The organism is Subsaximicrobium wynnwilliamsii, assembly GCF_007997225.1.
Lineage (GTDB): Bacteria > Bacteroidota > Bacteroidia > Flavobacteriales > Flavobacteriaceae > Psychroserpens > Psychroserpens wynnwilliamsii.
Map to the genome: position 1 here is coordinate 115,343 of NZ_VORM01000006.1, position 57,671 is coordinate 173,013.

The following is a 57,671-nucleotide window of genomic DNA, read 5'->3' on the forward strand; positions in this document are numbered from 1 at the left end:
TTGCCGATCCCATGACCGGCTCTCGCAACTGGACCGATGTGAAACAATTTAACCTCATGTTTGGCACTAAATTGGGAGCTTCCGCAGAACATGCGATGGATCTTTATTTGAGACCGGAAACTGCGCAGGGTATTTTCGTCAATTTTTCCAACGTTCAAAAATCAGGACGTATGAAAATTCCTTTTGGGATTGCCCAAACCGGAAAAGCCTTTAGAAACGAGATTGTCGCAAGACAATTCATTTTTAGAATGCGTGAGTTTGAACAAATGGAAATGCAGTTTTTCATCAAACCAGGCACTCAAATGGAGTGGTTTGAGTATTGGAAGGAACACCGCATGAAGTGGCATTTGTCACTTGGTCTGGGCAAAGAGAATTACCGTTTTCACGCTCACGAAAAATTGGCACATTATGCAGATGCGGCCACCGATATCGAATTCAAATTTCCGTTTGGCTTTAAGGAATTGGAAGGCATTCACTCCCGTACCGATTTCGATTTGAAACAGCATGAAAAACACTCTGGCAAAAAACTACAGTATTTTGACCATGAGGAAAATGCAAGCTACACGCCTTATGTATTGGAAACCTCGATTGGGTTGGATCGTATGTTCTTAGCAATTTTTTCAAACGCTTTGGAAGACGAAACTTTGGAAGATGGCAGCACAAGAACTGTATTGAAATTACCTGCCGTGTTAGCGCCTGTGAAAGCAGCTATTTTACCACTGGTTAAAAAAGATGGTTTGCCAGAAATTGCCAAACAAATCTTTGAAGATCTCAAATGGGATTTCAATGTGGATTATGACGAAAAAGATGCTGTGGGCAGACGCTACCGACGCCAAGACGCCAACGGAACGCCATTTTGCATTACGGTTGACCACGATACTTTAGAAGACAATACAGTGACCATTCGTCATCGGGATTCGATGGAGCAACAACGCGTCAAGATCGAAGATTTGACTGGCATCATTAAAAAAGAAGTGGATGTGAAGCATTGGTTAAAAAAGATGGCATAATCAATTTTTACTGCCGCAGGCATTTTATACAAAAATTAGGAATCCCAAACTAAATTGTTTGGGATTCTTTATTTGTTAGGTTCTAGCACCTATGTCTTGGGGATAACCGCTTCAATATATTCAATAAAAAATAACTATTGATTTAAGCTAAATGTTATCTCGGTAAAATTTAAACATCAGATAAGTAAATCAATTTTCAGGTCACAATATTCATTAATCTTATGTCCTTCCGGCGGCATCTGTTTCAGATTGCCTCCAAAAACGAATAGCAACAGCCTGTACATTACACTTAATCTTAAAAGCGGTAGCCACAATTAAACCCCAACTTTCCGACTAGTTGGTTAACATCCGAATCACTATTATTGATTAAATTTCTACCCAAACCTGCATTAAGTTCAAAGACAAATCCATCTTTTGTAACCCATTTTCCACCAAGACCAAAGCCAAGCGCCACGTTGGTGATATTTTTCTCCTCTATTACAAGCCTTGGGTCAAATTCGCTACCTGTAAAGTAGCGCTGTCTCTCATCATAAGATATTACCATCCCGAAGCCTTCGAGGAAAAAACCTGCAGCGTGCTTTTTTCCGAAGAACATACGGTAATAAGGCGACAAGTAGTAATTTAGGTCTGAATCGAAATTTTCTTGGTCATAGGTAATAAGCATTGAAATCCCAACCGATGAGCTTTCGCTTAAATTTCTTTCATAACTTGGCTCTATAGCCCCAAGTAAAAGAAAAAGCGCATTGATTTTGATTTCATTGTCCTTTTTATAAGGGTCTTGTAAGGAGTCATTTTGAGCGAATGCTAAAGTCACGAGCGCTAAGCTGAGCATGACAGACAAACAGATTTTTTTCATGAATAGGTTAATTGAGTTTGAGTTTTTTTTGGGACAATGACTTTGTCATCATTATAATTGATAAGTACAAAAAGACCAAAAACCAGAGATTAAAAATATCAAAGTGAAGAGAAAAACACTTAGTTATTCTAAAATCTTGGTTCTTGATTGTACAATATTGATGCTCTAAACTAAAATCCTTAAAATCTATAGCCCAAAATCACTCCAAAACGCGCTTCTAAATTATCGATGTATTCGTCATTCACATTGCCAAGATTCCTGGCAATCTCTCCGTTGAGGGTCAAGGTGAATTTATTGTTGAACATCCATTTGTGCCCAAGCCCAAAACCTGCTGAAACACCACTCACATCGTACGTATAGTCTTGTTCATTAAAAGAATCCGTATTATAGTCAAAATAACCATAATCGTCAACAGTTACCTCACCTGTTCTCAATCGCACTTGTGGGTAAAAGAAAAAGCCCGCGTGTTGTTTTTCTTTTGAAAAATAGATGAGATAGGCAGCTTTTAGACTTACCGCTGTGGTTTTTTCTAAATAACCTGCATCGTAATAACCAAAGGTATCAAAGAAGGTAACGCCAACAAAAAGGGATTGGTTTTTTTCGAACAAGCGTTCGTAATTCACATTTAGCGATCCTGCGATTACCAAATCCAAAAGATTGGTTGAGATCTCGCTTTTTTTAATCAATTCGGTGTCGGTTTCCTGAGAGAACGAAACCATTGACGCACAGAGTAACAGCGTTAAACAGAGGTTTTTCATAATATAGCTTAGTTAAGGTTATGTTTAATTTTGGTAAGTCTTTACCTACCTTTTTGAAGATGCAATAATAGCGAAAAGGTTGCTTCAAAAAAATTTTATTTTGAAAATTAGAAATAAGCCTTCAGCTGCACGGTTCCTGTATGGATGGTTTTTGAGGTTTCTGTTTTTCTTCCGAAGTAATTGAGATTCAAATCGAGAAACTGGGTCAGTTTTTTCTGTGCCAACAAGCTCCAAGTAAAATTATTTCCCGGTTGCAAACCCTCAAGAATTTGATAGGATACTGGTGTGTTGGCATTGCCCGTGAATTCGTTTTTAAAGAAATTCACTTCGCCCGTTAGCGCCACTTGGTTGGTGCTGTTGTAGGTAAAAGACATGCCGTAGTTATTTTGCAACAATTGCTCCATCTCGCCAATGCCATTGTCTTTTGAAGTGTATTGGTAAAATATATCAAAGCGCGCATTTTCATTGAAAATATAGGATAATTTGGGCTGTAATCGCAGCTCTTCCAACTCGTAATTTCGGCTGGAGAAATTTTCACTTTCTGAAGTGTTCTTTTCAACGCTCGATTTTAGATTCATCAACCAACTCGTCGCAAACTTATGGTTGAACTGCAATTGGTGGCTTCGCAAATTGTTCTGCTGAAAACCTATAGACAGCACGTTTCTGGTTTTATTGTTCAAAAAGGTATAGGACGTGGTGTAACGTTGCTTCCCACGGTTGTAAAAGAGCACATTACGAATGCTCTTGTTGAGTGCCAATTGGTTGTCATCATTTGAGGAAAAGGGATTCAAATCAAAAGTATTGCCATCGCGCTTATTCTTGCGATCCACCAAAAATGAGGTTTGGTTATAAAAATGGGATAGGGATTTTCGCCATGCATTTTCAGATTCGCTCCATTGCTGTGGATTGAGGGTCAAGGTTTGGCTAAATCTATTTTGGTGAGTTTTCACAAATACCTGATTGGGCAACAAGACCCTTATAAAACTGCCTTGGTCTGCAAATTGGGCGAGTTCAAACTCATTGAGCTCCTGGATGCCATTGTCATTGTAATCAATCCAAGTGTAAGCGCCTTGCCCTGGCTCAACCTCAACATAAGTAAAATCCTGCTGTGCCAAACTTCCAGAATTAGTCTCAAAAATGCTGTTGAAGCTAATGCCATTATTGAAGAGTTGCTGGTTGTAATTAAGCCTGGAGTTGAGGGACCGCTCATCTTCAAAGGCAGGGTCATCACTTTTTAAAGTCCGGTAATTCACGTAAATGCCCAGATTGGTATTTTGATTCTGAATCAATTTGGAGTCCAGATAATAGGTATTTGATTTGTTGACACGCTCCACACGATTTGCCCGCAAACTATCGTTGACACGGTATTTATAGCCCACTTCCACAAAAACGCCAGTGCTATCACCATAACCTGTGAAAGCTTCGTAAGAGTGGAACCGCTGGCTCAAATTGGTCAATAAATCGGTTTCCTTTTCTCGTTGCTCATTGTCCTCCAAAGCGATTTTTGTGCCTACCCATTGTTTGTTGAAGCTATAAGTTACCCGATTGTAGGATCTTAGAAACCTAGTGTTTGAAAGGCTGGTACTGTTGTTCAAAATACTGGAATGGGTATAGATGCTCCAGCGTTTCAAGAACAAATTCGCCAAGAGGTTGTGGCGATTCCCGTTGAAATTTTCAGAATAATTGAGATGTTCAAATTTATAATTCGCGATGCCTTTTTGAGGATGAACCAGTTCCGCTCCAGAGGTAAGCAGCATTTGGTTACCCAAGGGATCCTCAAGGCTCCAATCCCGATCGAATTCTGCGCGATACAAACGCTGGACGGTCTTGAAATTCTCATGGATCACATCTGCATCGGCATAGACGTTGAGATTCCATAAGCTATCGGTTTGAATGATGTTCTGCTTGACGCCAATTTTCCCGGCAAAACCATCGTTATCGGCATCGTCTAGGCTTGAAAACAGATTGATGTCGTTCTTGCTACCCACCAGTTCAAAATAGAGTTCGGTTTTTTCTGAAGGCGCATAGCGTCCGTTCACAACAGCGACCTGTAATTTTTCAGGCGCAATCAATTTAACGATAGGCGCGTAATTTCCCTGCGGAATGCCATCAATTGCTGCCACATACTCATAAATATTTTCCACCGCATTATTGCTTATCAAGATATAATCGCCTTGATTGTCACCCACCAAACTGAATTTCACGCTGAACAATTGGTCTTCCGGATTATTTGAGAACACCAAAGCTTCCGCGCCATTGATGAGTTCCTTTGTATAGAGAATGCGGTTTTCACTAAAAGCCTGTTCCACTGCGGAAGGTGCGACCATCAAAGCTTGGTCATCACCGGCCTCGCTCAAAAGGCCCACTTGTTCCGAAGACAGGTTTTGCTGTAGCGGTTGATTTTTGGCATCGGTTTCCGAATAGACTGAAACACCCAATTTAAATTTTTCAGTCGTATGGCTTCCTCCACCAAAAACAATAAATCGGCTGTAATTGCGCTCACTGTATTGGTAATCTACGGTGATGCGCATTTCTGAAGTGATGGGATACGTGGCGTTGAAAATAATCTCACCCGCATTATAATCAATGATGTAGTCATCATTCTCGCCACGTTCTAAGGCAATGCCATTCACATACACGGTCTCACTACCTGAAACGATGAGCACAAACAATTCGTTATTGGGACCGCGCAATTTGTAAGGCCCTTGGTTGCCTTCCTGAGCAATAAATTGACTGGTGGTAAATTGACCCCGCACCAAGGCACCCGAAGCGAAGATGTTGGTCTTGGCATCTTCGTCGCCCAAGTTCACATTGACCAGCAAACCCTGTACCCGCTTGGTAAAACTGGCGAAATAACTGTCGTTATTTACCAAATCGATATCTCCGGCCCTAATGTTCCAACGGTCGCTGAACAGCTCAATAAAGACTTGATCAAACTCATCCAAACGCTGGGAATAGCCGCTTTCCTGCAAGGGGATGTTGGCATCTTGTATGGAAGCCCGCAAGGACACCTTATCGCTTAGTTTTCCTGAGATCTGTAAATCCAATTCACTGTTGAGTACCGAGTTTTGATTGTTGCCAATGGTCACGCCACGAGAGATGCTTCCGGAGGTACTCAAGCCATCAAAGGGTGTAAAGGCATTTTCAAGATTGGATTGGTTGAGCTTGTACAAACGTTGGAGATCGTTGGTATTATTAACGATGATCTTATCGTCTAGCAAAAAATACTTCCGTGTTAGAAAATCGGGGTAGCGCAGATAAGCGATTTCAACGGAATCGGTTGCCACCGGTTTTTTAAAGGTCAACAGGGCTTTTGAAAAATCAATTTTGTAAAAAGCAGTGTCTATTGAAGAACCATCCTTGCGCTTCAACAAAAACCAGGACGGATTTATACTTACCGAATCCACCCGAATGGAATCACGAGCCGCCATTTTTTGGGTTCTATAATTACTGCTTGGCTCTTGCGCAAATGCAGAGCTAGCCACTATAAAACTCATGAAAAACAACACTAATCTCATTCAATATATAAACTTGTAAAAGCAAGAATTATTTTATCGTTAAAACTGCTTTAAAAATCACGTGTAAAAGTACAGTATTATTTATTTTTGGCTGGGAAAGTTCGAGGTTCAGGCTTATTGCTTAAATCCATAAAGCGGCCTTTTGCTTACGCACTATTTGTGTTGTCAATACCTTTTTCAGAACTAGAGACAATCTTAATACTTTGTCCTATAATACTTAATACCAATTCACATGAAAATCATCTCTTACAATGTCAACGGAATTCGAGCAGCCATGCGCAAAGGCTTGGTTGATTGGTTACAATCTGTCAATGCCGATGTAGTTTGTCTCCAAGAAATCAAGGCCAACGAAGATCAAGTAGAGATCGACGCGATTGAAGCAGCGGGTTACAAATACAATTATTGGTTTAGCGCCCAAAAGAAAGGTTATAGTGGCGTGGCGATTTTGAGTAAAATCAAACCGAATCATGTTGCATATGGCACGGGCATCGCGTCCATGGATTTTGAGGGTCGAAACATTAGAGCAGATTTTGACGGTGTGTCTGTGATGAGTTTGTATTTGCCTTCTGGCACCAATGATGCCCGCTTGGACCATAAATTGGACTATATGGCCTTATTTCAAGACTATATTGATGAGTTGAAAATCGAATTACCCAATTTGCTCATCTGTGGCGATTATAACATTTGCCACGAGGCGATTGACATCCACAACCCTGTGGGACTCAAAAACACCTCTGGATTTCTACCGGTGGAGCGTGAATGGATTGGCAGCTTTTTAGAGAATGGGTTTATAGATTCCTTTAGGCAATTCAACCAAGAACCACATAATTATACTTGGTGGAGCTATAGGGCGAATGCTAGAGCAAATAATAAAGGCTGGCGTTTGGATTATGGATTAGTTACAGAGCCTTTACAAGAAAAACTAAAACGTAGCGTTATCCTATCGGATGCGGTGCATAGTGACCACTGTCCGATTTTGGTGGAACTGGAGATGTAAGAAGGCTTCAGCAATCAGTCGCAGTCGCAGTCACATAATTTTTGAAATAAAAACAAAATTAGCTCTAAATCCTAAACCAGTGAAAATCCGTTTAGATACGTTTAAATACGTTTTGTACAGTCCACTTTGTGGACTTAGAAGCGCGATTTAATGGCTCTATACACAAATCTTAATAACAAACATTACAACATCCAATTATGATAAAAAAACTTTCATTCATCGCACTCACATTACTCTTGACCACATCATGTGTCTCCAAAAAAGTTTATACTGATTTGGAAGATAAATACGCCAATCTCAAAAAGGAAAACAGAGCTTTAGCCGATAAAAACACAAATCTATCGAAGTCCAAAACCACTTTGGAAACCGATTTGACCAAACTCCAAAAAGAGTACGACGAAACCTTAGCTAAGCGCAATCAACTGCAAAGTGATTACGACGCTGCAAAATCCAATCTCGAAAATCTAAAAGCGTCTTATGATGCTTTAGAAGCAAATAGCTCTGCTGCCATTACCAAAAATGCAGACCAAAACCGTGAATTGCTAGCAAAACTGGAAGCTAAGGAACAAGCCTTAGCGGCTGAGGGCAATCGTTTGGAGACCTTAAAGAGAGAACTTGAGGCGCGTTCCCAGCGTGTTGCCGAGTTGGAAAGTGTGATTTCCTCCAAAGATGCCCAAATGACCAAGTTGAAAAATGCACTCTCCAAAGCGCTTACCAATTTTGAGGGAAAAGGCTTGACCGTAGAGCAGCGCAACGGAAAAGTCTATGTCTCCATGGAAAACAAACTGCTTTTTGAATCGGGCAGTTGGGCCGTGGGGAATAAAGGCAAACAAGCGGTCAAGCAATTGGGGGAAGTCTTGGCCGACAATCCAGAAATTGCGATTTTAATTGAGGGCCATACCGATAATGTGCCTTACAACGGCAACACCCAATTGAGTGGAAACTGGGATTTATCTACCAAACGTGCCACAGCCATCGTCACTATATTAAGGGAAAATGGTGGGATTCGTCCAGAAAACCTTACCGCAGCAGGACGCGGGGAATATGCTCCCATTTCAACCAATGACTCTGCGGAAGGCAAAGCAAAAAACAGACGTATTGAAGTGATTTTAACACCAAAATTAGACGAAATTTCTAAGTTATTGAATGAACTCTAAAATTCAAGGTTCAGTGTTTAAAGTTCAATTTTTGAATTAGTTTACCTAACATAAGATGCCCATTTGCAGGGAAATGAAGATGATATATACCAATTTACCAAACACCAATATTAAAGTGAGTAAGCTCTGTTTAGGCACCATGACTTGGGGCAATCAAAACACCCAAGACGATGGTTTTGCCCAAATGGACTTAGCGCTGGATAGAGGTGTTAACTTTTTTGACACTGCGGAATTGTATCCGGTGCCTGCAGGAGCGCGTACTTATGCAGACACTGAGCGGATTATTGGCAATTGGTTTCAAAAAACAGGACAGCGAGACAAAGTGGTATTAGCCAGTAAAATCGCTGGCACAGGCGATTATACTGCGCACATAAGGACTAAGGGGTTTTGCAAGGAAACGCTTGAGGATGCAGTAAACCAGAGCCTGAAACGTCTTAAGACCGATTATATTGACCTCTTTCAATTGCATTGGCCAGAGCGCAATGCCAATTATTTCGGGGTTCGGGATTATAAGATTGATGCGGAAGAGCGCTGGCAAGATAATTTCAACGAGATTTTACAAGTTTTTGATGGCATCATTAAATCTGGGAAAATACGTGAGATAGGAATTTCAAACGAAAAAGCTTGGGGTACGATGCGCTATTTGGAAGAAGCGAAAACACATGGGCTGCCCAAAATGATCACGATTCAAAATCCGTATTCGCTGTTGAACCGCACTTTTGAAGGCGATTTAGCCGAAATTTCCTATCGTGAAAATATAGGGTTGCTGGCTTACTCGCCATTGGCCTGTGGCGTACTTACCGGAAAATACATTCAAGGAAAAGACACGAAAGATTCGCGTCTCAATTTATTTGAACGATTTTCAAGATACAGCAGCCAAAACTGTACGGAAGCGACGAAATGTTATCTCAAAATTGCTGAAGACCACAACCTAAGCATGACGCAAATGGCCTTGGCTTTTGTGAATCAACAAGCCTTTTTGACCAGCAACATTATTGGAGCCACCTCTGCAGCACAATTATCGGAAAACATTGATAGTATCGACATCCATTTGAATGAAGAAATCCTTGGAGCCATCAACGAAGTCCATGAGGCGCAACCCAATCCTGCGACTTAGAGAATCTCAGTTCTTTTTTCAATTCTTCGATTTTCAAAATACCCACAAAAGGCAAACACAGCTTAATGGGATTATTTGCGGAAAACACATCAATACTTGCCAAATACTTCAGGATGAAAAATCAATTTCAAGATGCAACAGCTTCGTTCTGCCATTCTAAATTAGAGTTGTAACACATAGACACATAAATCCTTTCCGCAGCAATAAAGCATATAGTTGTGCGATTTTTGAGGAAATTAAAGGCTGTGCAATTCGCATTCCGAAAATATATTGCAAACTAAAATTCGTGAAACGTTTTGAATTACCAAGCAAAAACCCTTTTTACTTTATAAAACAAAATTTTACGCTTAAAAAAAAGAAAACGTCCAACCCACATAAAGTGAGCTGGACGTTTTTAGAAACTAAATAACCAACCAAAATTTAGTTTCTTGTGCTATGTCTTGGATTTGCTTTTTTAGGCGTTTTTTGTTTGCGTTTTTTCAGAAACACTTCTGTATTTTTATTAGTGGCATCTCCTTTTTCAGCGGTCTCTGCAGCCCTTAGGTATTGGATATAACCTCGACCAGAGAACTCATAAATGGTGCCAGATGTTTGATGAAACAATTCTATGCGCTGATCATTGATAACGCTTAGTTCAAAATATTCATTGTTGAAGTAATCATAATCTAATGTTAATGTTTTTAGAGCGCTGTTGTTGCTAAGATTCCCAACACCGTAAACGCCCATATAATCCCAAAAAATGCTATTTGGATTATTCAAATTGACATCTCGAGAGCTACGGAATTCTGAATCATTCCCACCAGACAAAAACTGCAAATAGGTTTCGTTGTCAAAATCGTTCAATGCTCCAAATTGACTGGTATAAGTTTTTTCCCAAGCTTCATATTCTTGAAGAAAATAATGGATGTTGTCATAAAACACAAAGTCATAGTCAAAGGTATTGCGTTGGTATCCGTTTAGAAAATACGAGGTATCGTTAAACGGGTTGTAAAGTTCAATGGTATTATAATCAATTTGAAAGATGTCAAAGGTTTGATAGCCATCCACATCGTGATTCACATCCAAAATCCCATCAAAGGCATCGTAAGTGCCCACATCAATACCAAATCCGTTGCCCTGGCTACCAAAGCCCACGAGGTTATTATTGGCATAAAGCACCCCATTTCTAAAGGATAAGGTAAAGGCAATCTGCAAAAAGGGTGTTTCTCCAGCACCAAGCGTTTGATTGACATCTACATACCAAAGCTCGTAAGTATTGAGCATTTGATTGACCGAAGTTGGTGGCGTTTCCCCCAAATCATCAACAATAATCTCCTCTTTATAACACGAGGTAAGAAAGACAGCCAGTAGTGCGAAGCCTAAAAGTAGTTTAGTGGTTTTCATGCGTTTCGTTTTAAGAGATTACAAAGTGCTGTTTTTCAAAACCTGTGCCAAAAATGGAACTGAATATCTTTCAGCCTTTATAAACATTATATTTTATGTATTTTTGGAGTAGAAACATCTAGTGAATCATTATGAGTAAACCTTTAAAGTACGCCGTTTTTGGTGCAGGAAGTTGGGCCACCGCGATTGTGAAAATGCTATGTGAGAACTTGGATACTGTGGGCTGGTACATGCGCAGTGTTTATACAAAGGAACACTTATTGAAAGAGCAGCACAATCCCAGCTATTTAAGTTCGGTAGAATTTAAACCCTCCCAACTCAAATTAAGCAACGACATCAACGAAATGGCCAAATGGGCCGATGTATTGGTTTTTGTGATCCCTTCGGCATTCATCCATTCTGAACTGGAGAAACTCACGGTGGATATTTCGAAAAAAACCATAGTTTCAGCAGTCAAGGGTATCATGCCCGAAACCGGTAAATTGGTGGGCGAGCATTTTAATGATGATTATAAGATTCCGTTAGAGCACATCGCAGTGATCGCTGGCCCATGCCATGCCGAGGAGGTGGCTTTAGAGCGTCTTTCCTATCTCACGATTGCCTGCACAGATCAAGAATTGGGTCAAACCATAGCCAACGCGCTATCCAGTGATTACATCAATACTAGGGTTAGCGATGATGTGATTGGGATTGAATATGCCGTCATGCTCAAAAACATTTATGCCATTGCAGCCGGCATCGCACATGGTTTAGGCTATGGCGATAATTTTCAAAGTGTGCTTATGAGTAATGCCATACGCGAGATGAAACGTTTTATCAATAAAATGCACAAAATGAAACGTAATATCAACGATTCGGCTTATTTGGGAGATTTATTGGTAACAGGTTATTCTGCATTTTCACGAAACCGCATGTTTGGCAACATGGTTGGGAAAGGCTACACCGTAAAATCGGCACAAATGGAGATGAATATGGTCGCAGAGGGGTATTACGCGACTAAAAGTGCCAAGCAACTCAACATTAAGAACACAAAAAAAACCAAGTTGCCCATCATAGATGCAGTCTATGCAATTTTATATGAAAACAAGAACCCTAAAAAGGTATTTCAAAAATTGACTGAAAAATTGAATTGATTTTTAGAAGTCCCATTAGCTGTTAGCAGAAAAAATGATAACATTAATCATATCGAAGCTTCAGTGACGAAACATCGAAATCCAAATCATTCCAGCTCTTGAACTCAGGATCTAACCGAAAAATCTTATTTGATTTTAGCACCTGGCCCATCAATAACCCATGGCTCAACCTAATAAGCCAAGGCTATTTCATCAAAACCCCTTTCAATTGCATAAGCGGGATCTTTTGTAAGGCGTTTTCATTGATTGTGTTTTTTTTGAAGGTATAGGTTTTATCAAAAAGTTGATTGCCCTCAAAAAACGAAACCTTAAATTCATTGTTCAAGGCCAATAACCGTTCTTGCATAAATTCAATCTTGGCGTAGCTCCTTGCTGGCAACAGTTTTAGACTGTGCCGCATCACTGGTGTGATCTTGTCTTTAGAAAACCCTTTGGACGCAATTAAGACAGTATCCAAATCAACGTCCTTATTATTGATGATGTAGGCGTTCCAATCCATCGTTTTGTATTCGTGATGCTCTTCTTGCACTATAGCAACGAAGACGTTATCTACTTTTGGGATTATAATATCTTTTTTCATAAATGAATTTTGATGCATTCAAGGCTATTATGAATTGTTGAAAAATCAATTCCGAAGCAAAATACGTTAATTATCATCTTTTACCTCCTTTATAAGATACACATATACTGGAAAGTGATCACTAAACCCATCTGTAAAACCACCATCTGAGAAGCTACGCAATGGATATCCTTTGTAGCGACCACGTTTATTGGTTAAGTATAACTTATTATAAATACCGGCTTTATATAATCTGAAGGATTCGTAATCCTCAGTATCAGTAAGCGGTTTGGTCATTACAATTTGGTCAAACAAACTCCAGGCATCTCTATAAGCTGTGGTGCCAAAGCCATCCTTTACAAACATATCTTCATAAGGGTTGTACAACCCTTTCAAGTCCAAATCTTCCTTATCGCTCTTTGTTTTAAGAACTTCCTTGAGACTGGCATTGGTTGGATCATCATTTAAATCACCCATCATAAAAACTTTAGCGTAGGGGTCTTTAGCTTGCAGCGAATCAATAAGCCTTTTACTTACTTTTGCAGCTGCGACTCGGTTAGGTCTACTTTTAGCCTCACCTCCACTTCTTGAGGGCCAGTGATTGACAATAAGGTGGATGAGTTCTCCATCCAGCATACCGCTTACCAATAATTGGTCTCTAGTATATTTACGTTCTCTAGAATTGCCGTCTTTAAATAGATCAACCTGGTGGCTACTGTGATTACTCGGTTTGAACAGTTTCTTTTGGTATAAAAGAGCCACATCGATTCCCCTAGCGTCTGGAGATTCATAGTGAATGATGCCATAATCCTTACCAAGCAATAAAGGGTCATTGACCAAATCTACTAATACGCTGCGATTTTCCACTTCGCAGACGCCAATTACCGCGGGACTGTTCCCTGAGACTTCTGCGCCAATATCTGCGACAACCCTTGCCATATTATGCACTTTCTTGGCGTAAACCTCTGCTCTATTGGTCTTCATTTCCATTATGGGACTGGCCTCGTCAAATTTTATAGGATCATTGATCGTATCAAACAAGTTTTCGAGATTATAAAAAGCCACGGTGTGGATTTTAAAGCGTCTCTCCTTATTAAGGTCTTGAGCGAGGCCATTAAAGCTTATCAAAAGACAGAGCAAGGCTATAGAAAAATGTATGGATTTCAAGTTCATTAATATGAATTTTTCATAAGCATGCAAATGTCACTTCAAAAGTATGTAATTATTAGAAATAATCTTAATTTGCTGACTTTAAATAACTTAATATTCAATAAAAGGAGGTTATTAATCTGAAAGTTTAGGCATGAGGAAAAAATTGTTGATTTTTCTATTCGGAATGCTCTCCATATTTATATCTTTTGCCCAAGACACTGTTGTTAAAGGCAGTGTGTTAGATGGCACGTCTGGTGATCCCATTCCTGATGTAACCATAACCATTGAAGAGACTACACAAAGTACCACCACCGACGCTAAAGGAGAGTTTCAATTTAAGACCATTATTCCCCTTGGCGAACAGATCTTAAAAGTGGAAAAAATAGGTTACAAAACAAAGCGCTACCCCATTGTCGTGAATAAAGGCAAAACCGTGGATATTAGTGGCATTACCTTGGATTACGACCAAAGTGACAAAAAAGACCTGTTTATCATCTCCATATCAGACGATAACCTCAACAGTGAGGATGATGGCTTAACAGATAATGTTTCTGGTTTGCTACAAGCCTCTAGAGATGTTTATCTCAATGCTGCAGCCTTTGATTTTAGCGCGACCTTTTTTAGGCCAAGAGGTCTGGATAATGCAAATGGCAAGGTCTTGATCAACGGCATTGAAATGAACAAACAATTCAATGGCAGACCACAATGGGGCAATTGGGGCGGCCTAAACGATGTGCAGCGCAACCAAGAGTTTACCATGGGAAGTACTGCCAACGATTATACGTTTGGAGATCTAGCTGGCACCAATAATATTGTAATGCGCGCCTCAAAATATAGTGAAGGCGGTCGCTTTTCATACGCTAGCTCTAACAGAAGCTACACAGATCGCGTTATGGCGAGTTACAGTTCTGGTTTGTTAAAAGGAGGCTGGGCCTACACTATATTAGCCTCTCGACGCTCTGGTGAGGAAGGATTTGTAGATGGAAGCTTATATGATTCAAATTCATTTTTTGCAGCTGTCGAAAAACAAATTAACGACAAACACAGCCTTAACTTTACTGCTATTTATGCCCAAAATAGACGGGGCAGATCCACAGCGATCACTCAAGAAGTGTTTGATATTAAAGGCAACACCTACAACCCGTTTTGGGGTGCTCAAGCTGGCGAGATTAGAAATTCCAGAACCAGAGACATCCTAGAGCCAATTTTAATGTTGAACCACTACTGGGATATCAGTTCAAAAACGCAATTAAACACCAACCTTGCCTACCAATTTGGCAAAATTGGAAACACCAGGATTGACAATGGTGGTACACGCTTGAGTAATTTCAATGGCCAACCCTCTTATATAGGAGGTGCAAGAAATCCTGATCCTGCTTATTACCAAAACCTGCCAAGTTATCAATTGCGATTTGACAATTTAACGTCTTACAACTACCAACAAGCTTATTTGGCAGAGCAGAGCTTTAGAAATGATGGACAGTTGGATTGGACTGCGCTATACGGCGCCAATACAAGACTGAGATCTAATGGTACCAGATTGGGTAATTCCACGTACGCCATTCAAGAAGATAGAAATGATGATAAGCAAATAAGCATCAACACTATTTTTGATACCGATTTGACCGATCGCATTCGATTGAACGCCTCATTACGCTTTAGAAAACTCAAATCTGAGAATTTTGCCATGCTAAAAGATTTGCTGGGAGGAACAGGGTTCTTGGATGTTGATTTTTTTGCTGAAGAACTCGGCCCAAACTCCACTTTAGGATTGGAAGACATTGCTCAAAGTGACCGTAACAATCCCAATAGAATCGTACAGGAAGGTGATCGCTACAAATACAATTATGATATCAATGCGAACGTTTTCACTGGTTTTGCACAGCTACAATTTAAATACAATAAGATTGATTTTTATGTAGGAGCCCATATTTCGCAAACCAATTACCAAAGAAATGGTTTATATGAAAATGGCAACTTCATAGGCTCTGGCCCCGAAGGTTCTTTTGGAAAAAGTGATAAACTCAATTTTACAAACTATGGCGTAAAAGCAGGTGGTACTTACAAAATTACAGGTCGTCACTTAATAGATCTCAATGCAAGCTATTTCACCAAGGCACCAACCATTAGAAATTCGTTTAGTAACGCGAGACAGAATAACAAGATTGTAAGTGGGTTGGATAGTGAGCAAATTCAAGCTATTGACTTGAGCTATATTTTTAGATCTCCAATTGTGAAGGCACGTTTGACCGGCTTTTATTCTGGATTTGAAAACGGTACTGATATTGGTTTCTATTATACTGAAGATCTTGCAGGTTTGGGATTGGATACTGGCGATGCCTTTGTTCAAGAAGTGATGACCAATATTGAAATTCGAAATCTTGGTGCAGAGTTAGGTATAGAGGCGCAAGTAACCCCAACTATAAAATTAAAAGCAGCAGCCTCTGCAGGGCAATACATTTACAACAACAATCCCAATCTTTATCTTAGCAGTGACGATTTTCAAGCTGAACTGCGCTTTGGGGATGGCAGCACAAAAATCAAGAACCTTCACGTTGCTGGTGGCCCAGAGATCGCGTATCAACTAGGTTTTGAATATCGAGACCCAGATTATTGGTGGATAGGTGCTACCTCAAACTTTTTCTCAAATGCCTATCTTGACGTCAGTAATTTGTCGAGATCGGCTAATTTTAGTACCGATTATGATGGGCAGCCTATTGCTGATTACGATCCCGAAATCGCTAAAACGCTTCTAAAGCAAGAACAGTTTGACAACTACATGCTTGTTAATATTGTGGGAGGCAAATCATGGAAGATTGATGATTACTTTGTAGGTTTCTTTGCTACGATCAACAATGTTTTTGATAAAACCTATAAAACCGGTGGGTTTGAGCAATCCCGTTTGGCAACTTATGATCGCGTTTTGGAAGACGAGACAAGAGATACCGGCGAAGTATTTGGCTCCCGCTACTTTTTTGGTTTCGGTACCACCTATTATCTTAACTTTTACGTAAGATTCTGAACAAATTACAGCACAAGAAACCGTCCAAACAAATACCCTATCACTAGGAAAAAAAAAAAGGAATACCATGAAAACAATTAATTTAACCCAAGTACTGCTACTGTTTTTAGGGATGGCAGTATTTAATAGCTGCGTGCAGGATGATGATTTTGATACGCCAGATACAAGCATTACGGAGCCTCAATTAGATGGAAACATTGTTTCTATTGCTTCAGTTAAAGGAAATGTAGCGCAATCTGGTGGACTTCATCTCTTTGAATTTGAAAATGGCCCAAGCGATTATATGGAAGGCTACGTGATTTCTTCAGATGAAGGCAGTAACTTTTTTGAAGAACTTGTGCTTCAGGATAAATTGGAAAATCCTACCGTAGGCATCAAAATAATGATCGATAACAGCCCGCTGTTCACAAGGTATGAAGTGGGTCGAAAAGTCTATGTGAAACTTAAGGATTTGAGTGCAGTTGACGATGATGGCGTGCTTACATTAGGCATTATCCCCAATGCCAATAATATTCAAAAAATCCCTGCTTTCTCAGAGACCGAAACACTAAGAAGATCTTCGGAAACTGGCATCTTGGTGCCTATGCCTTTGAGTATTTCTGAATTCTCTGATGACAAAACCAACCTATGGATACGATTGGATAACGTGCAGTTTAATAGAAATCTAGTGATTAATGGAAATCAAACCACTTTTGCGGCAGAAATAGACGATAGCTTTGATGCAGAGCGTAGATTGGAAAGCTGCAATAGCAATGCTTCAACCATTTTCACGACCAGCACTTTTGCAGATTATAAGTCGTTGCACTTACCATCAAACAGTGGGTCAATGAATGCCATCTTAACCAAGAACTTCTTTGGCGATGCTTTCAACGTTACGGTAAACGCGCCTGAAGATATTTTTTTTGATAATGACCAACGCTGCGATCCAAATGTTTTAGATTGCAATGGTGCTTCTGGAGGAGGACAGGATCTCTATTTTGAAAACTTTGAAGGCTTTGGATCCTATACAATCGAAGGCTGGACCAATGTAAACATAAGCGGCACCAATACCAATTGGTTAATCAACGGGTTTGGTGGCAATAATTATTCCCGCATCTCCGCCGCTTTCTCAGGCAATCAGGAAGCCGATGTTTGGTTGGTAACGCCAGTTATTGACCTAAATGTTACCACTGGCGAGCAGTTATCTTTTGATATTCAAGCAAGTTATGATACAGGTACTAACTTAACGGTACTTGTTACTACCAACTATACCGGCGATCCAACAACCACAGAGTGGCAACCTTTGGATGCTATTATCCCAGTTGGCCCAAGTGCTGCTTTTGGTGATTTCGAAACCATTGGTCCAATAAATATTTCTTGTTTAGACGGCAACATCAATGTTGGGTTCTTCTATGAAGGTTCAGATCCTACTGCGACAACAAGATACCATCTTGACAATATCAAAGTGACCGGTAATTAATCTCTAATAAAAATGATAGACATAGAGAAATAAACCAAGGATTATGGTTTCTTTGTCAAATTATAAAACCATCCCACAATGACCTTTTTTGATCAACTTTTTTTTAGTTGCTTTAAGCACTATAAACCAAAATACAAGCAAAAGGCCAATACCATTGCTCTCTTTTACATTTCCAGTTTGCAATGTGCATTATTATTGCTCACAGGTTTGCTGTTGGCTTTTTTCTTAAAACAGATGCACACTACAAGCATGTCTTCAGATAATGCCTGGTTGCTCTTTGTATTGGGTTGTTTCATCATCATTTTTAAAAATTGGATACAATACAGCGGGAAGAAACGAAAAATCATGAATGCCAAAAACCTCAACAATAAAGAGCAGCTCTATAGTGTTTGGATCCTTTGGATTTTGTTGGTAGGTACCATCCTTTTTTCCGCAATCTTGTTACAAGGGCTTTGAGTGACATCTGCTATTTCTGAAAGGATTCTAAACTGATTGATTGATTATAGCTGTTATTGATTAGCAAGTATTAGCGTTCAAAACGCATAGATCTTCGTTTTAGAATTGCCTGCTGAACAGATAGGCACGTTCGAGATTTTTAAGACTTTTCAAAAATTTTACTCCTCTACTTCATTTGAATCTCAATGCAGCGCTTCAAAATGCCTAAGCATCTTTTTATCTTCCCATTATTGCGTATCACAATTTTTCCGAAGTAAAAAAAGGAGTGTTCTAGCAAGGTCACATGGTGCCTAGATGTATCATTTAGGTGAGCTTTAAACGGTGACCCTGTCTTCTGCAAAATAAAATAGCCATTCCAATCTATCCATTGGCCTCTTGCAACCTCATCCTTCCGCAGAACCTCATTTAAACAAAAAGCCTCAATTGACAATGCAATTGAGGCTTTTCTAAAACATTTGGTTGATTATGTCTTTTTAATTTTCACGTTGTATATAAACCCATCCTGTGACGCGCTCGCCATCTTCAAATTGTATGGAATAGAAATACGTGCCAACTGGCAATTCATCTCCATTTTCGGCCTGACCGAACCATTCATCAACGTAGGAACCGGTTTTTTCGTAGACTGAAGACCCATAGCGATTAAAGATCTCCAGGCTAGTGACCCTAAAATTACTTAGGTCAAACCTGTCGTTCTTACCATCATTATTTGGAGAGATGCCTTGTGGAATCACACAACTCTCTAAGGTAATCACTTCGATATCCTGTGAAGCACTACAACCTGTATCATTAAAAGTTACCACAATGGTGTAGATATCTCCTTCTAAAACTGGTAAGGTAAGTCCGCTCTGTCCTGCAATAGGCTCTGGTTGCCCATCTCTGTACCATTGTATGTTTACGTTTGATAATTCATAATTTACAGCAGTCGCAGTAATTATAATTGGGTTAACTGCATCTGGGCAAACTTCATAATCAAAATCTTCTGTGAAGGTTGTTTCGGGTTCAATACCCAAAATCAAATCAAAACTCGTTGTTTCCTCACAGCCAGTAGTGTTGTTGGTCACTAAAGCATAAACCGTTTGTGGGTTTGAAACACTCGTATAAGGGCTTTGCAAGGCATTGTCACCATTTGTAGCCGCTTCTTCACTTAAATGATAAGATATGGTATAATTGGAATTATCATCAACTCCAGCTAAAATTTCCGTATTATTATCTTCCAACGTAAATACTGCAGTACCCGCACCAATGGAACAACCCACTAAACTAGGCGGTGTTTCTGCAATTTGTGGAAGCGGTAGATATTCTATAACAATTTCATCAGACACATTACACTGTGCAGAAAATATAATCTGTACGGTGTAAGTTCCTTCTTCTGTAACAGTCAATACATTAGAGGTCTCTCCAACGATTTCAAAGCCATCCTTATACCAAACGTGATTTACATTGACCGCTGTAGTTTGTATGGTCACGGGTGCCCCATTGCAAGTAGCAGTACCTGCTTCAACAGTGATGTCTGCTCCAAGATCTATTTCACCAATATCAAAACTACCTGCCTTCAAGAATACTCCTGAATCAAAGGCGGTATCACGCGCATCGGCAATTACCAACTTGATATGATAGGTCTCTCCCAAATTCACTTCAGAAAATGCGGTAAATACTGCGGTACGACCATCAAAACTGATTGGTGGCAAGCCGGTCGGGATGTATTCGCCAAAGTACTCTTCGTTCACTGCTGGACAGGATCCATTGTCTGGATGAATATTAGTAACCAAAATTGGAGTGTTAGTACCAGGCAATACCGCAAGGTTGGTGGTATTTCCATCTTCATCTGTTAAAAAGAATGCAAAAGCATCAGAATATTCACACTCAAAAAAACCTTGATCATATTCTTCAGAGGCCATTATGAAATCAAAACTTATCTCGTTGGATAGCGGAACAAAGTCAAATTCCACGATGGTGGCGTTAAAAGTTTCATCTGCTACAATGGCATCTAGATCGGCATCGCCAACCCAATCCCCCTCAAAACCATCACTGAGGTTGTCAAAGTTGGGGCCAGCTGCTCTACTTGCATTTCCAGTAGTCAACACTAGGCCTTCAGTAAAAGGAAAACTACCTTCCTCAGCCTCGAAATAGCCAATACCGTTGGTGCTTCCAAAATTGGTACCTGTTGAGAAGGTTATATTTGTCACTTGTGCACATGGGCTATTGATCAATACATCGGTTACCAGCTGCTCAACAGTATATTCTTCTTGATCTACCGTTACATTTCCAGTGCCTGGTTTTATACATAGATCAAATGTATAATCTGTTGGAAGGTTACCTGCTGAAAAGACTCTAACGAAATAAGTATCACCAACCGTTAATTCTGGCGTGATGCTAGCCTCGCCAGCAGAGCAATATAACTCTACCGGTGCCTCGCAAGAACCGCTATAGACTGCGTGGTCAATATTTTCGAAAAAGCCAGTTGAATCGATATTGAGCATTTGAACGATCTGGAATTCACTTGAAGCGGTAAATTGAAACCAAACATCGTCATTTGGATTACCAGCACAGCTGCCAGATGCAATTCCCGAAGGTGTTGCTTCTAATAAAGTGCCTGAGGCAAACAGGGTACATGAGGCGTCGTCATTAACGGCTACTGTTGTTGCATTACAAGGATTATCGTTTTCTGGCGGACAAGCAGACAATTGAAAAGCTGAGCTATTAACAACACAATTGACATCTTGATCATTACTTAACGTGACAATAACATCTGTCAAAAACGGAAACGGCCCTATTTGATAGATCCCCGCTTCTGTAGCGGTTGTTGTATCTGCATTTACATTATTGGAAATGGTCACAGAGCTAGCATCGCCAATGGTACTCAAATTGACATCAATTAAGAATTGCTCACCATTGTCACAATCATCCACAATTTGATAGGTTGCAGCAGGATTGATACAAGTAGCACAGGAAACCGTATAATTGATACCTTCATCAAAAGTTCCAGATTCACAGCTCACTGAGAAATCGGACTCGATTTGAAAATAAATGGTATCTCCAGTGGATTGAAAGGTCAATCCGGCAAGATCACCGTTATTACCCTCACCGTTGTATAGTTCTGTAACGCCATCAGAATCTAAAATAATAAGAAAATCGAAGGGATCCCCTTCTACTTCACCAGAATTGATAGTTAAGTTCAATGGCGTACCATCGTTGCTTGTATAGGAAAATTGATTGGTGTCATTAGCGATATAGCAATAGGAAACCGTGTAAGGTCCTGCTGAGCAATCAATAAGGGTATCAAAGCAAAATTCTTGGGTAAGTGAATTACTTTCAATAGTGCAGTTGTTATCGTCATCATTAGAAATAGTGATTTCAACCGGTGTATTGTTTGCAAAAGGACCGAAGGTTACAGTACCCGTTTCGGTAACTGGCTGTGGATCGCTACTTTGATTATCAGTAACAGTTAGTGCGCTTGCAGATCCTAGATCTGTGATATCGACATCCACAAAAAATTGAGGTCCGTTAACACAATCGCTTACCACATTATAGGTCGCTGTGGGATTAACACAGGTAGCACAAACTACAGTATAATCGATGCCTTCTGAAAACGAACCTGATTCACAAGAAACCGATGTATCGGAAGTAATCTGGAAATAGATAGTGTCTCCTGAAGATTGAAATACCAATCCAGAGATATCACCATCATTACCTTCTCCATTATATAATTGGGTAACCCCATCAGAATCCAAAATTACTAGAAAATCCCATGGAGCGCCTTCAACTTCGCCAGAGTTGATTGTTAATCTCAAGGACGAACCATCGGTACTGGTATAAGAAAATTGATTGGTATCGCTATTTTGATAACAATAGAAGGCATTTATTGGCCCTGCTGTACAATCAACTATGGTGTCTAAGCAATACTGTTGCGTTAGTCCTGTACTGGTAATGACACAGTTCGCATCATCATTATTTGCAATTGTAATTTCAACTGGTGTATTATTTGGAAATGGCCCGAAGCTCACAATACCCAAAGCGCTCACAGTTTGAGCATCACTGCCTTGATCGTCAGAGATTGTAACAGCACTGGCAGAGCCTAAACTGGTTAAATCAGCTTCAATAAAAAACTGAGGTGCATTATCACAATCACTTAGCACACTAAAAGTAGCTTGAGGATCAACACAGGTATTCTCTGTCAAAGTCAAGGTATAATCTGTAGACTGAGGCGCTGCCCAGGTGGAAATCACAATATAGTAGGTTTGACCATTTGTGACAGCATAGTTATCGATGACCAAATTACCACTGGCAAAACCATTTACTGCGCCGGCATCACATTGGGTGCCAATATTGGCGCAATCGGTATATACAAATATGCCCGCATAATTGGAGTTGAGTGCGGAGAGCGTGATGTCAATAGAGGTATCTGCTGCTGGTGTATAAGAATACACCACATCGTCACCATTCAAATAGCCAAAGCCAGACCCGCAAGCTTCACCTGGACTTCCTGAGTAATCGTCACCATAATCACTGGTGCTATCTGTCGTGGTATAAGGTAATGCAGTGTCTATAAGAATTGGGTTTCCACAAACTTCGCCAACCCCACTAACTCTGTATGCAAAAGGTCCAGCCCAGTTGCTGTTTCCGTCTTCTGCACCACAATTGGCTCTCACATAAAATTCATAATTTGTTCCTAAGGTCAGCCCTGAAACTGTATAGGGATTATTGGAAGTTGCAGTCCCAGTATCTCCCTCGGTAGGCACTGGCCCATCGGCTTCTTGATTGATTAATTCCCATGCTGTTTCCACACCACCTGGCGTCCATGAAAGGTCGGCAGTGGTTTCCGTAATACTCGCAACGGAAAGTGCCGAAGGGAAATTACAAGTGGAGTTATATACTAAAACATCATCAACCATCCAATACCATGCCCAAACATCGCCATCATCATAAATAAATCGCACCTGCATGTTGGCATTGGCGTATTGGGTAATATCGATATGTTGTTCATTTGGTGTTGCAAAACTTCCTACTGTAGCAGTTTGGTTGAGCACTTCTATCCAATTGGTACCATCAAAAATTTCAACTTTGCTAAAATCAGGTCCAATGTTTAAATAATACTGTTTGAAATCGAGAAATAGGGCGCTTGCATCTGAAGCGTCAAATACTGGCGAGGTCAAGGTTTCAATGAGATGCGTATCGGCCCCATTGGCATCACTATTTACAAGTGCTGCGTTAGTACCATCAAAACTATTGGTGCCTGCTTGTTTTCCTGAAATCCAAGAATCCCCTGTGGCTCCTCCTTCATCAGTGACAGTCCAAGTAGCAGGGATAGCAGTATCAAAATTTTCCTGTAAATAAATTTGTGCCTGCATACCAAATATGCTGCAGAACATCAATAATAAGGTAACTTTTTTCATATGATTCAGTTGGGTTATTAAACAGTCATTAGTTTTGAACAGAAACTTGATCCATTTTCAAAAAAAGACAAATAAAGCCCTGTTTGATTACGGCAGAGCTCTATTTTGGTTAGTTGATCATTTTATTTTATTGCTGTTCTTGCGCAGCACCACTTACAATAATAAATTCAGACCTTCTATTCATCTGATACTGTTCTTTAGTGCAGCCAGCGCTACAATCTACTTTAGGTTCTGTTTCTCCTTTTCCTATTCCAGAAATTCGAGAAGCATCAATTCCTTTTGAAATCACATATTGCACTGTGGTTTTAGCTCTTCTTTCTGAAAGGTCCTCATTATAAGTATCAGAACCTCTACTATCTGTATGAGAAGTTGCTTTAATGACCAAATTTGGGTACTTGTTCATGATTTGAACCAATTGATCCAATTCAAAGGCTGCTTTTGATGTGATGTTGGACTTGTCAAAGTCGAAGTAAATGGTCTCAAGATTGATACTGCCAGCAGAAATTAACCTCTCGATAGGTTCTAATTGAATGCTCACTTCCACTTCTTCCTCTTCGGAAGCTTCCACTATCACTTTCTTGCTGTCATAATCTACCATGCTTATTTGCAACTCAGATTCTTGATCACACTCCACAATAAATTCCACCTTACCTTCGGCATTGGTTTGTTTGGTCAACAATTGGTTGCCATCTTTATCTGAAAGTGCTACCGAAGCCCCTTGAATCGGATCTCCCGTAGTATCATCAGTTATAGTTGCGGTAATCAACACGTCACATAATGGCTGCAATTTTTTAATGAGATAAACATCATCACTTCCAACACCACCTTCACGGTTTGAAGACACAAAACCTTCGCCACTTTCCTCATCCAAATAGAAGGCAAAATCATCGGAATTACCACTTATTGGGATTCCTACGTTGCGAATGGGTGCCATCCTCCCGTCAATTTCCCTGGTATAAAACACATCCAAGCCGCCCAAGCCTAAATGACCGTTAGAGGAAAAATACAGCGTTTGGTTGCTACTAACGTATGGGAACATTTCTCGACCAGGGGTATTGACTTTTTGCCCTAAGTTTACGGCTTCCCCTAAAGTACCGTCGTCATTGATGCTTGCTTTATAAATATCGAAAAGACCGAAGCCACCTGGCATGTCTGATGCGAAATAAAGCGTTTTGCCGTCTGGGCTTACCGCTGGATTCTTGACAGAATAATTATTATTGTTCATTTCAAAACCTTGAACATTATTCCAGTTATTACCATCTTTTTTTGCCGTGAACAGCTGTAAGGTGCCGTATTTTACGTTTGAGGTTGAATCCTTTTCAAACTCCTTCTCAAAATAACTCTCCCTTGAGAAATACATGGTATTACCATCTGGGGAAAAGGACACCAGACCCTCGTGGTATTTGGTATTGATTTTATCTTCAACCAATGTAGCTTCTTGAAAAGTACCATCTGTATTTTTTGTGAGTTGGTACATATCCAAAAAAGGCTGTTGGTTCCAGCCATAGGTTTTTCTTGAAGTGTTTCTTGCAGAAGTGATGTACAGCTTTCCATCTTGCAGCGTACCTCCAAAATCTGAATATTCAGTATTGAAGGATGCATTTTGGATATTGAATTTTTTTCCTTTTTCGAGAATTTTCGGTAAATAATTTGGATTTTCAATGAAAGCGATTGCACGTTCATCGCTTGGCCGCATTTGCGCAAATTTTCTCATTTGAACGTTAGACTCTTCGTATTTCCCGTTAGCCTTGAGCATTTGGGAATATTTGATGACCATTTCAGGTTCACTAGAGGTTTCCAAAGCTTTGGCATAGTACATCTCTGCCTCAATAGTTTTGAAAAAATTGTAATACGATTCGGCTAATTGGCTATATACGTAGGCATTTGCATTACCATCATCCACGATTTCTTGATAATCCTCGGCAGCATCAACGAACTCAAATCGATTAAAATGTTTATCTGCTTTTTTAGTATTAGCATCTTGAGCAATTAAGCTAAAACTACTTAACGCTGCGATTGTAATAAGTGTAATTATTTTTTTCATAATGTTTAGCTTAGTTGATTAGAAATATCTAGGTGAGCGTGAAACTTTTTTAGAGAAATTCAAGTCAAATAACAACAAGAATTCGTGAGATGCCGGAGCAAATCGTTTGATATCAGAGGTCACGTTATCATAGGCATAACCCACTCTAATATCTGGGGTAATCGCAAAGTTCACAATACCAGAAAAGGAGTCATCCATGCGGTATGAAGCTCCAAGCTCAAACTTCTCAAAGAATAATGCATTCAAGTTCACATCATATGAGGTTGGTGCCCCAAAAGCCGACTTCACTAAAAACGATGGCTTTAATTTAGTATTCTCGTTTAGCTGAAACACATAACCACCTGTAAGGAAATAATGTCTTTCTTCAGATCCCAGTTTGTTCCCATCGGCATCCAAGTGTACAGAATTCAAGATATTTGGTACCGACGCAGCTAAATAATAATTATCGGTGTAGTAGAAAATTCCAGCACCAATATTTGGGGTTGTAGTACTGATGTTTTGAAAGAATTGATCATCTTGATCTATAAGATCTATCCCTGCAAGACCTATGTCGTGAAACGTGGCACCTGCCTTGATTCCAAAGGCCAAACGATGCTCACCACCCAGTTGCAGTGTATAAGAAAAATCGGCATAAGCGTTGGTTTCTTTGATAGGTCCTATTTCATCTGATATAACAGACAAACCCAATCCTACTTTTTCTCCTACTCGCGTATGACCAAAAAAGGTCGCTGTTTTTGGAGCTCCGTCTATCCCCGCCCACTGGGAGCGGTAAAGAAGTCCAAAAGATAAGCTTTCCTTAGATCCAGCGTAGGCTGGGTTGACCACATTCATATTATACATGTATTGTGTATATTGAGGGTCTTGCTGACCATACACCTGTGTTGCTGCGAGCAATACAATAATGATATAAAGTTTTTTCATCTGTTAATTATTTGATTTAGTTTTTGGTGTGACCTGCTCATGTATTGGAAGGTCGTTATTTATGATTAATTGTGTTGATCCTTAGTTTAACCTTTGTATGTAAACCCATGCGGCACGTTGCTTACCGTTTTGGTATTCCATTGTATAGAAATAGGTGCCCACAGGCAAGTCCTCACCATCATCACTTTGGCCGAACCACTCGTTGGTATAATTACGCTTTTGATACACACGGGTTCCGTTTCTATTGAATATTTCAAGTTTGCTCACATCGTAGCTACTCAAATCAAACGTATCGTTTTTACCATCTCCATTTGGCGAGATGCCTTCAGGAATAACACAGTTTTCCAACTCTATAACTTCTATGGCTGCGCTAGAGGAACACTGTGAGGCATCATTGAAGCTCACTTGAATTTCATAGGTGCCAGCCTCTAAAACTGCTAGGCTCAAATTGGTCTCGCCTGTAATGAGACCTCCATCCCTGTACCATTGTATGGTTACTGCTGAAGCCTCATAATTCCCTGCTGTTGCATTGATCATAATTGGCACAGTAGCATCAGGACAAACCTCGTAATCAAAATCTTCTGCAAACGTAGTATTTGGCAATGGCTTCACGATCAAATCAAATGCGGTTGTAGAATAACAGTCAAAGGATATGTTGCTCTCTACCCTTGCATAAAGCGTTTGGGAGTTTGAGCCATATAAGGTTGAATCGTCAATGGCGTTGGTTCCCGCTTCAGCATCTGCCTCATTCTCATAATAGCTCACGGTAAACTCTTCTTGGCTTTGCCCATCAAGAATGTTAACATCATGTGCAGCTAAATCAAAACTTGCATTGCCTTCAGCTTCGTCGCAAGCCTCAATGTCAACACTTGCAGCTGTTGGTGTAGGTCCAGAGATGACCAAATCGAAACTTGTGGTCGCAAAACAGAAATTGGCATTCGTATCTTCTACCCTTACAAAGATGGTTTGCGGATTTGACACATTGTTATATGGCGATGTTAACGGGTTTGTGCTGGTTTGAGCATCTTGTAAGGTCACATAATAAGTGACATTAAATACCGCTGGATCTTGTTCGCCTAAAATCGTTGCAGTTTGCATTTCCAAATCAAAATTCTCCACCTCATCTCCAGTGGCGTCATCACAGGTCACGATATCTTCAACCGGATTGGCGATGGCCTCTTGACCAAAGGTTATGCTAATCGAATCTTCTGCTTGAGACCCACATTGTTCATCAAAGGCAATAACCGTATAAATATTTGTTTCGGTAACCGTTAAGGTAGCTTCTGTTTCGCCTTCAATCACAAAGCCGTCGGCATACCATACGTATGAATCTGCAAAAGGAGATTCGGCATTCAGTACATAATCTGGAAAACCGCAAAACTCTTGATCAGCACCCAATTCCACCTCTATTTCTGCGGTAATGGTTCCATCGGCAGTACCTCCGTTAGTTTGGGCAATGGAAATCGTACCGGGATCACCTGAGAAATTGGTAACCAAAAGCACATAAATCTCGCCACTCAAGGCATTGTCAATTGTTAAATTTTCAGTGGTTTCAGCAGACCAGCTGCAATCTATAATATTACCAAAAGGATAAAAATCCGGGTTTCCAAAAAAGCCGTTGTTATTAGGGCAATCGTCAGGATCTGGACAACCAGTATCAAGATTGCCACAGGCATTCGCTAAAGAATCAAATGGGCCCCAGAGCGCAAAATCAACATCTAAACCTTCGCCTTGATCGTCGATTTGGTCTATTTGAATTTCGATAAGCCCATCACTTCCTATTTGAATAATATTCCAGGTTGGGTTAGGTGTCGAACTCAAACATGCAATTTCTCCAATACTTGGAACGCCTATTATATTTGAGCTTATCAACGCACCACCATCTTCGGCACAGAAATTTACCGCATTTTCACATATAAGATTGCTGGGTGCTTTCTTAATACAGATGTCAAAGGTGTTTGTTTCAGGATTGCTTCCGCCGGAAAACACTCTCAAATAATAGGTATTCCCTACTACCAATTGCGGACTAACACTTGCATCACCGTTTGTGCAAGCCAATTCAACGAGTCCTTCACAGCTACCTTCATAAAGCCCATGGTCAATATTGAATGTGCCTGTGTTGTTCAAAATTGAAATAACCTGAACCTCATTTTCTGCCACAAACTGAAACCAAACATCATCATCAGGATTACCTTCACAGGAACCATTAGGCACTCCTGAAGGTGTGGCTTCTATTAAGCTGCCAGAAGTTGTAAGATCACATGACGAATCTGTATTAACAGCAACTTCAATGGCATCACAGGGGTTATCGTTATCTGGTGGACAGGCCAAAAGCTGAAACGTCTCGTTCAAAAAACAATTGCTGTCTTGATCATTGTTGATGCTTATGGTCACATCGGTCAAGAAAGGGAAAGGACCAACTTGATAGGTTCCCAGCTCAGTAACTTCGACTGTTGTTGCATTGAAATCGGTTGATATTGTTAAGCTCTCGGCATCACCAAAACTAGTAACATTAACATCTACGAGAAATTGTTCCCCATTTTCACAATCGTTGACCACTTGAAAGCCAGCTGTTGGGTTGATACACGTATTCTCTCTTATGGTTAAAGTATAACCTGTAGATTGTGGCGATGCCCATGTGGAAATGACAATATAATACGTGGTGCCTCCTGTGACAATAAAATCGTCTATAGCCAAATCGTCGGATGAAAATGAATTTAAGGCCCCTGCTTGACAGTTCGTTCCAATGTCGGCGCAATCTGTATACACAAATACACCTGCATAATTATCGGTAAGCTCAGAAAGCTCAATATCAACAGAGGTGTCAACATCTGGCGTGTAAGCATAAACCACATCGTCACCGTTGAGATAGCCAAAGGTGGATCCGCAATTTTCTCCGGCAGAACCGTTGTAATCGTCGAGATAGTTTGCAGTGTCGTCTGAAGTGATATATGGTAAGGGAGTCGTGACGATTATTGGATCTTCGCAAACTTCCCCAGGACCACTAATGCGATATGAAGAAGGGCCAACCCATAAACTAACATCATTGGTGCCGCAAACTGCGCGTACATAAAATTCGTAATTACCGCCTTCTACTAAGCCAGTTGCCTGATAAGGATTATCGGATGTGGCAATACCAGAATCTGATTCAGTTGGGGCAGCGCCTCCTGCATCTTGGTTGATAATTTCCCAAGACGTCTCGCCTGCATTGGCAGTCCAACTGAGATCTGCGGTGGTCTCAGTAATGTTGGCCACTGCTAAATCTGAAGGCTCTTGACAGCTTGGGATATCTCTAACCCTAAAATTGTCTACAAACACATCATTGTCTTCCTCGTCGTTAACCGTGCCTTCAGAACCCAGGATACCGAATTGTACAATCTGCCCAGCATAGGCGCTAAGATCATAAACCACCTGTATGCCCGAAGCGGGAATCACACTATCCTTGTCATAAGTTATAAGCACGGTCCACGTAGCACCATTGTCTGCGCTAATTAAGAGCTGCACGATATCATCAGACCCTAAAGTTCCTGCCGCGCTGCTACTGCCCCATTCCATAATCGCAAAATCAAAGTCGACTTGGTATGGCCCACCGGTTAAATCAAACTGTGGCGACAAGATCCAATCACTCTTGCCAGTAACCCATAAATTAATCTTGTAAGCACCACTAAAACCATTGTTCAAATAGCCATCTGCTCCCCAAGAACCCGCGCCTAATTCCAATGGTCCAGTTGCTGCGGTACCATTATTGGCTTCATCCCAACAATTAGGAATGATCGTTGCAAAATCTTCGGAATAAAAAGGCACAAAAACATCACAGGCAGTAAGAAAGTTTACCGGGCCTTGCCAATTGCTAAAACCATCAGCATCACAGTTAGCTCTCACATACACTTCATAATCGGTCACTGCCGTGAGGCCTGTTGCTGTATAAGGATTGTTGGACGTTGCCTCACCAGAACCGGCTGGCTCCCCTGTTCCTGCTGGCTGCACAGCCACTTCCCATTGGGTTTCAGAACCACCTGCAGCCCAGGCAATGTCTGCCGTAGTCGCGCCAATATTTGAAACGCTAATACCAGAAACAACAGGACAGGTAGGAGGCGTTTCCGAAGTTAGCGTTGGGGATTCAAAACAGAACCCATAATTCCATCCAGAACCGTCAAGATCATCATTATAATAGATTCTATATTTAAATCCAGATAGCTGCGTTGCCGTAAAACTAAAAATATTCAACACTTCGGTGGTGTAAGGCACCCCTGCAACAGAACAAAAATTATCAAAAGGAGCAGCAGTTGTAGTAGTTACAAAAGGAGATCCCCAGTCATTCCAGGTCTCAGCATCGGCATCCCAATATTGGAAAATCAAGAAATCGCTACTCAAAAAACGATGTACGTAATTTCCAGAAACCGTCATCCATGTTTCACCAGCACTGGCTGCTGCGCTAAGATCTATTATTGGTGATGCTGCCGAAACCTCATTATCAGTGCCAGATCCTGCATCATCATCATCATAAGCGAAATTTGCGGTAAGCGTTGGGTCTGCCTCAAAGACATCTGCGTCGTCAAGACCAGTACCCTCGACTAACCAGGCGGTATTTGGCCAATTAGCTGGCTCGTTCACAATTTGAGAATAAGCTCCAGAAACTGCCAATAGCAAAACTAGAACTAAAGTAATTTTTTTCATGTGGGCTATTTTAACTGAATATAATCTAAGATATTGATTAACATTGGTTTAAACTTAATCCTAGGGGCGGAAGATGTTTAATTTTAAAACCAAGACTTGTGTAGGGTTTATCTTTAAATATCCGAAGATAGAAAAAAGTATAATTAACGAACTGTTAACAGTCTTTTAATAGATAAAAAGCAATTATAATCGATAAAAAGAAAAGCGGCCGTCAAGCTAAACTGTTACTAGCTTCAAACGCAAGTACACTGGGAAATGATCACTGAAACCACCCTTGTATTTTGTTCCCACAAAAGTCCCAAACGGCTGCCCTTTGAATTTACCCTCATACGCTTTCAAATACTGAGGATCATAAATATCGGCCTTGTCAAATTTTAGCTGTTTTGACCTGCTTTCGAAAAAATTACTCGTCAACAATATTTGATCGAATAAGTGCCATTTGAACCTGTGTTTGTGACTTCCGCGACTATAGGAGCGCAAAGTTTCCATGGCATTCACAAGCCCAGCTTCGTCTACAAGGTATTTCATGCTGTCGTTATCGGGATCATCGTTGAAGTCTCCCATAACAAGAATCTTGGCTTTTGGGTCATCAAATTGTAGCTGCTCAATAATTTTTAAAACCTTTTTTGCAACAGCCATTCGCTTTATGGCAGAAGATTCCAATCCCTCAAACCGAGATGGCCAGTGATTTACGATAAGATGGATTTTTTCCGAATGCAATTCCCCTGAAACCAAAAGTATATCTCGAGTGAAATACTGAACTCCAGGCTCCTTTTCCAAATAAACCGAAAAGGTTTCAGTATGCATTAGCTCAAACACATCACGATGATAAAGGAGTGCAACGTTAATCCCTCGTTCATCTTGGGAATCAAAATGCACAAAACCATAATTATGATGACGCAGATGTTTGCTTTGGGTCAAATCGTGCAGCACTGTTTCATTTTCAACTTCAGCAAGACCTATGATGGCAGGAAGCATTTCTTCGGAAGGGTCTCCAATCTGAGAAATCACTTGCCCAAGTTTATGAATTTTATCTTCGTAACGCTTTTTGTTCCATCGTCTTTCACTATACGGAATAAAACCGGTATCAAAAACAGCAGAACCTTCCCTGTAATCAAAAAGATTCTCTAAATTGTAGAAAGCTAGGGTATGGGATTTTGAATTGGATGTTTCAGTTTGCACCTTACAAAGGTATCTTTTATAAGGCAATACAAAAGCCTTCGGAATATATAAAAAACCGCTTCCATTTTTTTCCGCGGAAAACAGTCTTTCTTAGTTCAAAAGCAACTATTTCCCATAATTAAGACCTTGCCATCAAAATCATAAAGAATCAAATTTATTCTTTACAGTCAAAGATTGTAAGTTAAAGGAAAAGACTAATAGGCCTAATTGTTTAACTTTGTATCAGATACCACAATATGATAGAGAAAAAAGACATAGAGCTAGAAAAAGCGGTTCTTATTGGTGTAATTACCAAAGATCAAAACGAAGAACAATCCACGGAATATCTTGACGAATTGGAGTTCCTAACCTATACGGCGGGCGGTGAGGTTTTAAAACGTTACACTCAAAAAATAGATGTGCCAAACCCGAAAACCTTTATTGGTACTGGTAAAATGAAAGAGGTGCAGCAATATATCGAGGAGCATGCTGTGGGCACAGCCATTTTTGATGACGAGCTTTCTGCAGCGCAAGAGCGAAATATAAGTAAAATACTCAACTGCAAAGTATTGGATCGTACCAATCTCATTCTGGATATTTTCGCGCAGCGCGCCACAACAAGTTACGCAAGAACCCAAGTGGAACTGGCACAATGTGAATACCTATTGCCAAGACTTAAAGGCATGTGGACTCACTTGGAACGTCAAAAAGGTGGTATTGGGATGCGTGGACCTGGTGAGACTGAAATTGAAACCGATAGACGAATTGTACGTGACAAAATCAGCTTATTGAAAGACAAGATCAAGACGATTGATAAACAAATGGCAGTGCAACGTGGTAACCGTGGTAAAATGGTTAGGGTTGCGCTGGTAGGTTACACCAATGTTGGCAAATCCACTTTGATGAACGTGATTAGCAAAAGTGATGTATTTGCCGAGAATAAATTATTTGCGACATTGGACACGACCGTGAGAAAGGTGGTGATACAGAACCTTCCATTTTTAATGACCGATACCGTTGGATTCATCAGGAAATTACCAACCCAATTGATAGAATCCTTTAAAAGTACATTGGACGAAGTACGCGAAGCAGATTTGCTTTTGCACGTTGTGGATATTTCCCACCCTAATTTTGAGGAACATATAGAATCTGTCAACAAAATTCTGGGAGAAATTGACAGCGCTGATAAACCTATCATTATGGTATTCAACAAAATTGATGCCTACAAAGCAGAGCCTTTGGAGGAGGATGATTTGGTAACGGTTAAAACCGAACAACACTACACCCTAGAGGAATGGAAACGTACCTGGATGAACCGTGTTGGAGATAACGCCTTATTTATTTCTGCCTTGAACAAAGATAATCTCGACAGCTTCAAAAAAAGAATTTATGACGAAGTTAGGGAAATTCACGTGACGCGGTTTCCTTATAATAATTTTCTGTATCCGGATTATTCTGATGAGGAAGAGTAATCAGTTGAATTTGAACTTGAACTTGAACTTGAACTTGAACTTGAACTTGAAAAATAGTGAATCGTCAACCTATAAGTTGAAAGAATGCTGCCTTTTGATGGTTTCTAAATAAAAAAAGGTCATTATCGAAGTTTCGAGAATGACCTTTTTTATTTCAATTTTTACTGGATTAAAACTTGTAGCTCAAACCAACCGTGTAATACGTTTGTAAATCATTATCCACATTATCAAAAGTTAATGGGTCGCCCATATAATCAGCTGGCAATAGACCCAATGCATAACTCAAGGCCTCTTGGTGGTTGCTTCTCAAGGCAAAATCAAATCCTACTCCAATTTTTTTCCAAAGCGTATAGCTAAAAGAGTTGATCCAGGTAAAGTTTGACAAGTCGCTGCTATTATAACTTTGAAAGGTTGCGAAATTAGTCTTGAAATTAATCTTTCCAATTTGTCGCGTATAATCTGCCACAATTTTTGCGCCTAAAGAAGATTCATAAACTGCGCTATTATTTGCAAAGACAAAGTTATAGTTTAAGGGATGAAACACTACGATAAGGTTTTTGGTTGGAGTCCATGTGCCACCAATACCAACATCTAAATATCCGGGATCGTTGAAATTGTCAAGGATTGTGGTTCTATATTCTACCAAAGCAGAGGCCGCTAACTTTTTGCTCAAGTTTCGTCCGTATAAAGAGGAGATGTTAAATACGTCTGTAGTGGGTTCAAAGCTATCATTATCAGTAGGGTCTTCTTTATCATTCAATTTTACCCAGCTCAAATTTGTATTTAAGGAGTTTCTCCAGAAAAATTTATCCTCGATAAAATTCGCATAGGCGTTAACAGTAAACCCAATGTTACCTGAAGAGTTGCTTGGCGTGCCCTGTGCGAACCAATTATTGAAATTAGACAAACTTCCTCCTATGGTACCAAAGGCTCCCAATTTCCAGCCTGGCAAAGCATCTATTTGAGCTTGAAGGGCGTCGGCTTCTTTTTGGGCCGCATCAGCCTCTGCCTGTTTTTCTTTCTTTTGAGTTTGCAACTCTTCCTTGGATTGCGCAAAGCTCAACGCTAGACAAAACATAAAGGCTGCCGTTAAAAACAGTTTTTTAGTCATCTTAATCGTATTTGAATTTCTATGGATTATTTAAGCCTGCAAATATAACAGATGCCTTTTTTGTAACTAAAAATTTGTAGAAAACCAGGAGATGTTTGTCGTGAAAATCAAAGTGGCTGGCCTTACTTTCTTTTAAATAAAGGCACTGAAGAACAGGCTTCCCCGTACATTATGGATTTTGCAACGGGTCTCAATTTGTTGGATAACAAAATATAGGCATTCAGAGGCACCGGTTTGTGGGCACAACCTTTAATGATTAAAGCTTGGTCTTGGTAAGGCAAAACATCCAACCCGTTGATGATGTCTTGATAAATGGATGTTTCCAGAGCCTCCATATTGCCTACACAGATTTTTCTAGCGAAAGGCTGCAGCTCCATTGTAATCAACATAAATGCCCAAGCGGGAATAATAGCGTCACTAGAACAGCTCAGTGCTACAAATTGATTGTCATACTGCGACCAATCATGAGCTTTGACTTGTTGTCTAAACTCCTTTTCGCGCAGCACAAAACCTTCATAAAGCCAGTCTTTAATATCAAAGGGGACACGTTCGCCTTCAGGATAATAATCTTCCAAATCAACCACCATCAACTTACTTAGTGCTACTCTATTTACGATCTCGTCTTGCATGCTGCAAATTTAATGCTTTTTTATTGATAGCCCTTGGCCTGTAGGGTAAAAAGCTCTGAGTATAAAGAATCATTCTCTATGAGTTCTTGATGGGTTCCGAGCTCTAAGACGGTGCCATTTTCCAAGACTAAAATGCGATCTGCTTGCCTTACGGTTGAAAATCGGTGGGAAATGATGATGCTCGTTTTGTTTTTGGTCAGGGCAATAAATCTCTGGAACACATCACTTTCTGCTTTTGCGTCTAATGCGGAAGTGGGCTCGTCAAGAATCATGACTTCTGCATTTTTCATATAAGCTCTTGCCAAGGCCACTTTTTGCCATTGGCCTCCGGAAAGGTCTTGTCCTTTCGCAAAGCGTTTGCCCAATTGCTGGTCGTAGCCTTTTTTTAATTCGGAAATGACCTCGTTGGCCAAGCTTAATTCCGAAGCATTTTCGATTTTTTGCTGATTGTTAAGTTCTTTAATATCGCCAATCGCAATATTCTCTCTTGCGGTAAATTCATATTTGAAAAAATCCTGAAAGATAACCCCGAAGTAGTTTTGGTAATCGGCTTTATTAAAGCGGTTGATATTTATGCCGTCTAAATAAATAGCGCCAGAAGTAGGCTCATAAAACCGAAGCAATAATTTGGTCAAGGTGGTTTTTCCCGCACCATTTTGACCTACAAAAGCCAATTTCTCACCAACCTTCATTTCAAAACTGATGCCCTTCAGAATTTCAGTGTCTGAACCTGGATAGCCAAATCGAACATCTTTAAACTCGAATCCAAGCCTTATGGTCTTAGGTAAGTGTTGGTCTTCCGTAATTTTTGGCTCTATGGAAATATCTATAAACTCGAAATAATCTTTCAGATACAGAGCACTTTCGGTAATTCGAGTGAATTTTGAGAAAAACTCCTGAAGATTCTTCGTAAGCCTATTGAAAGCACCAGATAAAAAGGTCAGTTCTCCCAAGGTAATCACACCAGTTACCACTCTGTAAATAATAAACACATAAGCGCCATAATAACTGAGCGTACCCAAAACATTGAATACAAATCCCAATGCCGAGCGCTTTACCGCCAATTTTTTATTAAGGTCAAAATAATCCTGAGACAAACGCTGAAACCGGTCTACAATAAAATCGGTCAAACCAAAAAGCTTGATTTCTTTGGCGGTTTCGTTATTGGCGCCAATATACCTGAGGTAATCGAGTTCGCGTCTCTCGGCAGTCCAACCCCTAGCCAGCGAATATTGCTGTTGGCTAAACCAAATTTCATTGATGAAAGAGGGGATGATACTTAATACTAAAAGAATGATAAGATAAGGTTCAAAATAAATCAAACCCGCGATGAGTGTCCCAATGGAAATGAGACTTTGGAGCTCGCCCAAAGCATTGCTCATCAAACCTACGCGACCCGTAGTTTGGGTCCTGGCGCGCTCCAGTTTATCGTAAAACTCTGAATCTTCCAACAAGCTCATATCGATCTTGCTGGTTTTTCTCATGATGCTTACCGAGGACTTGATGGAATAGGCATCACCAAGCAGCCCATCGGTTAAGGAAATCGCTCGACTTACCAAATCGGAAACAACAATAAGCCCAAACTCAATACCTACATATAACCATAGTCTGGAAAGATCGGCAGTTTCTACTTGGGCTTGGAGCACAATTTCATCGATGATGATTTTTCCGATCCACAAAATAATGACCGGTAAAATCGCAGCAATAAGTCGGCAAAACGCGGAACCTAAAAAGAGACTTTTGTTGGTTCTCCAGATTTCCTTAAAAAAGCGCGGAATAAAAACCAAAGCACTAAATGAGCCCTTGAAATTTACCTTTTTCTTTTCGGAAAGTGATTGCAGACCTCTTCTAGCCATGCGCTATTGGGGTAATTGGGTAACAGATTGAATGGCGAAGCATTAAAGCATCCCCAGTTCCAACTTGGCTTCCTCACTCATCAATTCCTGCGTCCATGGCGGATCGAAAGTGATTTCCACCTCAGCGGTTTTCACGTCGTTAAGCGAGCGTACTTTTTCCTCTACTTCCGCAGGTAAACTTTCAGCCACTGGGCAATTGGGAGAGGTCAAGGTCATTAAGATTTTAACATCGTAATCCTCATTGACAAAGACGTCATAAATCAATCCCAACTCATAAATATCCACAGGAATTTCTGGATCGTAGATGGTTTTTAGAATTCTTACTATTTTTTCGCCTAAAGCGTTGGTATCTATTTTAGTTTCCATTTTTATCAGTTTAAAGTTTCGGGTTCAAGATTCAAAGTTGTTCCAAACAAACTTTGAATCTTGAATCTTGATTTTCAATTCAGTTGAGTTTGGTAGGCGATGGCATACATTTTTAGTTGCTTGATCATGCTTACCAAACCATTGGCTCTGGTGGGCGACAAATGCTCTTTGAGCCCGATTTTGTCGATAAAATCGGTATTGGCTTCAATAATGGCTTTTGGATGCTGGTCTGAAAACGTACGAATCAAAATAGCGATAATGCCTTTGGTAATGATGGCGTCGCTATCGGCAGTGAACAAGACTTTATCGCCCTCCAAATCGGCATGCACCCATACCCTACTTTGGCAGCCTTTAATGATATTGTCTTCGGTTTTATATTGTTCGGCAATCAATGGTAGGGATTTCCCTAAATCAATCATGTATTGGTAACGTTCTTCCCAATCCTCAAACATATCAAACTCGTCTATAATCTCGTTTTGTATTTCTGTAATCGTCATAAATCTTGTAAATGGGTTTACATTCATTTAAGTGGCAAAGATACAACATCTAAGGCTACTCTTCGACCATCTTAGCTTTGAGCGCCAATAGTTTTTCGACCAGTGCTTTTATGGCTTCAGGCGGATTACCATGGTCAAAGGTTTTAGTTTCGTAGCTGCTTTTTTCAGAAGTGATATTTAGGGTTGCCATGGCTGCGCCATCGTACTGGTGAGCTTTGGAAGGTGCTTCCAACTGCGGCATTGTTTTCAAATCTACGGCATTTAACAAATTTACTAAAGTTGTCTTTTCGTTCTTCGGAAGAATATTGGAAACCACAACCTTGCCATAACGATCATTTGTGAATTTCACGGAATCGCCTTCCACCCAAATTTTTTCGTAAAAACCTCGGGTGTTGGCTTCGTAAGTCATGGTCAAATCCTTCTGAAAAGCTTCAGTTTTGAGAACTTCAGACTTAGTTTCAGCCGAAGCTTCCGCTTTTTTTTGGTTGCATTCCTTTGCTGAAGCAAAAATGACTAAAAAACAAAATAATATTTTCATAAGCCTTCCGCATTAACTAATCAATAACCTTGGGGGCAAGCCCACAAGGTATGAATTGAAAGTGGTTCTTTGTATTTCGAGGCAAGCCTCGGGGAATAAAACCCTCTGGAGGGATTCAACCCAAACGATCGCAAAACTAAATAGTCTATTTTAAGATAGCATCATCTTTGCCTTCTTCACGCCTTCCACCAAGGCATCAACTTCCGCTTTTGTGTTGTAAAATGCGAAAGAAGCTCGTACCGTTCCAGGAATCTTAAAGAAGTCCATAACAGGTTGGGCGCAATGATGGCCTGTTCTTACGGCAATGCCCATTTTATCGAGAATGGTGCCAATGTCATAAGGATGGATGCCTTGGATATTAAAGGAAATCACAGATGTTTTTTCATTCAAATCTTTCGGTCCATAAATTTTTAGACCTTCAATTTGTGATAATTTATCCGTAGCATATTCTAATAGCTCGTGTTCATATTCAGCAATAGCCTCAAAACCGATGGCGTTCATATAATCCAAAGCTGCCCCAAAAGCGATGCCTCCGGAAATATTTGGCGTACCTGCTTCAAATTTATGCGGTAAATCGGCATAGGTGGTTTTTTCAAAAGTAACTTCAGCAATCATTTCGCCACCACCTTGATAAGGTGGTAATTTGTTGAGCCAATCTTGCTTCCCGTAAAGCATACCAACACCGGTTGGGCCACAGATTTTGTGGGCGGAGGTCACGTAGAAATCCACATCCAAAGCTTGAAGGTCTGGTTTGATATGCGGGCAAGACTGCGCGCCATCAATCAAGACCGCTGCGTTGACTTCGTGTGCTTTTTTGATGATCGTTTCAATGGGGTTGATAGTGCCCAAAGCATTAGAGATGTGATTTACGAATACCAATTTAGTACGCTCAGATAGCATGGCTCCAAAATCTGCCATAATCAACTGCCCATTATCATCCATTGGGATGACCCTCAGGGTAGCTCCTGTGCGCTCACATAACATTTGCCAAGGCACAATGTTACTGTGATGCTCCAATGCCGACACTAAAATCTCGTCGCCTTTTTCTATTAAATTCGAAAATCCGCTAGCAACAAGGTTAATGCCGTGTGTGGTGCCAGCGGTCATGATGACCTCATGGCTATGTTTTATATTAAAGTGTTCTTGAATTTTTAGGCGTGCTCCCTCATATAAATCGGTCGCTTCCTGGCTCAAGGTATGCACCCCTCTATGGATATTGGCGTTGTAATTGGAATAGTAATCCACGATTACATCAATAACCTGCTGTGGGGTTTGCGAGGTGGCTGCATTATCGAGATAAACCAAAGGTTTCCCGTTGATTTTTCGGTTGAGAATTGGGAAATCTGTTCTTATTTTTTGTACGTCTAACATGTTCTTAAATTGCTAGAGCAAAGATACAAAGCATTGCGCTTAAAGTAAAACTTATAACAATGCTTTAAGAGGCGCAAAAAAATATTGCATTTATTTAGGATACATTTGTATAAAAATATAGTTCTATGCTAGGTATAGCAAAAAGTTAAGTTTCAAAGGAAACGAAGGTGTAACACTACATCCCGTTCAACGCAACGAATTTGGAAACAATGATAGAACACTATATCGTTTTACCAAAGATGAAAAAAATGTGGTTTCAGTAATGTTGTTGTCTTCCCATGGCACTGTAAAGCATATTGTCTTCAACAAAAAAGAGATTGCCGATTAGCAATCTCTTTTTTGGTTCTAAACGAAAGCTCACAGTTTTCAAATACCTGTGAGCTTTGTTTTAAGATTTATTATAAGTCAAATCCAAGATTCACTCCTAATTTGTTGGCAATGATTTTAGTGATACGTTGCTTGATTTCAGGAATTTTAACCGAATTCATTACGTTATTACTAAATGCAAACATCAATAGCGCTCTGGCTTCTTTTTCTGGAATACCACGGGACTGCATGTAAAACATGGCATCTTCATCTAATTGACCGATGGTACAACCGTGGGAACATTTTACATCATCTGCAAAAATTTCCAATTGCGGTTTGGTATTGATAGACGCTTTGTCAGTCAACAAAATATTATTGTTGGACTGAAAGGCATTTGTTTTCTGCGCTTCCTTGTTCACTAAGACTTTCCCGTTAAAAACACCCGTAGAGCGGTCGCCAAAAATACCTTTATAATCTTGGTGGCTCTCACAATTAGGCTCAATATGATGCACCAAGGTATTATGATCTACGTGCTGCTTATCACCAATAATCGTCACACCTTTCAAGGTAGAATCGATTCGTTCGCCTTCCTGATAAAAGCTGAGATTGTTTCGGGTCAAGTTGCCGCCAAAGGAAAATGTATGCACAGAGGCATGGCTTTCATCCTTCTGTTTAATGAACGTATTATCAATCAATGACGCACTCTGCTTATCGTTTTGAATCTTATAATAATCGACAATGGAGCGTTTGCCAGCAAAAATCTCGGTAACACAATTGGTCAAAACTGGATTCTCGGTCAAACTTTGATGACGCTCAATAATTTGAACGTGCGAATTCTCATCCACAACAATCAAGTTGCGTGGCTGTAACATCAAGGCCGATTCATTCCCTGTTGAAAAATGTACAATTTGGATTGGTTTTTCCACCAATTTATTCTTCGGAATATGAATATAAGCACCTTCTTGGGAAAATGCGGTATTTAGTGAAGAGATGCTATCTTTTGTTGCCGCCTTATTGAAATAATTTTCAATGATAGGCCTATACTTAGGTTTCGCCAATGCTGAAGACATCAAGCACACATCAATCCCCTCGTGGGTAGTTTGAGATAAGTGCGAGGAATATTTACCATCGATAAAAATGATCTTGTAACTATCTATATCGTTAATAAGATATTTTTTGATGTCTCGATATTCCGTATGATTCTCTTGTTTTGGGAATACGCTATAATCGTGTTTCAAAATACTATTCAGCGAGGTGTATTTCCAGTCCTCATTGCGTTTTGAGGGAAAGCCTTCGTCTTCAAATGTCTTGATGGCCTCACTGCGCACATCGTGAATTGGTGACTCAACGTCCACCAAATTCTCAAATGCCATAAATGAGGATACCAGTTTATCTTTTAATTCCATCTTTTTTCAGTCTTCAGTTTTCAGCCGGCAGTCTTCATCTTGCTATTTATATGCAACATCTGACTTTCCTATAAAAACTAATTCAATTTAATGCCTATTATTTGTCTTCGTTTTCAGTCTTGTCTCAAAGCATTTCACTATGGACTTAAGACTGCTAACTGCAACCTTTAATCAAGCTCCACTTCTTCTTTAATCCAATCGTAACCTTTTTCTTCTAGCTTGTGCGCCAATTCTTTAGAACCAGATTTCACGATGCGACCTTCGTGCAGAACGTGCACAAAATCGGGTATAATGTGATCTAACAAGCGTTGGTAGTGTGTAATTACGATTACTGCGTTGTCTTTGGTTTTTAATGCATTCACGCCGTCGGCAACAATGCGCAACGCATCGATATCCAGTCCAGAATCAGTTTCGTCCAAAATCGCCAATTTAGGCTCTAACATGGCCATTTGGAAAATTTCGTTACGTTTTTTCTCGCCTCCAGAAAAGCCTTCGTTTAAAGAACGGGAGAGAAACTTGCGGTCAATCGCCAGCATCTCCGATTTCTCACGAATCATCTTCAACATATCCTTTGCAGGCATATCGTCAAGACCGTTGGCCTTGCGATTTGCGTTGATTGCTGTTTTTATGAAATTAGTGACGGAAACGCCAGGAATCTCGATTGGGTATTGAAAAGACAAGAACACACCCTTGTGGGCACGTTCATCTGCCGACAATTCATCAATATCTTCGCCTTCCAAAAGAATTTGGCCTTTCTCGACCTCGTATTCTTCCTTACCTGCAATCACATTGGCCAAGGTGCTTTTACCAGAGCCATTTGGCCCCATGATAGCGTGTACTTCGCCTGCTTTAACCTCGAGGTTGATACCTCTTAATATTTCTTTTCCTTCAACACTTGCGTGCAAATCTATTATCTTTAACATACTTTTCAGTTCAAAGTTTAGGGTTTCGAATTCAATATTACATCTCTGTTCGGCTTCCCATATTTTTTATTTACTTTCCTTGTTCTCTAATCTAATTACTTCGTTATCTCCTGCTTTTGGAGGGGAGACTTTCAGGATTTCCTTGATCTCTATGCGGTTTTCCCAGCCTATTTCATTTTCAGGCTTTTTGAATAGTCGGCCTCGAATTGTGACCGGCACCATATCTGTGGACTCTTTTTTATAAGCTTGCACCTTTTTATTCAAGTCCTGCATTTTCTCATTGACCACAACACCTATCATTCCGGATGGTGTTTGCAAAACTGCTGCATCGTCATAATAAACAAATGTACCTTGTACGGTAATCAAACCGTCATTTTGAAGCTCGGTTTTAGCATTTTCACTCATCTGTTCATTGGCTTCGGAAGGTTTTTCTGCTTCCGATTTTGCTTCGTCTTTACAGCTGATGATTGTCAAAATCATGAGCATGATCAACAGGGTTTTTTTCATGTTTCCTTTCCGTGAAAACGGATTTCTTTTTAATTCAACTCCAATTAGAAACCTGGTATAAATTTATGTGATTCCTGCATCTGCAGAAATTGGTTATCCTACGCTACCTTCCAAACTAATCTCCAATAGTTTTTGTGCTTCCACAGCAAATTCCATTGGGAGCTTATTGAGCACTTCCTTGCTAAATCCATTCACGATAAGTGCGATAGCCTTTTCGGTATCGATACCGCGTTGGTTGCAATAAAAGATCTGATCCTCGCCAATTTTGCTCGTGGTTGCCTCATGCTCTACTTTAGCCGATTTGTTTTTGGCTTCAATATAAGGGAAGGTGTGTGCACCACAGGCGTTACCCATCAACAAACTATCGCATTGGGAGAAATTTCTGGCATTATCAGCTCGTGCGCTAATGTGAACCAACCCACGATAGGAGTTTTGAGAATGACCTGCCGAAATCCCTTTAGAGATAATCGTCGATTTTGTATTCTTGCCCAAATGGATCATTTTAGTCCCTGTATCGGCTTGCTGGTAATTATTGGTCACTGCAATGGAATAAAATTCCCCTACAGAGTTATCGCCCTTCAAAATACAACTAGGATATTTCCAAGTAATGGCAGAACCGGTCTCGACCTGGGTCCAAGAGATTTTGGCGTTTTTCTCGCAAATACCTCGTTTGGTTACGAAGTTGTAAACACCGCCTTTACCTTCTGCATTACCAGGATACCAGTTTTGAACGGTAGAATACTTGATTTCGGCATCGTCCAAGGCAATGAGTTCCACCACTGCGGCGTGCAATTGGTTTTCATCACGACTTGGCGCGGTGCAGCCCTCTAGATAACTCACATAACTGCCTTCATCGGCAATAAGCAAGGTTCTCTCAAACTGGCCAGTACCCGCTTGGTTGATTCTGAAATAGGTGGACAATTCCATTGGGCAGCGCACCCCTTTAGGGATGTAGCAAAAACTACCGTCGCTAAAGACCGCACTATTGAGTGCCGCATAGAAATTATCCCGTTGTGGCACTACAGTTCCTAAATATTTTTTGACCAATGCTGGATGCTCCCGGATCGCTTCGGAAATGGAACAGAAAATAATGCCTTTCTCCCCCAAGGATTTTTTGAATGAAGTCGCAACGGAAACTGAATCGACCACGACATCCATCGCAACACCGGCGAGCATTTTCTGCTCATCCAGCGAAATCCCTAATTTTTTGAAAGTGTCCAACAATTCTGGATCCACCTCATCCAAGCTCTCGTATTTCGGCTTTTTATTTGGTGCGGAATAGTAGGAAATTCCCTGAAAATCTGGTTTTTTATAATTTACATTGGCCCATTCTGGCTCAATCATGCTTTCCCAATACCGATAAGCTTCCAATCGCCACTCGGTCATCCATTCCGGCTCCTCCTTTTTCATGGAAATCGCACGCACTACATCTTCATTCAAACCTACAGGAAAGGTGTCCGATTCTATATCTGTATAAAATCCGTACTCATATTCCTTGGTTTTTAACTCCTCGCGTAAATCGTCTTCTGTATATTTCATATTCCGAGTTTAAAATTTAAAATTCAAAGTTGGGCTAATCTGCTTTATATTTGCTTCCCTTTAAATCACTTGATTTCAGATAATTCATAAAACCTCCAATCATTTTTCCCAAAACGATTGTTTGTTCGTAAAGCTTTTTGAACTCTTCATTTTTTAATGCAATTTCTATCCAAAACCCTATACAATTGCGACCTTGTTTCGCCGCATGAAGCTTTTGAAATAGATAGAAACTGGATAAACTTCCTGTTTCCGTTTCGTTCAAAGCCTTCCGCAATATTATCCATTACGGAACCCGAAGAACCATCTATTTGACTGTATAACTTATAATCTGTTCTCAAATCGCTGCTATTGGCTATCTTATTGATGTCATTGCAGAGCATTCGAGATAATTTCCAAATCTCCAAATCCTCAAATTTATTTACCGTTGCCATAACTTTGAATCTTGAACCTTGAACGTTGAACTGCTATAGAGAAAAACTCTCCCCGCAACCACAAGTCCTGTTCGCATTTGGGTTATTAAATACAAACCCAGCACCGTTTAACCCTCCGGAATATTCCAAAGTAGTGCCAATGAGGTAAAGAAAACTCTTTTTATCCACAATGATTTTTACGCCATTGTCTTCAAAGACCTTATCTTCCTCCTGTTTTTCGTGATCAAACTTGAGATCATAAGACAAACCGGAACAGCCACCACTTTTCACGCCAACGCGCACAAAGTCGATAGTACTGTTAAATCCGTCCTCGCTCATAAGCTCAACGACCTTCTTTTTAGCTGTTTCTGATACTTTAATCATTCGTAATATGGGTTATGTCCTAATAGATTGCAAATATACGATATATGTAGGGTTTAACCATAGCAACTAACATTATATTGGCAAATGACGGGATAGGCTTTTACTATGCGCCAACAGCCTAGAAAGCAGAAAAATAAACGCCCTTAAAAGGATCGAGAAGTTTAAAGAAATACCATGAAATTGAACGCAGCGTTTTACAACGATTAACAGCCAACGAAGACCTATTCCTTCCGTAGAAAAAGGAAAAATTTACCGAACTGTGAAATGATTTTATTAAATGGAAAATTGCCTTTCGGAAGACTTTCTCTTGAGCAGAAACAATTGCCTTAATGCATTCGAGATCTTCTCATTTTTATACGGAAGCTCTTGAACTTCGCCATTGGCATCCATATTCACTTTTGTCTTGCAGCTAGTGCAGATAAATTTACGACAGTGATGGGACTTTTCGGAAGTAGTGTAGACAGGTTCGAGGTTGTGCCCAAAAATAGAGCACGATAATTCGTGAGTAGTAGTTTTCATAAGTAGGTTAATCAATTTGGGATGACTAAATTAGCCATTAAATAGCATAAATAGGTTTAAGTACGTATATTTTCGATGAAATGCGTGTTATTAAATTTCCGAAGTAAAGAATTAGTACGGAAAACGTCCAATTAAAAAAACCAAGTTACTTTTGTAGCATGATAGAAGATAAGAATCCACAGCGCACGCCCTTAGAACAGTTGGGCGAATTTGGCCTGATAGACCATTTGACAAAAAATTTCAAGATTAAGAAAAGTTCCTCCATAAAGGGTATTGGAGACGATGCTGCAGTTTTGGACTTTAAAGATAAGCAGGTCGTTGTGACCACCGATCTTTTGGTTGAAAATGTGCATTTTGATCTCAGCTATATGCCTTTAAAACATTTGGGCTATAAAGCAGTCGTGGTCAATTTATCTGATGTGTATGCGATGAATGCCACAGCGACACAAATTACAGTGTCAATTGCGGTTTCAAACAGGTTTCCTTTAGAGGCTCTGGAAGCATTGTATGCAGGCATAGAAACCGCAGCGTCCATTTATGATATCGATGTTGTTGGAGGTGACACAACCTCTTCAACCACGGGTTTGCTAATCTCAGTCACCGCGATTGGCGAGGTCGACAAAGACGATGTGGTGTACCGCAATGGTGCCAAACCCAACGATCTTGTGGTGCTTACAGGTGATATTGGCGCAGCCTATATGGGATTGCAAGTTTTGGAACGTGAAAAGGAAGTATTTAAGGTAAACCCTGAGAATCAGCCCGACTTAGATGCCTATACTTACATTATTGAGCGGCAGTTGAAGCCTGAAGCGCGAAAGGATATTGTAGAATTGCTCAAGGATTTAGAAGTGAAACCAACCGCAATGATGGACGTTAGCGACGGCTTGTCCTCGGAAATAATCCATATTTGTAAACAAAGTAAGGTGGGGGTGGAATTGTATGAGAGTAAAATCCCATTGGATCCGGAGGTTATTTCTGTTTGCGAGGAGTTCAAAATAGACAGCACGACGATCGCCTTGAATGGCGGCGAAGATTACGAATTATTGATGACCATTGCTCAAGAAGATTTTGAGAAAATAAAAGGCAATCCCAATTTAACGGTAATTGGTTTTATTACGGAAGAAGCGCGCGGCATGAACCTCATCACTCGTGGCGAACAAGTGATACCCATCATTGCTAAAGGCTGGAACGCTTTAGGCGACCATTAGGAATAAGCTTTTTGATTTTTTTTCGCCTTTGATATAAAGACTTTAAAACTTTATTTGTTTCCTTGCGCTTAGTGGTAAGTGGTATTAGCTTGCCCTTATCGCTGGTCGTGAATTGTTTTTTGCAATGTATGCATTCATATTCTTTGACTATTTTCGTGACATCGGTTTTTACAACAATTTCATGTTGGAAGAGTTTACAAAATAGGTTTTTCAAATCCTTGATTTTTTTTATTATTATAAGTAAAATGCTGGAATGAAAAAAAAAATTTGTGTTAAAGCTATTTTAAAACAACGTTTTACCCCTGTTTTAAATCAGCAAAAGACCTGCGTCGCTTTCTCCTTAAAAGTTTTTCGTCACTAGCACGCAAATGCGTGTAATGGCCAACTCAATTAGATGTGAGCCTAAGATAAAACGAAGTTCCACATTAATAGGATGCGGATATTGGATTCTGATTTTTCATGTGCATCAAGCGTCTCGAGTAAAAGTCTCCCAAGATATCATTGATTTCCTGATATTTTGGCGTGAGCTCTGTGAGTTCTCCATTTCCATTGGTGGTCAATTGATGTTTACAACACTTACACGTGTACTCTTTAACATGTGGCGTCACTTTCTTTGAGAGCACATACTTGTGGCCAAAAAGAGTGCAAACAATTTTAAACGGACTGGAGGCTTGGGTTGATTTTTTCATAATAGTTAGATTTACAGATGACTAACTTATAAAAAATTTATGAACAAAACGCTGACTTGTCATATTATTCGATAACATGTTTTATAATGTAAGTTAATTCTGTAATGCTCTCAAGATGCATCATGTGCCCGCATCCCAATTCTTTCAACACAATATCCGTTTGGCCAATTCTGTTTTTTAAAGGATCTGCTTTGATCACAGCATCTTTAGTGCCCATCAGCATCCATTTTTTTGCCTTGAGATTTTTGAGCACTTCAAGCTTATCCGATCGCAAGCACATGCCTTCTTGCGCAGCTACATAACCCTGCTTCGATGTTTTCAAAGCTTGATTTAATCCCGCTTCGATTTCATTCAGGTATTTTTTCGCACTTTCCGAAGAAAATAAATTCACATAAGACATGCGCACCAATGCTTCATAGTTGCCCTGCGCCAATTCAATAGATCGTTTTCTAATTTGTTTACGCGCTTCATCATCGGCTTCAAAAGTACTGTTCATTAAGCAAAGGCCCTCAATCGCATTGGGCTGCTGTTCAGCCAGTGCCAAGGCCACATAACCACCCATGGAATGTCCAATGACCGAAAACCGGATAACATTTAGCGTTTTCAAAACTGCTGCAACTGTTTCCGCCATCATTCCCATGGGGTGCACATACCCTAAACACCCGGTTTGACCATGCCCCAACAAATCTACAGAAATCAGTCGACGCGTTTTCAGCAATTCTGGCTTCAGACTGTCCCACATTGTAGAATTTTCCAGGAAACCGTGAAGCAGAAGCAGCACTTTGCCTTTACCTTCATCCTTGTAATGCACCTCAATATTCTTATAATTCAAAATCATAGCCTGCAAAGATAGCCTTTGCATACTTTTCAACACTGTCATATCTCCATATCCATCAAGTAATTATTATCTTTGAGCTTCAATTCTGAAACTTCTAAACTCCTAGTCCATGAATATCAAAAATTATCTCGCCCTTCTCCTCCTCGTAACTTGCATTTCCTTAAACGCGCAGATTGAAGAACAAAAACTGGACACACTTATTGAACAAACGCTAAGCACCTTTGAAGTACCGGGTATTTCCGTAGGCATTTTAAAGGATGGCAAGATCGTCTATGCGAAAGGCAAAGGTGTACGGTCCCTAACCTCCAACAAAGACATGAACGCAACTACCTTGGTAGGCATTGCTTCCAACTCTAAGGGTTTTACCTGCGTTGCATTGGCCATGATGGTAGATGAAGGCAAGCTCAACTGGGACGATACCGTACGCAAATACATTCCAGAATTTCAATTGCATGACGCCTGGGTAACCAAGCATTTTACAATACGCGACCTCGTGACGCATCGCAGTGGTTTAGGGCTTGGCGCTGGCGATCTCATGTTCTTCCCTGAAAACAATAGTTTTTCTACGGAAGACATCCTAGCAAACCTCAAATATTTAGAGCCTGAAAGTTCTTTCCGAAGCGCATTTGAATACAATAATAATATGTACATCGTTGCAGGCGAGGTTTTGAAACGGCTTAGCGGACTCTCATGGGAAGAATTCATTGAGACCAGAATCCTTAAACCGGTTGGCATGAGCAGCAGTAAAGCATCCTATAACCGGGTTACCGATAAATCCAATATCATTGAAGCCCATACCATGGCAGATGGCAAAGTAATCCAGATCCCACACGATTGGAGCGATACCGCAAATCCTGCTGGAGGCATCGTTTCCAATATTCCTGATATGCTTACTTGGGCAAAATTCTTGATGGATGGCGCAGTCACTGCGGAAGGCGAGCGATTACTTAGCGAAAAGCAACTCAATGAGCTTTGGCAATTGCAAATGCCCTTAAAGGTAAGTGCGAATGACAGTTATGGTTCCAACTTCAGGGGGTATGGATTGGGCTGGTTCTTGACCGATGTTAAGGGCGGACATAAACAAGTCTATCACACCGGTGGTTTGTTGGGTACCGTGACCCAATTCACAATGATTCCCGACATGAATCTTGCCATTGTGGTACTTACCAATCAAATGAACGGTTCGGCCTTCAATAGTATTACAAACACGATAAAAGACAGTTATTTAGGCTACGACGATAGGAATTGGCTGAAACGACTGGGAGATTCAAACACCAACTTCATAACCTATAATGACAGCATCAAAACCGCAGTCTATGATGAAGTTAAACTTGCCAAAACCAATAAAGCCTTCCCAAAACCCGAACAAATTGTTGGCACTTATACCGACGATTGGTTTGGCGATATTAGGATTTCACATAACGGGAACAGTTACAGCATCTCCAGCAAACGCTCGAAAACCTTGATTGGAGAATTGCTGCCTTATAATTACAGCAGCTTCATTGCCAAATGGAACAACCGCAGCTACGATGCCGATGTATTTGTCAACTTCACTTTTGACGAAACAGGCAAGGCCATTGGCGCAAGAATGAAACCCATCGCCCCAATAACCGATTTCAGCTTCGATTTTGAAGATTTGGAATTCAAAAGGACAAAATGATACGAAAAAATTGAGCTGATTTGCTTTTAGGTTCAAGACAACATATTGAGTGTGACCAACCTATAGTCATATCCACTTGAGCCTCAATCAAAAAAAGTGCGCCAACCGAAATTTCAGTTGGCGCACTTTTTATGAATAACCGCATCTTGAAATGAATTAAAACGGATAATCAAACTTCCGCTTCCAGTTCAATTTCAATTTCAATTTCAATTTCAATTTCTTCAAGAATTCATAAGTTCCTCAATTTCTTCCGCTTCAATAGGGATATCGCCCATCAAATTAAAAGGTTCGCCTTTCTCTTGAATCACTAAGTCATCTTCCAAACGAATGCCAAAACCTTCCGCAGGAATATAAATTCCAGGTTCTACGGTAAAGACGTTGTTGGCTTGCATAGGCTCGGTCAAAATCCCATAATCGTGGGTATCCAAACCAATGTGATGCGAGGTGCCATGCATGAAGTATTTTTTATAGGCTGGCCAATCCTTATCCTCATTTTGCACATCGGCTTTGTCTAGAAGCCCAAGTCCCAATAATTCTGAAGTCATCATTTTACCAACCTCAACGTGGTAGGATTCCCAAAAAGCACCCGGAACCAATAATTTTGTCGCTTCTTTTTTCACACGGTTCACCGCGTTATAAACCTCTTTTTGACGCTTGGTAAATTTGCCTGACACAGGAATCGTTCGCGTCATATCACTGGAATAATTGGCATATTCAGCGCCAGCATCGATTAAAATCAAATCGCCGGCCTTACATTCTTGATTGTTTTCAACATAGTGCAACACGTTGGCATTATTACCCGAAGCCACAATTGGCGTATAGGAGAAGCCTCTGGAGCGGTTATTTAAAAATTCGTGCATAAACTCTGCTTCTATATTGTATTCCCAAACGCCAGGTTTTACAAAATCCAAGACGCGTTTAAAGCCTTTTTCAGTAATGGTACAGGCTTCTTGCATCAGCTTCAATTCGATGGGATCTTTTACTGAACGTAGACGCTGCAAAATTGGGTTGCTCTTTGCCACGGAGTGTGCAGGATATTTTTCCAAAAGTGTTTTGATAAAACGGGCTTCGCGGGTTTCGGTCTCTATGTTAGCTCTGTAATGCTCATTGGTATTTACGTAGACCGTATCACATTGGGTCATGAGTTCAAACAGGACTTTATCCATGTCTTTAAGCCAATACACTGTTTTGATGCCACTAGTCTCAAAAGCGGCTTCCTTGGTTAGCTTCTCGCCTTCCCAAACTGCAATATGATCGTTGGTTTCCTTTAAAAATAGAATTTCACGATGCTTTTCCTTTGGGCAATCGGGAAACAAGACCAATACACTTTCTTCCTGGTCCACGCCACTCAAATAGAAGATGTCGCGGCTTTGCTGAAACGGCATGGTGCTATCGGCACTAATGGGATAAATATCGTTAGAGTTGAATACCGCCAAACTACTGTCTTTCATTTTCGACATGAAGTTTTTACGGTTCTTTATAAACAGGTCTTTGTTGATTTTATGGTATTTCATGGTTTCGATTTTAAGTGTTCTTCAAAAGTACGAATTTCGAAAGGGCTTATCAAGGATTGCTTAAACAAGGTATCCAAACTAATTAAGTTGCAACTTTGATCTTTCAAATTTCAATGATGGTACTATGCATAATTGCTTCGGAAGGATTTGAGCTGCCAAGACACTTTGAAATTGGAAACACAAGACTTGATTTGCATCGGGAGGAAACCTATACCATCAAATCGCAAACCCTCATTTACCTGAAAAATTGAAAACTTTTTATAAACTTCAAATTTGATTTATCGCTATAATGGCTAGAATTTAGTCAAATTTCACTTTTTATTTCTCAAGGATCAAAATCTAATAAAACTGATTTTTTTATAAAAATTGCCAAAACTATTTAAAAGACCTATATTTAGGTTTAATCCTATTTTGAATAACTAAAAATGGTAAATGAAGGCTCAAAACAAAGCCCTGAATAGGCGCTCGGCCTTCTGAAAATGATGCATTAAAGAGAAATCTTTAGATCTCAAAATAAGCTCATAAAAGCTTCGAATAAAATCGTTTTCCGAAAGAGCAATCCCCAAGTTTATAGGCTCCAAGTTTACGTTTGCTGTGTTCAGTTAAAGTCCTACAAATCATCGTTGCATCCACTAATTAAACTTATTCTAAATAAGCAAAATTAAAACGAAAACTTGTAGACCATTGGCTTAGACCCTATCTTTGTGTACCAATATATAACTACATAACAATGAGCGGAATTTTAAATTCTTCAATTGGAAGAAAGTTTGCCATGGCACTTTCGGCACTCTTCCTTATGATTTTCATTTTACAGCATTTTTCCATCAACATTCTGTCTGTCTTCAGCCCAGACACCTTTAACAATGTTTCCCATTTTATGGGGACGTTCTGGTTGGTACAGTTCGTGTTACAACCCATTTTGATCCTCGGTGTTCTTTTTCATTTTATCATGGGCTTTGTGCTAGAGATTAGAAACAATAGAGCACGTCAAAAAAGCTATATCAAAGACAATGGCAACGCAAAGTCCACTTGGATGAGCCGAAATATGATTTGGAGTGGTGGCTTTATATTGATATTCTTGATCATTCACTTCATTGATTTTTGGATCCCAGAAATCAACACCAAATATATTGTTGGGGATGCTTCAGGACTCCAAGACCCAAATAATATCGACAGTGGTTTTAGATACTACGAAGAACTCGTACATAAGTTTGAACCACTTTGGCGAGTAGCGCTTTATTGCGTTGGATTTATATTCTTGGCGCTGCATTTGCTGCACGGGTTTAGTTCTTCCTTTCAATCCATTGGCGCAAATAACAAATACACTAGAGGTCTAAAAGGCTTCGGAAAGGTCTATGCAGTAGGCATCCCGTTAGGATTTATATTTATTGCAGTGTACCATCATTTATCTCACTAAAAACGCATCTAATATGGCTTTAGATTCCAAAATACCAAAAGGCCCGCTTAAAGATAAGTGGACCAAACATAAAAACGACATCAACCTGGTAAACCCAGCCAACAAGCGTAACATTGACGTTATAGTAGTTGGTACTGGCTTGGCAGGTGGATCTGCCGCAGCGACTTTGGCAGAGCTAGGCTATAACGTCAAGGCGTTCTGTTTTCAAGATTCGCCTAGACGCGCGCACTCTATTGCCGCGCAAGGTGGCATTAATGCAGCAAAAAATTATCAAGGCGATGGTGACTCTGTTTACCGCTTGTTTTACGATACTGTAAAGGGTGGTGACTACCGCTCCCGTGAAGCTAATGTCTATCGCTTGGCAGAAGTCTCTGCAAATATCATTGACCAATGCGTGGCGCAAGGTGTGCCATTTGCCAGAGAATATGGTGGCCTTTTAGACAACCGCTCTTTTGGAGGGGTTTTGGTCTCCAGAACGTTTTATGCTGCGGGGCAAACAGGACAACAATTATTACTGGGCGCCTATTCTGCAATGAACCGCCAGATTGGACGGGGTAAGATTACCATGTATAACCGTCATGAAATGTTGGATGTAGTGGTTGTTGATGGAAAAGCAAGAGGTATCATCGCTAGAGACTTAGTGTCTGGCGAGATCGAAAGACATTCAGCACATGCCGTGGTTTTAGGCTCTGGTGGTTACGGAAACGTATTCTTCCTATCCACAAACGCCATGGGCTCAAATGTGACTGCTGCTTGGAAAGCTTACAAACGTGGTGCTTATTTTGCCAATCCTTGTTATACGCAAATACACCCAACCTGTATTCCAGTATCGGGCGATCATCAGTCAAAACTGACCTTGATGTCGGAATCCTTGCGTAATGATGGCCGCATTTGGGTGCCTGAGAGGAAAGAAGATGTAGAGGCTATTAGAAGTCGTAAAATGAAACCTACGGAAATTCCCGAAGAACATAGAGATTATTATTTAGAGCGTCGATATCCAGCTTTCGGCAATTTGGTGCCACGCGATGTCGCTTCCCGAGCTGCCAAAGAGCGTTGTGATGCTGGTTATGGTGTTAACAAAACTGGTGAAGCGGTATATTTGGATTTTGCTTCTTCATTTATGAGATATGGAAAAGAGCAAGCTCACGTCAAAGGTCTTGATGAAAATGATGAGCAATTGGTCAAGAAATTAGGTCAGGAAATTATCAAGGAAAAATACGGAAACCTCTTCCAAATGTACGAGAAGATTGTTGATGAAAACCCTTACGAAACCCCTATGATGATTTACCCAGCGGTACATTACACCATGGGCGGCCTGTGGGTAGATTATAATTTACAGACCACTGTTAAGGGACTTTACTCCATTGGCGAAGCTAACTTCTCAGATCATGGTGCCAATAGATTGGGTGCTTCCGCATTAATGCAAGGCCTAGCAGATGGCTACTTTGTATTGCCTTACACAATAGGTGATTATTTAGCCCATGATATTAGAACTGGGGAAATCCCAACCAACACAAAGGAGTTTGATGAGGCGGAAAAAGTAGTTAAAGACAATATTGAACACTTGATCAACAATAAGGGAACCCACCCCGTAGATTATTTCCACAAGCGTTTAGGAAAAATAATGTGGAACAAATGCGGAATGGCGAGGAATGCTGAAGATTTGAAATCGGCAATCAAAGAAATTTCAGATTTGAGAGCAGAATTCTGGAAAGATGTTCGTGTGCCAGGTACCGCTAACGAATTCAATGAAGAATTGGCAAAAGCTGGTCGTGTAGCAGATTTCCTGGAACTGGGAGAGCTCTTTGCAAAAGATGCTTTAGAAAGGGAAGAATCTGCCGGAGGTCATTTTAGAGAAGAATATCAAACGGCAGAAGGTGAAGCAACCCGACGTGAGGAGTTTCAATTTGTCTCGGCTTGGGAATATAATGGCGAACCAAAGGATTCTATTTTACATAAAGAAAACCTTGAATATGAAGATATTGAGGTAAAAACCCGTTCCTATAAATAAGTTGAACCAACATAATCAAAACCGATGGGTACCAACACGCTCCGATTGAAGCTTAAAAGAATTGATCCTGTTAAATACGCAACCATCGCAGCTATTTTGACTGCCTTGATCATGCTCATTGTATTTGTACCAATGGCGCTCTTATTTTCCCTAATAGGCGCAGGTGCAGCTTCAGAGTCCTTTGGTGCAGGAGCTGCCATCTTTGGAGGCGGTATTTTCATGGTCGTCTTAATCCCAATTATCTATGCCGTGGTTGCCTTTATCGTGACTTTGATTTCCACTGCGCTTTTGAATTTTATTTTAAGAAAAACAGGAGGTTTGGATATTGATTTTGAAAAATCTGGCTTAGACATAACACAAATTGGTCAAAATTGATTGATCACAACAAAAAAAATAAGGTTATGAATTTAACATTAAAAATATGGCGTCAAAAGAACGCCAAAACTAAAGGAAAAATGGTAGACTACCCCATAAAGGATGTGTCTCCAGATATGTCCTTTTTGGAAATGCTTGACGTCTTAAACGGCCAGTTAATCACCAATGGTGACGAACCAGTTTCTTTTGACCACGACTGTCGTGAAGGGATTTGTGGGTCCTGCTCATTGCAAATCAATGGCGAACCTCACGGCCCAGATAGAGGTGTTACCACCTGCCAATTGCACATGAGAATGTTCAATGATGGTGATACTATATTTATAGAGCCTTTTAGAGCAAAAGCGTTTCCTGTAATCAAAGATTTAATTGTAGATCGCAGTGCTTTTGATCGCATCCAGCAGGCTGGTGGGTTTATCTCGGTTAACACTTCAGGAAACACAATTGATGCAAATACCATTCCTATAAATAAGCACGACGCAGATGATGCCTTTAGTGCAGCAACCTGCATTGGTTGTGGTGCTTGTGTGGCAGCCTGTAAAAATGCCAGTGCCATGCTGTTTGTAGGCGCAAAGGTTTCACAATATGCTTTATTACCTCAAGGCGAAATTGAAGCTACAGACCGTGTGCTGAATATGGTCAAGCAAATGGATGTTGAAGGTTTTGGAAATTGCACCAACACCGGAGCTTGTGAGATTGAATGTCCTAAAGGCATTTCGCTTAAAAACATTGCGCGCTTAAACGTAGAATACCTTAAAGCAAGCTTCTAAGTTTCAACAGCTACAAACCATTAACTTAATAATATATTGTTAAACGGAAATTCCCAAGCACTACTGCTTGGGAATTTTTGTTTCTTTACAGTTTTAAGACAAGATGAAAAATCCCAAAACCTATTACCAGCAACAATTAGAGTTCAACACCCAACAAGCCACAGGATTGAAAAAAAGGCTTTTGGGGCTAAGCACTTTAAGACTTATCGTATTTATGGCTACCGCAATAGCTATTTATTTCGCATGGGGCAATTATGTGATCATGGCAGGTATCGCTTTTGTTGGAATCGCACTTTTTATAGTATTGCTAGTCAATTACAACAAATTCAAATCAAAGAAAATATTACACGAAGCCCTGGCAGATATCAATCAAGAGGAATTGCTGATAATCGAATCAAAATTTCACCATCGGAAGGATGGTATGGCCTATCAAGACACCCAGCATTTTTACAGTTGGGATATTGACCTCTTCGGAAGGGGCTCGTTCTTTCAGTACATGAACCGTACTGCCACGGCCGAAGGTGGCTTGCAACTGGCCCAAGCGCTGAAAGCCAATGACATAAAGAGCATCACAGAACGTCAATT

44 protein-coding genes and 1 pseudogene (2 of these 45 running past the window's edge) are annotated in these 57,671 nt (G+C 40.3%); 17 read left to right on the forward strand and 28 right to left on the reverse strand.

The window, feature by feature from the left end; genetic code table 11:
- Positions 1-1,010: the 3' portion of a glycine--tRNA ligase gene (locus ESY88_RS07790; RefSeq protein ID WP_147086158.1), read on the forward strand. It extends 532 nt beyond the left edge of the window; only the last 1,010 of its 1,542 coding nucleotides appear in the window; the start codon falls outside the window, past its left edge; it ends in the stop codon at positions 1,008-1,010.
- A 295-nt stretch (positions 1,011-1,305) separates the two neighbouring features.
- On the opposite strand, the gene ESY88_RS07795 is transcribed toward ESY88_RS07790, so the two are convergent.
- The 3 genes from ESY88_RS07795 to ESY88_RS07805 all read right to left on the reverse strand — a co-directional run bounded on the left by ESY88_RS07795 (position 1,306) and on the right by ESY88_RS07805 (position 6,142).
- On the reverse strand, positions 1,306-1,866 hold the full coding sequence (locus tag ESY88_RS07795) for a DUF3575 domain-containing protein (protein ID WP_223270762.1): 561 nt from the start codon (positions 1,864-1,866) through the stop codon (positions 1,306-1,308).
- 179 nt (positions 1,867-2,045) lie between these two features.
- Positions 2,046-2,624 (reverse strand): DUF3575 domain-containing protein, encoded by a 579-nt coding sequence (locus ESY88_RS07800; protein ID WP_147086157.1) that lies wholly within the window; start codon positions 2,622-2,624, stop codon positions 2,046-2,048.
- Positions 2,625-2,731: 107 nt separating this feature from the next.
- Positions 2,732-6,142, reverse strand: coding sequence for a hypothetical protein (locus ESY88_RS07805; RefSeq protein WP_147086156.1), 3,411 nt, complete (start codon positions 6,140-6,142; stop codon positions 2,732-2,734).
- A 232-nt stretch (positions 6,143-6,374) separates the two neighbouring features.
- Here ESY88_RS07805 and ESY88_RS07810 point away from each other — a divergent pair, with 232 nt between their 5' ends.
- The 3 genes from ESY88_RS07810 (at position 6,375) to ESY88_RS07820 (ending at position 9,413) form a co-directional block, all read left to right on the forward strand.
- Complete coding sequence (locus tag ESY88_RS07810; protein ID WP_147086155.1) at positions 6,375-7,139, forward strand: exodeoxyribonuclease III; 765 nt, start codon at positions 6,375-6,377, stop codon at positions 7,137-7,139.
- 197 nt (positions 7,140-7,336) lie between these two features.
- Positions 7,337-8,296, forward strand: coding sequence for an OmpA/MotB family protein (locus ESY88_RS07815; protein ID WP_147086154.1), 960 nt, complete (start codon positions 7,337-7,339; stop codon positions 8,294-8,296).
- Between the two features lie 79 nt (positions 8,297-8,375).
- The gene (locus ESY88_RS07820; protein WP_147086257.1) at positions 8,376-9,413 is read left to right on the forward strand and encodes an aldo/keto reductase; all 1,038 of its coding nucleotides are present in this window, start codon (positions 8,376-8,378) and stop codon (positions 9,411-9,413) included.
- A 420-nt stretch (positions 9,414-9,833) separates the two neighbouring features.
- Here ESY88_RS07820 and ESY88_RS07825 read toward each other — a convergent pair whose 3' ends face one another.
- Positions 9,834-10,796 carry a nicotinic acid mononucleotide adenyltransferase gene (locus ESY88_RS07825; RefSeq protein ID WP_147086153.1) on the reverse strand — a complete coding sequence of 321 codons (963 nt, stop codon included), beginning with the start codon at positions 10,794-10,796 and terminating at the stop codon, positions 9,834-9,836.
- A gap of 131 nt (positions 10,797-10,927) precedes the next feature.
- On the opposite strand from ESY88_RS07825, the gene ESY88_RS07830 reads away from it, so the two are divergent.
- On the forward strand, positions 10,928-11,929 hold the full coding sequence (locus tag ESY88_RS07830) for an NAD(P)H-dependent glycerol-3-phosphate dehydrogenase (protein ID WP_147086152.1): 1,002 nt from the start codon (positions 10,928-10,930) through the stop codon (positions 11,927-11,929).
- A gap of 184 nt (positions 11,930-12,113) precedes the next feature.
- On the opposite strand, the gene ESY88_RS07835 is transcribed toward ESY88_RS07830, so the two are convergent.
- Both ESY88_RS07835 and ESY88_RS07840 read right to left on the reverse strand, forming a co-directional pair.
- Positions 12,114-12,509: a hypothetical protein gene (locus ESY88_RS07835; RefSeq protein ID WP_147086151.1), complete on the reverse strand. Its 396-nt coding sequence runs from the start codon at positions 12,507-12,509 to the stop codon at positions 12,114-12,116.
- A 66-nt stretch (positions 12,510-12,575) separates the two neighbouring features.
- Complete coding sequence (locus ESY88_RS07840) at positions 12,576-13,661, reverse strand: endonuclease/exonuclease/phosphatase family protein (protein ID WP_147086150.1); 1,086 nt, start codon at positions 13,659-13,661, stop codon at positions 12,576-12,578.
- Positions 13,662-13,791: 130 nt separating this feature from the next.
- Between ESY88_RS07840 and ESY88_RS07845 the strand changes: the two genes are divergently transcribed.
- The 3 genes from ESY88_RS07845 to ESY88_RS07855 all read left to right on the forward strand — a co-directional run bounded on the left by ESY88_RS07845 (position 13,792) and on the right by ESY88_RS07855 (position 18,577).
- Positions 13,792-16,662, forward strand: a complete 2,871-nt coding sequence (locus tag ESY88_RS07845) for a TonB-dependent receptor (protein WP_223270763.1) — start codon at positions 13,792-13,794, stop codon at positions 16,660-16,662.
- Between the two features lie 67 nt (positions 16,663-16,729).
- Positions 16,730-18,121, forward strand: coding sequence for a DUF5689 domain-containing protein (locus ESY88_RS07850; protein WP_147086149.1), 1,392 nt, complete (start codon positions 16,730-16,732; stop codon positions 18,119-18,121).
- Positions 18,122-18,199: 78 nt separating this feature from the next.
- A complete protein-coding gene (locus tag ESY88_RS07855) occupies positions 18,200-18,577 on the forward strand; it encodes a hypothetical protein (RefSeq protein ID WP_147086148.1) in 378 nt (125 codons plus the stop codon).
- 473 nt (positions 18,578-19,050) lie between these two features.
- Here the strand turns inward: ESY88_RS07855 and ESY88_RS07860 are convergent, their stop codons facing one another.
- The 5 genes from ESY88_RS07860 to ESY88_RS07880 form a co-directional block, all read right to left on the reverse strand.
- Positions 19,051-23,970, reverse strand: a complete 4,920-nt coding sequence (locus ESY88_RS07860) for a choice-of-anchor L domain-containing protein (protein WP_147086147.1) — start codon at positions 23,968-23,970, stop codon at positions 19,051-19,053.
- Positions 23,971-24,097: 127 nt separating this feature from the next.
- Positions 24,098-26,014 carry an OmpA family protein gene (locus tag ESY88_RS07865; RefSeq protein WP_147086146.1) on the reverse strand — a complete coding sequence of 639 codons (1,917 nt, stop codon included), beginning with the start codon at positions 26,012-26,014 and terminating at the stop codon, positions 24,098-24,100.
- An 18-nt stretch (positions 26,015-26,032) separates the two neighbouring features.
- Positions 26,033-26,935: a PorP/SprF family type IX secretion system membrane protein gene (locus ESY88_RS07870; protein WP_147086145.1), complete on the reverse strand. Its 903-nt coding sequence runs from the start codon at positions 26,933-26,935 to the stop codon at positions 26,033-26,035.
- 81 nt (positions 26,936-27,016) lie between these two features.
- Positions 27,017-31,612 (reverse strand): T9SS type B sorting domain-containing protein, encoded by a 4,596-nt coding sequence (locus ESY88_RS07875; RefSeq protein ID WP_147086144.1) that lies wholly within the window; start codon positions 31,610-31,612, stop codon positions 27,017-27,019.
- Between the two features lie 216 nt (positions 31,613-31,828).
- Positions 31,829-32,794 carry an endonuclease/exonuclease/phosphatase family protein gene (locus ESY88_RS07880; RefSeq protein ID WP_147086143.1) on the reverse strand — a complete coding sequence of 322 codons (966 nt, stop codon included), beginning with the start codon at positions 32,792-32,794 and terminating at the stop codon, positions 31,829-31,831.
- Positions 32,795-33,030: 236 nt separating this feature from the next.
- Between ESY88_RS07880 and hflX the strand changes: the two genes are divergently transcribed.
- Entirely contained in the window at positions 33,031-34,245 is a 1,215-nt protein-coding gene (gene hflX, locus ESY88_RS07885) for a GTPase HflX (RefSeq protein WP_147086142.1), read from the forward strand.
- A 169-nt stretch (positions 34,246-34,414) separates the two neighbouring features.
- Here hflX and ESY88_RS07890 read toward each other — a convergent pair whose 3' ends face one another.
- The 14 genes and pseudogenes from ESY88_RS07890 to ESY88_RS07955 form a co-directional block, all read right to left on the reverse strand.
- Positions 34,415-35,356, reverse strand: coding sequence for a DUF3078 domain-containing protein (locus tag ESY88_RS07890; protein ID WP_147086141.1), 942 nt, complete (start codon positions 35,354-35,356; stop codon positions 34,415-34,417).
- A 122-nt stretch (positions 35,357-35,478) separates the two neighbouring features.
- Positions 35,479-35,985 carry a DUF2480 family protein gene (locus ESY88_RS07895; protein WP_147086140.1) on the reverse strand — a complete coding sequence of 169 codons (507 nt, stop codon included), beginning with the start codon at positions 35,983-35,985 and terminating at the stop codon, positions 35,479-35,481.
- A gap of 20 nt (positions 35,986-36,005) precedes the next feature.
- The gene (locus tag ESY88_RS07900; protein WP_147086139.1) at positions 36,006-37,841 is read right to left on the reverse strand and encodes an ABC transporter ATP-binding protein; all 1,836 of its coding nucleotides are present in this window, start codon (positions 37,839-37,841) and stop codon (positions 36,006-36,008) included.
- Between the two features lie 42 nt (positions 37,842-37,883).
- Positions 37,884-38,207, reverse strand: coding sequence for an SUF system Fe-S cluster assembly protein (locus ESY88_RS07905; RefSeq protein ID WP_147086138.1), 324 nt, complete (start codon positions 38,205-38,207; stop codon positions 37,884-37,886).
- A gap of 74 nt (positions 38,208-38,281) precedes the next feature.
- Entirely contained in the window at positions 38,282-38,704 is a 423-nt protein-coding gene (locus ESY88_RS07910; RefSeq protein ID WP_147086137.1) for a SufE family protein, read from the reverse strand.
- A 55-nt stretch (positions 38,705-38,759) separates the two neighbouring features.
- Positions 38,760-39,242 (reverse strand): hypothetical protein, encoded by a 483-nt coding sequence (locus tag ESY88_RS07915; protein WP_147086136.1) that lies wholly within the window; start codon positions 39,240-39,242, stop codon positions 38,760-38,762.
- A 150-nt stretch (positions 39,243-39,392) separates the two neighbouring features.
- On the reverse strand, positions 39,393-40,613 hold the full coding sequence (locus ESY88_RS07920; RefSeq protein WP_147086135.1) for an aminotransferase class V-fold PLP-dependent enzyme: 1,221 nt from the start codon (positions 40,611-40,613) through the stop codon (positions 39,393-39,395).
- Between the two features lie 398 nt (positions 40,614-41,011).
- Positions 41,012-42,325 carry a Fe-S cluster assembly protein SufD gene (gene sufD / locus ESY88_RS07925; RefSeq protein WP_147086134.1) on the reverse strand — a complete coding sequence of 438 codons (1,314 nt, stop codon included), beginning with the start codon at positions 42,323-42,325 and terminating at the stop codon, positions 41,012-41,014.
- 167 nt (positions 42,326-42,492) lie between these two features.
- On the reverse strand, positions 42,493-43,248 hold the full coding sequence (gene sufC / locus ESY88_RS07930; RefSeq protein ID WP_147086133.1) for a Fe-S cluster assembly ATPase SufC: 756 nt from the start codon (positions 43,246-43,248) through the stop codon (positions 42,493-42,495).
- 66 nt (positions 43,249-43,314) lie between these two features.
- Positions 43,315-43,755, reverse strand: a complete 441-nt coding sequence (locus ESY88_RS07935; RefSeq protein WP_147086132.1) for a hypothetical protein — start codon at positions 43,753-43,755, stop codon at positions 43,315-43,317.
- 93 nt (positions 43,756-43,848) lie between these two features.
- Complete coding sequence (sufB, locus tag ESY88_RS07940; RefSeq protein WP_147086131.1) at positions 43,849-45,294, reverse strand: Fe-S cluster assembly protein SufB; 1,446 nt, start codon at positions 45,292-45,294, stop codon at positions 43,849-43,851.
- 34 nt (positions 45,295-45,328) lie between these two features.
- A pseudogene (locus ESY88_RS07945) lies at positions 45,329-45,725 on the reverse strand (four helix bundle protein).
- 33 nt (positions 45,726-45,758) lie between these two features.
- Complete coding sequence (locus ESY88_RS07950; RefSeq protein ID WP_147086130.1) at positions 45,759-46,088, reverse strand: HesB/IscA family protein; 330 nt, start codon at positions 46,086-46,088, stop codon at positions 45,759-45,761.
- A 273-nt stretch (positions 46,089-46,361) separates the two neighbouring features.
- Entirely contained in the window at positions 46,362-46,607 is a 246-nt protein-coding gene (locus ESY88_RS07955; RefSeq protein WP_147086129.1) for a hypothetical protein, read from the reverse strand.
- Positions 46,608-46,765: 158 nt separating this feature from the next.
- On the opposite strand from ESY88_RS07955, the gene thiL reads away from it, so the two are divergent.
- Positions 46,766-47,815: a thiamine-phosphate kinase gene (gene thiL / locus ESY88_RS07960; RefSeq protein ID WP_147086128.1), complete on the forward strand. Its 1,050-nt coding sequence runs from the start codon at positions 46,766-46,768 to the stop codon at positions 47,813-47,815.
- Between the two features lie 425 nt (positions 47,816-48,240).
- Here thiL and ESY88_RS07970 read toward each other — a convergent pair whose 3' ends face one another.
- Both ESY88_RS07970 and ESY88_RS07975 read right to left on the reverse strand, forming a co-directional pair.
- On the reverse strand, positions 48,241-48,504 hold the full coding sequence (locus ESY88_RS07970) for a hypothetical protein (RefSeq protein WP_147086127.1): 264 nt from the start codon (positions 48,502-48,504) through the stop codon (positions 48,241-48,243).
- A gap of 64 nt (positions 48,505-48,568) precedes the next feature.
- The gene (locus ESY88_RS07975) at positions 48,569-49,366 is read right to left on the reverse strand and encodes an alpha/beta fold hydrolase (protein WP_223270764.1); all 798 of its coding nucleotides are present in this window, start codon (positions 49,364-49,366) and stop codon (positions 48,569-48,571) included.
- An 85-nt stretch (positions 49,367-49,451) separates the two neighbouring features.
- Here ESY88_RS07975 and ESY88_RS07980 point away from each other — a divergent pair, with 85 nt between their 5' ends.
- Positions 49,452-51,002: a serine hydrolase gene (locus ESY88_RS07980; RefSeq protein ID WP_147086126.1), complete on the forward strand. Its 1,551-nt coding sequence runs from the start codon at positions 49,452-49,454 to the stop codon at positions 51,000-51,002.
- Positions 51,003-51,223: 221 nt separating this feature from the next.
- Here ESY88_RS07980 and ESY88_RS07985 read toward each other — a convergent pair whose 3' ends face one another.
- The gene (locus ESY88_RS07985; RefSeq protein WP_147086125.1) at positions 51,224-52,516 is read right to left on the reverse strand and encodes an aminopeptidase P family protein; all 1,293 of its coding nucleotides are present in this window, start codon (positions 52,514-52,516) and stop codon (positions 51,224-51,226) included.
- A 116-nt stretch (positions 52,517-52,632) separates the two neighbouring features.
- On the opposite strand from ESY88_RS07985, the gene ESY88_RS21685 reads away from it, so the two are divergent.
- From ESY88_RS21685 to ESY88_RS08010, 6 genes are all read left to right on the forward strand, one after another.
- Complete coding sequence (locus ESY88_RS21685; protein ID WP_262713201.1) at positions 52,633-52,767, forward strand: hypothetical protein; 135 nt, start codon at positions 52,633-52,635, stop codon at positions 52,765-52,767.
- A 479-nt stretch (positions 52,768-53,246) separates the two neighbouring features.
- Complete coding sequence (locus ESY88_RS07990; RefSeq protein ID WP_147086124.1) at positions 53,247-53,933, forward strand: succinate dehydrogenase cytochrome b subunit; 687 nt, start codon at positions 53,247-53,249, stop codon at positions 53,931-53,933.
- 13 nt (positions 53,934-53,946) lie between these two features.
- On the forward strand, positions 53,947-55,944 hold the full coding sequence (locus ESY88_RS07995; RefSeq protein ID WP_147086123.1) for a fumarate reductase/succinate dehydrogenase flavoprotein subunit: 1,998 nt from the start codon (positions 53,947-53,949) through the stop codon (positions 55,942-55,944).
- A gap of 45 nt (positions 55,945-55,989) precedes the next feature.
- Complete coding sequence (locus ESY88_RS08000; RefSeq protein ID WP_147086122.1) at positions 55,990-56,319, forward strand: hypothetical protein; 330 nt, start codon at positions 55,990-55,992, stop codon at positions 56,317-56,319.
- A gap of 26 nt (positions 56,320-56,345) precedes the next feature.
- Positions 56,346-57,086, forward strand: coding sequence for a succinate dehydrogenase/fumarate reductase iron-sulfur subunit (locus ESY88_RS08005; protein ID WP_147086121.1), 741 nt, complete (start codon positions 56,346-56,348; stop codon positions 57,084-57,086).
- A 103-nt stretch (positions 57,087-57,189) separates the two neighbouring features.
- Positions 57,190-57,671 carry the start of a MutS-related protein gene (locus tag ESY88_RS08010; RefSeq protein ID WP_147086120.1) on the forward strand. It continues 1,291 nt past the right edge of the window, so 482 of the gene's 1,773 nt are visible here — the first part of the coding sequence; the start codon lies at positions 57,190-57,192; the stop codon falls past the right edge of the window.

Bases quoted from the DNA above. Each gene is read 5' to 3' on its own strand.
- ESY88_RS08005 (WP_147086121.1), top strand. From the start codon at position 56,346: ATGAATTTAACATTAAAAATATGGCGTCAAAAGAACGCCAAAACTAAA.
- ESY88_RS07895 (WP_147086140.1), bottom strand. From the start codon at position 35,985: ATGCAAGACGAGATCGTAAATAGAGTAGCACTAAGTAAGTTGATGGTG.
- ESY88_RS07860 (WP_147086147.1), bottom strand. From the start codon at position 23,970: ATGAAAAAAGTTACCTTATTATTGATGTTCTGCAGCATATTTGGTATG.
- ESY88_RS07820 (WP_147086257.1), top strand. From the start codon at position 8,376: ATGATATATACCAATTTACCAAACACCAATATTAAAGTGAGTAAGCTC.
- ESY88_RS07995 (WP_147086123.1), top strand. From the start codon at position 53,947: ATGGCTTTAGATTCCAAAATACCAAAAGGCCCGCTTAAAGATAAGTGG.
- ESY88_RS07870 (WP_147086145.1), bottom strand. From the start codon at position 26,935: ATGAAAAAACTTTATATCATTATTGTATTGCTCGCAGCAACACAGGTG.
- ESY88_RS21685 (WP_262713201.1), top strand. From the start codon at position 52,633: ATGGTACTATGCATAATTGCTTCGGAAGGATTTGAGCTGCCAAGACAC.
- thiL (WP_147086128.1), top strand. From the start codon at position 46,766: ATGATAGAAGATAAGAATCCACAGCGCACGCCCTTAGAACAGTTGGGC.
- ESY88_RS07890 (WP_147086141.1), bottom strand. From the start codon at position 35,356: ATGACTAAAAAACTGTTTTTAACGGCAGCCTTTATGTTTTGTCTAGCG.
- ESY88_RS07990 (WP_147086124.1), top strand. From the start codon at position 53,247: ATGAGCGGAATTTTAAATTCTTCAATTGGAAGAAAGTTTGCCATGGCA.
- ESY88_RS07935 (WP_147086132.1), bottom strand. From the start codon at position 43,755: ATGAAAAAAACCCTGTTGATCATGCTCATGATTTTGACAATCATCAGC.
- ESY88_RS07840 (WP_147086150.1), bottom strand. From the start codon at position 13,661: ATGAACTTGAAATCCATACATTTTTCTATAGCCTTGCTCTGTCTTTTG.
- ESY88_RS07915 (WP_147086136.1), bottom strand. From the start codon at position 39,242: ATGAAAATATTATTTTGTTTTTTAGTCATTTTTGCTTCAGCAAAGGAA.
- ESY88_RS07825 (WP_147086153.1), bottom strand. From the start codon at position 10,796: ATGAAAACCACTAAACTACTTTTAGGCTTCGCACTACTGGCTGTCTTT.
- hflX (WP_147086142.1), top strand. From the start codon at position 33,031: ATGATAGAGAAAAAAGACATAGAGCTAGAAAAAGCGGTTCTTATTGGT.
- ESY88_RS07855 (WP_147086148.1), top strand. From the start codon at position 18,200: ATGACCTTTTTTGATCAACTTTTTTTTAGTTGCTTTAAGCACTATAAA.
- ESY88_RS07900 (WP_147086139.1), bottom strand. From the start codon at position 37,841: ATGGCTAGAAGAGGTCTGCAATCACTTTCCGAAAAGAAAAAGGTAAAT.
- ESY88_RS07805 (WP_147086156.1), bottom strand. From the start codon at position 6,142: ATGAGATTAGTGTTGTTTTTCATGAGTTTTATAGTGGCTAGCTCTGCA.
- sufC (WP_147086133.1), bottom strand. From the start codon at position 43,248: ATGTTAAAGATAATAGATTTGCACGCAAGTGTTGAAGGAAAAGAAATA.
- ESY88_RS07815 (WP_147086154.1), top strand. From the start codon at position 7,337: ATGATAAAAAAACTTTCATTCATCGCACTCACATTACTCTTGACCACA.
- sufD (WP_147086134.1), bottom strand. From the start codon at position 42,325: ATGGAATTAAAAGATAAACTGGTATCCTCATTTATGGCATTTGAGAAT.
- ESY88_RS07905 (WP_147086138.1), bottom strand. From the start codon at position 38,207: ATGGAAACTAAAATAGATACCAACGCTTTAGGCGAAAAAATAGTAAGA.
- ESY88_RS07970 (WP_147086127.1), bottom strand. From the start codon at position 48,504: ATGAAAAAATCAACCCAAGCCTCCAGTCCGTTTAAAATTGTTTGCACT.
- ESY88_RS07875 (WP_147086144.1), bottom strand. From the start codon at position 31,612: ATGAAAAAAATTACTTTAGTTCTAGTTTTGCTATTGGCAGTTTCTGGA.
- ESY88_RS07985 (WP_147086125.1), bottom strand. From the start codon at position 52,516: ATGAAATACCATAAAATCAACAAAGACCTGTTTATAAAGAACCGTAAA.
- ESY88_RS07845 (WP_223270763.1), top strand. From the start codon at position 13,792: ATGAGGAAAAAATTGTTGATTTTTCTATTCGGAATGCTCTCCATATTT.
- ESY88_RS07920 (WP_147086135.1), bottom strand. From the start codon at position 40,613: ATGTTAGACGTACAAAAAATAAGAACAGATTTCCCAATTCTCAACCGA.
- ESY88_RS07830 (WP_147086152.1), top strand. From the start codon at position 10,928: ATGAGTAAACCTTTAAAGTACGCCGTTTTTGGTGCAGGAAGTTGGGCC.
- ESY88_RS07950 (WP_147086130.1), bottom strand. From the start codon at position 46,088: ATGATTAAAGTATCAGAAACAGCTAAAAAGAAGGTCGTTGAGCTTATG.
- ESY88_RS07850 (WP_147086149.1), top strand. From the start codon at position 16,730: ATGAAAACAATTAATTTAACCCAAGTACTGCTACTGTTTTTAGGGATG.
- ESY88_RS07865 (WP_147086146.1), bottom strand. From the start codon at position 26,014: ATGAAAAAAATAATTACACTTATTACAATCGCAGCGTTAAGTAGTTTT.
- sufB (WP_147086131.1), bottom strand. From the start codon at position 45,294: ATGAAATATACAGAAGACGATTTACGCGAGGAGTTAAAAACCAAGGAA.
- ESY88_RS07910 (WP_147086137.1), bottom strand. From the start codon at position 38,704: ATGACGATTACAGAAATACAAAACGAGATTATAGACGAGTTTGATATG.
- ESY88_RS07975 (WP_223270764.1), bottom strand. From the start codon at position 49,366: ATGCAAAGGCTATCTTTGCAGGCTATGATTTTGAATTATAAGAATATT.
- ESY88_RS07795 (WP_223270762.1), bottom strand. From the start codon at position 1,866: ATGAAAAAAATCTGTTTGTCTGTCATGCTCAGCTTAGCGCTCGTGACT.
- ESY88_RS07980 (WP_147086126.1), top strand. From the start codon at position 49,452: ATGAATATCAAAAATTATCTCGCCCTTCTCCTCCTCGTAACTTGCATT.
- ESY88_RS07835 (WP_147086151.1), bottom strand. From the start codon at position 12,509: ATGAAAAAAGATATTATAATCCCAAAAGTAGATAACGTCTTCGTTGCT.
- ESY88_RS07955 (WP_147086129.1), bottom strand. From the start codon at position 46,607: ATGAAAACTACTACTCACGAATTATCGTGCTCTATTTTTGGGCACAAC.
- ESY88_RS07800 (WP_147086157.1), bottom strand. From the start codon at position 2,624: ATGAAAAACCTCTGTTTAACGCTGTTACTCTGTGCGTCAATGGTTTCG.
- ESY88_RS07810 (WP_147086155.1), top strand. From the start codon at position 6,375: ATGAAAATCATCTCTTACAATGTCAACGGAATTCGAGCAGCCATGCGC.